The organism is Mesorhizobium sp. M0830 (assembly GCF_040319965.1).
GTDB lineage: Bacteria > Pseudomonadota > Alphaproteobacteria > Rhizobiales > Rhizobiaceae > Mesorhizobium.
In genome coordinates this window covers 57,672-114,011 of sequence record NZ_JAMYOR010000010.1, presented here as the reverse complement: position 1 = coordinate 114,011, position 56,340 = coordinate 57,672, and the positions used below count along the sequence as shown (strand labels likewise).

Sequence of the window (56,340 nt, the reverse complement as noted above, 5' to 3'; positions counted from 1 at the left end):
GAAACCTTGATGCTGGACGGCCCCGTCGGACAAGTGATGTCGGTCAGTTTCGCTTCGGCATAGGCGACTTCCACATTGAGCGGCAGGTTCACGGCCAGCAGACTGACGCCGCCGCCGAGACCAGGTGTGCCGACCCCGACGCTGGCCACCAGCTTGATACGCGTCTGGGCCGTGCGCACCGTGGTCCCGATTCCTCCGACCGCGAGCCATGGCGAAAATTGTGCCGGCTCGCCGATCGCAATGGTAAGCTTGGTGGAAAGAAGCCCCGGTACCGTGGCTCCGAGATTGACCTGAGCCTGGTTGGTGCCGTTAGCCAGCACTGCGGCGGCAGTCAGCATTCCCATGGCGCTTGCATCGACCCCTAGGCCTGTCGGGGTTTGTCCCAACCCCACGCTGCCCACGGAGCCGAGGTCGACAAGGCTGCTGAGCGGGATCTTGACCGTGCTGGTCGACTTGGACGCGATCGTCTGCAGGGCGACCTTGGCCGTATTGCCAACTCCAGGCACATTGGCCATGGCGGTAGCGATCTGGCCGACGGTCGCCTTGGAGGCCAGCACATCCGAATAGGTACCGCCGGTCACGTTCGCTTGCGTGGCAAGGGCACTGATGAAGGAGAGGACGCTGACATCGGCCGAGATCAACCCGTTGTAGTCCATGACGCTGAGCGAAATGTTGCCGCCGAGAAGTCCGCTCAGAAGCGCGTTGAGGATGCCGCCATCGACGCTGGCCAGCCTCGACCCTACCGAGAACGTTGCCAGCGGTGTCATGCTGGCCGTCGCCTCGGTGCCGATGACCGGAGTGGGGATCAGCGAACTCGCGAAATAGCGGGCCGGGATCTTCTTCAGGGTTACGCGGACGGCATTGTAGGGTGTCAAGTTGGCCTGGAAGCGCTGGCTTACGTTAGCACCGGATGCCGCGTATCGTCCCGGTGTGACCGAAACGACGGTTTTGCCGACGGCCGGTGCGATCGTCTGTCCGGAGCCTTGAACGACAACCCCCGGCATGCCGTTGTCGGTCAGCGTGGTCACAACTGCGGTGTCGATCTTTGTGATGTTCGAGGCGGCGGTGATCGCGGCCAAGTCCACCATTGCCTGTGCTTCGCGACGCTCGGTGTAGATCGAGGCTTCGTCGATGGCGACGGCAGCCAGAGCAAGCCCGACCGGCGCCATGAGCGCGGTCATCACGGCAAAATTCGCCTTTCTGTCACTCAGTATCAACCGCGCCAGCCGGCCGATCTCCTTGCGCGCATGCGGCAACACTCAGATACCTCCGACCCGTATGGTTGACTGGCGCGTGATCGTGGTCCCTGGCATCGCGATGCCAGGGAAGAGATTCCATATCGGCAGGTTGCGTGCATCGTAGTGGATGGAAACCACGAACTGGCTGCCGTCGGCTGTGCTGTCATTGGCCTGATAGGTTAGCTTGTTCGCATCCACGAACGGATATCCACCGGCATTGTTGGTGACGAAGCTGGCCACGAGCGTTTGCCGTTCGGTCTGGTTCATCCCAGCAATGGCTGTCCGTGCGGCGTCCGCCGCGATTTGCTGGATCGAGTTGGCCGCACCGAAATATATGCCGTACGCAACCATTCCAAGCAGGATGAGGATGAAGATCGGTGAGAGCAGGGCGAACTCAACCGCCGAAGTTCCCGAATTACTTATCCGGAATCGGCGGCTTCTGGCCATGAGAATGAGACGGCGAACCATGTCGCTGAACATGCCAAAGTTCGCATGCAAAAAGCGGAAACCTCAGGTGCAACCTGGCGGTGTGAGCGATTGAAGGCATGTTCTAATTTAGCGATGGCTTCTTTCTTCTCATTGTTGACTTAGGGTCAATCAGTACTCAGTTGAAAAGAGCTTACCTCCTGTCTAGTCTCCTGCCACCAGCCATCGGAGGGAACCGGTGGCGCGCTCGAAGGAGTCAGATATCGGCTCCGGGGCGTCAACACGTAAAGGCGCGCCGACGGGCAGCGCCGACAGGGAGAACTTCATGCTGAAAAACATGCTGAGGGCGACTGTGTTCGCCACGACCATGGCGGTGGCAGCCGGCACGTTCTACACGCCCGCTTTCGCCGAGACCGTCTACAACCGCGGATCCGCCGCCGAAGCGGAGACGCTCGATCCGCACAAGACGTCGACGGTCTATGAAGCCGATATCATACGCGACCTGTTCCAGGGCCTCGTCATGCACGACCAGAAGACGAACCTCATTCCGGGCGCCGCCGAAAGCTGGACGGTGTCCGACGACGGCACAGTCTACACCTTCAAGCTGCGCAAGAACGGCCTCTGGTCGGACGGCAGCCCGGTGACGGCCGACGACTTCGTTTATTCGTTCCGTCGGCTGGAAGATCCAGCCACCGCTGCCGAATACGCTTCCATGCTCTATCCCGTGAAGAACGCCGAGGAAGTCAACACCAAGAAGGGCAAGCCGGAGGACATGGGCGTCAAGGCGCTTGACGCGAATACCCTCGAAGTCACGCTGAAGGCGCCGACACCTTACTTCCTGGAGATGCTGACCCACCAGGCGACCTATCCGGTTAACAAGGCGTCCATCGAAAAGCTTGGCGCCGACTGGATCAAGGCAGGCAAGCTTGTCTCCAACGGGGCTTATACCGCGGCGGAGTGGATTCCCAACGACCATCTGAAGCTGGTCAAGAATCCGAAATTCTGGGACGCGGCGACCGTCAAGGTCGACGTGGTCAACTATATCCCGACCGAGGACCGCTCGTCGGCGATGAAGCGCTTCGAGGCCGGTGAACTCGACAGTTACGGTGACCTGCCGACCGAACAGCTCGCCGACCTCAAGACCAAATTCGGCGACCAGGTCCGCGTCGGGCCATATCTCGGCACCTACTATTATGCGATCAAGACCGACAAGGCGCCGTGGGATAATGTCGAACTGCGCAATGCCATCTCGATGGCGATCGATCGCGACTTTCTCGCCGAAAAAGTCTGGCAGAACTCGATGCTGCCCGGCTATTCGATGGTACCTCCGGGCATCGAAGGCTACACGCCGGCACTGGCCAAATATGCCGACATGCCGCAGATCGACCGCGAAGACGCTGCCAAGAAGATCCTCGAGAAGCTCGGCTATACACCCGAGCATCCGTTGAAGATGGAGATCCGCTACAACACCTCGGAAAACCACAAGAACACCGCTGTCGCCATCCAGGAACAATTGAAGCCGCTTGGCGTCGAGATCACGCTGCTCAACACCGACACCAAGACCCACTACTCGTTCCTCGAGCAGAAGGGCGACTACGATGTGGCGCGTGCCGCCTGGATCGCAGATTACAAGGACCCGGAAACCTTCCTCGGCATCTCGCGCAAGGCCAGCGGCAACAACTATTCGAACTATAACAGCCCGAAATACGAAGCGGCGATGGACAAGGCGGCCGCCGCCGGCGGCAAACCCGAACTGCGCATGAAGGAACTCGCCGAGGCCGAGCGCATCCTCATCGATGATGTCGGCGAGATCCCGCTTCTCTACTACAGCTACCATGACATCGTTTCTTCGAAGCTGCATGGTTTCGACGACAATGTGATGGACATCCATCCGTCCCGCTTCATCAGCAAGGACTGATCCCTTGGCTGGGCCGCCGCGCAACTCATGCGCGGCGGTGCTGGTTTGCCATCGCATCGGCCCGGGAACCGGATCGATTTTCGACAATGTCGGTGCGAAGATTTGAACGCTAGAGCATAATCGTCCAGTTGGACGCATACTGCTCTGGATCAAGCGGGGCACCGATGCTGCGATATGTATTAAGGCGGCTTCTGACCGCCATTCCGACGCTGTTCGTCATCGTGACAATGGCGTTTTTCCTGATGCGCGTCGCGCCAGGCGGCCCGTTCAACCAGGAGCGGGGGCTGAGCCCTGAGATCAGAGCCAATCTCGAAGCTCAGTTCGGTCTCAACGACCCGCTCTGGCTGCAATTTGTCCACTATCTCGGCAATCTTTTGCGCGGCAATTTCGGGCCGAGCTACAACATGCCGGATTTCACCGTCACCGAACTCTTCGCCAAGGGACTGCCTATTTCGGTCCAGCTCGGCGCGTCGGCACTCGTCCTGGCGCTTCTGCTCGGTTCCGTGCTCGGCACCATTGCCGCGCTCAACCAGAACAAGCTTGGCGACTACATGGTGATCGCGCTGGCGACCGCCGGCAGCACGATTCCCACCTTCGTCATCGCGCCGGTGATCCAGCTTCTGTTCGGGCTGACCTGGAAACTGCTGCCGATCGGTGGATGGGGCGATGGCGCTTTCATCAACAAGGTCGGCCCGGTGCTGACGCTCGCTCTGCCGCAGATCGCCATCGTCGCCCGACTGATGCGTGGCTCGATGATCGAATCGCTGCGATCCCATCACATCCGCACGGCACGCGCGCTCGGCCTCTCCGATTGGTCGGTGGTGGTCAAGCACGCGCTACGTGGCGCCATCCTGCCGATCGTCTCCTTCACCGGCCCGGCGGCCGCGGCTCTGCTGACCGGTTCGGTCATCGTCGAGACGATCTTCTCCATTCCCGGTGTCGGCCGCTATTTCGTCGATGCCGCGCTTAACCGCGATTATACGCTGGTGATGGGAACGGTGGTGGTGATCGCCATCTTCACCATCGTTTTCAACCTTATCGTCGACGTCATGTACGCGGTCGTCGACCCGAGGGTGCGCTATGACTGACATCGCAGCCACGGCTCCCGCCGTCATCGGCCGCTCGCTCTGGGGGGATGCCTGGGCGCGCCTCAAGGCCAATCGCGCCGCCATGTTCAGCCTCTATTATCTTGCTTTGATCGCGGTCGTCAGCGTGGTCGGCCCCTCGCTCGTGCCGCATCAATACACGACCATCTATGGTGATTATGTGCGCACGCCGCCAAGCCTTTCGGCCTATCCGAAGGCCGACACGATCGAGACGGCGCTCACCGAAGCGATCAAGCGCATGCGGGTCGACCTCAAGGAGTGGCGGCAGGAGGGCAACCAGGTCTTCGTTACCGTCAAGTCGACCAAGCCGATCGACGACCGCAACATCCGCTATCTCGATCGCTCCGATGCCTTTGACGGCACCAAGATCGAAAGCAAGTCGCCTGACGGCCTCGAAGTGACGATGAGCGCCTCGATCAAGCAGCAATACTTCCTGTTCGGTACCGACAACACCGGCCGCGATCTGTTGTCCCGCACGCTGATGGCCGGGCGCATATCTCTGGCCATCGGCCTGCTCGCCGGCATCGTGGCGGTGGTCATCGGCGTGGTCTACGGCGCCGCTGCCGGCTTTGCCGGCGGCAAGGTCGACGAGGTGATGATGCGCATCGTCGACGTGCTCTATTCCTTGCCCTTCATCTTCTTCGTCATCATGCTGGTGGTGTTCTTCGGCCGCAATTTCGTGCTGATGTTCCTGGCGGTCGGCGCAGTGCTGTGGCTCGACATGGCGCGCATCGTGCGCGGCCAGGCACTGTCGATCCGCCGGCAGGAATATGTCCAGGCGGCGGAGGCCATGGGTGTCGGCCAGCGCGGCATCCTCCTGCGCCACGTCATCCCCAACCTGCTCGGGCCCGTCGTGATCTACATGACGCTGCTGGTGCCGCAGGTCATCATCCTGGAGAGCTTCCTGTCGTTCCTGGGGCTCGGTGTGCAGGAGCCGATGACCAGCTGGGGCGTACTGATCTCGGTCGGCGCCAAGAACATCGGCACCGCCAACTGGCTGCTCCTGTTTCCCGCCTTCTTCCTCGTCTCGACGCTGTTCGCCTTGAACTTCGTCGGCGACGGCCTTCGCGACGCGCTCGACCCCAGGGATCGCTAAGATGGGGATCGCTAAGATGTGGATCGATAGAGATGGGGATCACTGAGATGGCTGCTTCCGAAACGATCCTCAGCGTCAAGGACCTGCGCGTCCGCTTCCGCACGCTCGACGGCGCGGTCGAGGCGGTCAAGGGCATCAACATACATGTCAACGCGGGCGAAACCGTTGCCGTCGTCGGTGAGTCCGGCTCCGGCAAGAGCCAGACGATGATGGCGGCGATGAGCCTGCTGGCATCGAATGGCGAAGCGACAGGCAGCGTCGACTATCGCGGCCGCAACCTTCTGGCTCTGAGCAAATCCGAGCTCAACAAGGTCCGTGGCCGGAAGATCAGCATGATCTTTCAGGAGCCGATGACGTCGCTCGATCCTCTCTATTCGATCGGCAATCAGCTGATCGAGCCGATCCGCCGGCATCGCGGCTTGAATGTCGCCGAGGCGCGCGAAGAGGCGCTCAAGCTGCTGCGGCTAGTGCATATTCCCGATCCCGAGCGGCGGATGAAGTCCTATCCGCACGAAATGTCTGGCGGCCAGCGCCAGCGCGTGATGATTGCCATGGCGCTCGCCAACGATCCCGACATCCTGATCGCCGACGAGCCGACGACGGCGCTCGACGTAACCATCCAGGCGCAAATCCTGATGCTCTTGGCCGAATTGCAGCGCAAGCTCGGCATGGCGATCGTCTTCATCACCCACGATCTTGGCATCGTCCGTCGCTTTGCCGACCGTGTCTATGTCATGCGCCAGGGCGAAGTTGTGGAGGAGGGGGAGGCTGAAGCCATCTTCGTCAACCCGCAGCATGCCTATACGAAAATGCTGCTGGCAGCCGAGCCGACCGGCCACAAGGCGCCGCCGCCCGCCAACGCCCCGGTGCTGCTCGAAGGCAGGAATGTCGAAGTGACGTTCAGGATCGGCGGCGGGTTTCTTGCTGGCGAGCCGCTGATGCTACGTGCGGTCGATCACATCTCGATCCGGCTGCAGCGCAACCAGACCATCGGCATCGTCGGTGAATCCGGCTCGGGCAAATCGACGCTCGGCCGCGCCTTGCTGCGACTATTACCGAGCGACGGCATCATCCGTTTCGGCGATCGCGACATTTCCACTGCCGACCGACAGGCGATGCGGCCGCTGCGGCGCCAAATGCAGCTCGTCTTCCAGGATCCGTTCGGTTCACTATCGCCGCGCATGACCGTCGGCCAGGTCGTCACCGAAGGGCTTCTGGTGCATGAGCCGAACCTTTCGGGCAAGCAACGCGACCAGCGCGCGGTCGAGGCCTTGCGCGAGGTCGGCCTCGATCCCAATGCCCGCAACCGCTACCCGCACGAATTCTCCGGCGGCCAGCGGCAGCGCATCGCCATTGCCCGGGCCATGATCCTGAAGCCCAAGCTGGTGGTTCTGGACGAACCAACCTCGGCACTCGACCGCTCGGTGCAGAAACAGATCGTCGAACTGCTGCGCAAGCTGCAGGCCGACCACGAGCTGTCCTACCTCTTCATCAGCCACGATCTGTCAGTCGTGCGCGCCATGGCCGACTACATCATCGTCATGAAACAGGGCAAGATCGTCGAGGAAGGGCCGACCGAGGCGATTTTCAGCAACCCGCAGCACGTCTACACCCAGACGCTGATGGCCGCGGCCATCGACGTCACACGGTTTCGGTTGAGCGCCTGAGACCGTAGCCACCAAAAGGCGCAAAACACCAGACACGGCTGTTCACTCAGTCCGTTGACCTCGGGCACTTGTTTGCCCGAACCGCGACTAGGGCGTCTTGCTGCTGTTTCAGCCGGGCGATCCTGGCCGTTTCACGGTCGGCGACCGCGGCTTTTACACGCGAGCCGCCCGGCAGCCAGCGCGGAACGTTGGTGTTCGCGACTTTGCCGCGGGTAATTGCGGTTCGCGAGATGTCGCGGGCGATGCCTCCCAACGCGCTGTTGAGCTCGGTGCATGACATCGAGTCGTATTTCGCCGGATCGGCGGTTCTGCCGATCGATGAACAGCCGACGACAAGAAACAGCGCAATCGTCAGGGCCGGTGGCGAGGCTGTGGTTGAATTCGAATTCATGTCGCATCCGGCTTGCCGTTACATAGAGCCCGTCATACCGCATCGAAGTACCTAGCGCTGACGGCCATTTTCGTCAAAGTTTCGCCGCGGCGCGCTTTCGCATTTTGGTTGTCTCCGACCTGGAAAGGGATGTTCAGCGGCTTCGTTCGGATCGCCTGGTCGACGTGCAAACTTCGGCAGCTGATAGCGGTAAGCCAGCCGCCGCACCGTGCCCGCCCTCCAAATTGTCGGGCCATTCGTTCAACTTCCCTGCGAACTCTCACGCTGCTTCGGCAACGAACTTCGCCGATTCGTCCCCGAGCACCGCCTGAGCGGCATCGATCTCGTTTTCATCGACATGCGCCGTCACCAAAATGATGCCCTCAGCGATGCTCGCATCATTCGTCTTTGCGGAACTCGTGGTAAATGTGCCGAGCAGGCCGCCGGCAAGGCCGCCAAAGACAGCGCCTGCCATCGCTGTCGCCGATAGGCCCGCGGCAAGAGGATTGATGGCGTGAACGGCAATGCCGCTCAACCAGGCCAACCCGCCAGCGCCAGCGCCAGCGATTGATCCCAGAGCGAGCGCCCATAGAAATCCCGCTTCGTCCCGGTAAGGTCCAATGATGGCGATCTCCACCCGAGGAATTCCAGCTCCCATAAGGTCGCCTGCGACCCGGGCAGCTTCGGCAGGCGAATCAAAAAGTCTGCTGATTGTCGCCATGGCTACTCGGGTTTTTGGCTGTTCAGATCGGAGACGAAAGACGCGGCGATCAGGTCGTCGCCCTGAATTCGCCCCTCGCGGTCCTCCATCATGGCCGCGACTTTCTGGAAGGTCTTCATTTCGCCCTTGGTGATGCGGGCCTCTTGCATCTTGGCCTTGAGGTCAGCCACGCGCACCCCCAGCGCTTGGGATATTTCAGTCTCACAGTTCATAGCGATCTGCATCCGTTTTGCTGCGAAGCCCGTGGCCCCAAAGGGCGGCGGGCTTCAGCCGACAGCGGCTGGTTCAGTCGATGATCTTGATGATCTTGTGGGTACCCGGATCCACGACAACTGTTCGGTTGTCGATCACTGTGTAGCGGTATTTGACGTTGGGGACTTCGTGAAGCTCGACCGTTTCGGGCAGCGCTGTTCCAACATTGAGTTCCACACCGGGAAGTTTCACCGAAGCGAGGGGCTGCTTCTTCACATATTCACGGATGACTGTTTCCTGCTCGGGCTGGAGGATGATGTCCTCGGCTGCGGCTGCTCCGATACCTGCAAGCAACAGAAGCGCCGCCGCCGCGGTGGTAAGATGCATTTTCATGAATTCCTCCTTTGCAAACCGACGCAGCACAACATCGTCTGCGCCAATCACTCGAACTTGGGGCAGGTGCAAACGTTCCCGGGGCTGGGCTTCGGTCGGGCGGAGCAGGGGACTTAAGTCTGATCGCAAAAGGCAATGGTCTTACCAAGGGCGTAGCCCGGAACGGCCGCTGTTTGCGGTCGTTGTCCGCTGCAAGTTGTGGGAGGAAACCGATGGAGAAGAGCGTTGGCCAGGCGCGCTGGTTGCTCGCACCAGTCTTCGCGATGGCCATCACCTTGATGGCTATTGGACTAGCCCTTGGCTGATCGTCCAGGAGATGACCCATGAAGATTTGCACATCGGCGCAGCTACGTCCCTTCCTGCAGCCGATAGGGTTCGCTCGCCGGGTAGTAATCCTGGTGAGCGAACTCTCTTTTCCATCCGCGACCGAGCATTTTGGTTCCTTTCGAGTGAAGGAGGCCAAGGGCCGTCGTCGGCGTCGCTGACATGTTCCAACCAGTCCACGACCTTGCCGTCCTTTGACCTCCTGGAGGGGTCATGGCGGTCAGCCGCATCCGGAGCAAGAACGGCGCCGGTCTGTACCTCCTCGTCGTTGCGTCGACCGACGGACAGGGTCGACTCCCCCGTTCACGCGGACCGCCGCTGCTGATCCCTGGTCTTGAGAAGACTCCAGACCACGCCGGCGGCGATGATCGCAAACGTAATGCCGAGCGAGAAGGCGGCCGGGAACTTTTCAAGGCCAAGGAGATCGGCGACGAAGATCTTCGAGCCGATGAAGACCAGGACGATAGCGAGCGCGGGCTTCAGATAACGGAAGCGGTGGATCATCGCCGCAAGCGCGAAATAGAGGGCGCGAAGGCCGAGGATCGCAAAGACGTTCGAGGTGTAGACGATGAATGGGTCTGTCGTGATCGCGAAAATGGCAGGGACGGAATCCACGGCGAAGATGACGTCGGCCACCTCGACCATCACCAGGGCCATGAAGAGCGGGGTGATGAACCAACTCGCCTGGCCTGTTCCGGGATTTGTCTTTTTGACGAAAAACCGCTGTCCGTGGTGCTCTTCGGTGACCCTAAAGCGATTGCGCATGAAGCGGAAGAGGACGTTCTTGGACAGGTCGGGTTCTGCCTCCTTGACGATCAGCATCTTGATGCCGGTGATGATCAGGAACGCGGCGAAGATATAAAGAACCCAAGCGAACTCGGCGACCAGCATCGCGCCGACACCGATCATAATGGCACGCAGCACCATGACGCCGAGGACGCCCCAGAAGAGCACCCGGTGTTGGTAGATGCGCGGCACAGCAAAGAATGAGAATATCAGGGCAATTACGAAGATGTTGTCGAGCGCCAGCGTCTTTTCGACGACGAAGCCTGTCAGATAGGCGAGGCCGGCGTCGGCGCCGAGATACCACCATACCCAGCCACCGAAGGCGAGCCCGAGCGCGACATAGAGGGCAGAAAGCATCACGCTTTCGCGGACGCCAATTTCCTTGTCCTGCCTGTGAAGAATTCCAAGGTCGAATGACAGAATAGCGATAACGAGGACAAAAAAGCTCGACCACATCCAGAGCGGTGTCCCGAGCCATTCGATGAACAAGAATGAGAAACTCAAGGGCAATCCCCTGTCAGCACGGCTGTCAGAAAATCGGTCCGACATCGTAAGAGTGCCGAGGCTCTCACCAGAGGGGCCCGGACCAGCGGGTTGGTAACCCACTTGGGAACTCATTTCTGGCGGTCAAGGGCCCGGCGGGACTTTTGCTGGGGCCGGAAGAGTACGGCCTGGAGTTCAACTGGGGTTTTGCCATGAGGCTGGTCCGACGGGCTAAAGCCCTGCGTCGGAGCAAGATGCGCGTTTTTCATCTGACCAGATCCCTTAGGTGGCGCTGGCAAAAGGGGAATCCGATTTGGTGAGCTGACCTGCATTTCGGAAAGAAAGGCTTGCCCAAACAATGGGTAGAGCTCCATCCAATTCCTGGATCAGGGAACTTGCTTCTTCCCGTGAAATACCGGAAGAAAGATGATCGACTGAGGATTGATTCGGAGCTTGCGAATGCGCGGGGTGCGAGCGGCTGTGGCTGCACTGGTCCTGACCTGTTCCATCACTTCCGCTCTCGCCGACAATTCTCCCTTCATCTATATTGCTACCGAAGATCCTTTCACCGTCGGTCAACCGGCGAAGAACGACGTGTATTTTTTTGGCGGCGTTTTTGCGGCCGGATCATTTGGGAACACAATCAACGTATTCGGCGCCGACTATACGAATAACTACATAATCGGCGCTGCCTACGGCCGCGACTTCGTCGATATGGGCGCTGGTTTCGTTCTTGGCGGTGTGACCGGGGCTGCCGTAAGATTTGGCGAGGACGACGACACGTCAGGAGAAGTTTGGGCCGGGGTTAGGGTTCGTCACCAGGGCCTTGTCATCGGCGATCTGGCGATTGCGCCCGCAGTGACGGCCGGTTTGAGTGCGGTCACGGGCACCACCGAGATCGAACGCGAACGCGAAATCTATTACGATGGCGACGCGTCTTTGCTTGGTTTCATCGGCGCGGAGCTTTCCTTCAGGTTAAGGCAAGCTCCCAATGTCGAGCTTGTCTATCAACTCCACCACAGATCCGGCGCCGGTGGTACGTTTGGAAATATGGGAGAGGGTTCCAACGCGAATACTGTTGGGGTTCGTTATCGCTTCTAGCTGACGCCTCAACGCCCCCGACACTCTGGACCGGCGCACCTTCACAGCCTTCGTTGGCGAAGCACGACCCCGATCGGGTGGCACACGTCGCCAGGCCGGCAGAACTCAGAGCGCCGGCAGGTCTCGCGCTGTGGGGTATCGGGAGAAACAAATACCTAAGTATCTGTTTTTTCTGGTCGGAGTGGCAGGATTTGAACCTGCGACCCCCTCGTCCCGAACGAGGTGCGCTACCAGGCTGCGCTACACTCCGTGACCAGACCGCGGGCTTATAACCGCCACACCTCGTTCCTGCAAGCGGCAATGGCAGCACTTCTGTCGCATTTCATCTCTTTCGTCGGGCATTTCCGCAAAGCTCGGATTTCGGTCCGCGATAAACGTGGCTTAAAGCCTTGCGTCCTAAGCCGCGGGCCCCGATATCAGTACTTTTCCGCCTCTTGGAATTTCCGGTCTTGCCCTTCAGGATCGTTGGCGACGCCTGGCCCAACAGTTTCGAATTCGAGACCGAAGCGCTGATCAAGGCGCCCGGCTTTCGCGAATACGTTGCGCGCTGGTGGTTCGGCCATCCCGCTCCACGCTACCACCGGAGCTCAATCTGATCGGGCCCGGCCACTCGGCATGGGGCTTGGCACGCTGATTCGCCGTCCCGGCGCAGGACCCGATATCGTCACCGGGCATGACCTCCGCTCCAACTTGCTGTCGTTCAAGCGGGCGCTGATGTCGGGCTGGGGCTGCCGGCGCGCGGATCCGTCGCAATGGTCACGGCCGCGCTAGACGGTTCGGGTGGCGCCGACCTCAAGCCGGAAATCGAGGCACGCGTTGGTCGCCTGTTCCGCTGGCACATAGACCCGGCGCCGCTCGGCCGGTGGATCGACCGCATCGACGAGTGTGGCCGCTATCTTCTATCATCTGGTCTGTGTGCTGACGCAGTATCTGGACAGCACAGCTGAAAAACCCGCGTAGATCGGCTCAATACGGGCTCGCCACGTCGCCGGTCTCGACATAGATCGACTTCAGCTGCGAATAGAGCGCCAGTGCCGCCAGCGAGTTCTCGCGTCCGATGCCGGACTGCTTGAAGCCGCCGAACGGGATTTCCACGGGTGTCAGATTGTAGGCGTTGATCCAGCAGGTGCCGGCCTGCAGCTCGGCAATGACGCGGTGGGCGCGCGGCAGGTCGCGGGTGAAGACACCGGCGGCGAGGCCGAATTCGGTGTCGTTGGCGCGGTCGACCACTTCGTCCTCGCCGTCGAATTTCAGCACGCTCATCACCGGCCCGAATATCTCCTCGCGGGCGATGCGCATCGTGTCGGTGACGCCGGTGAACACGGTCGGCTCGACGAAGAAGCCGCCCTGGAAACCCTGCAAAGAAGGCACGTTGCCGCCGCAAGCGAGTGTCGCGCCGTCCTGCTTGCCGATTTCGATATAGCCGACCACCTTGTCGTGCTGCGCCTTGGAGACCAGCGGCCCCATCTGGGTTTCGGGATCGAGTGGGTCGCCGATGCGGATTTTCTTCGTCCGCTCGACAAGGCGTTCGACGAAGCGGTCGTGGATGCCGCTTTGCACGAAAACCCGCGTACCGTTGGAGCAGATCTGCCCGGTCGAATAGAAATTGCCGAGCATGGCGCCGCCAATGGCATTCTCGATATCGGCATCGTCGAAGACGATCAGCGGTGACTTGCCGCCGAGCTCCATCGTCGCGTGCTTCATCTTCGAGCCGGCGAGCGACAGCACCTTGCGGCCGGTCGGCACCGAGCCGGTCACCGAAACCTTGGCGACGACATCGTGGCCGACGAGCCCGGCGCCGACATCGCCATAGCCCTGCACGACGTTGAACAAACCGTCGGGCAGGCCGGCCTCGCTGTAGATCTCGGCCAGCGCCAGTGCCGACAGCGGGGTGTTTTCCGACGGCTTGAACACCATCGCGTTGCCCATGGCGAGCGCAGGTGCCGATTTCCAGCCGGCGATCTGGATCGGGTAGTTCCAGGCGCCGATGCCGACGCAGACACCCAGCGCCTCGCGCCTTGTGTAGGCGAAGGGCCCGCCGAGATCGACCGACTCGCCATTGTAGGCGGCAACCGCACCGCCGAAATATTCGAGGCAGTCGGCCGCCGACGGGGCGTCCGCCACCAGCGTCTCCTGGATTGCCTTGCCGGTGTCCAGGGTCTCGATGCGGGCGAGGTCGGCGTTGCGGGCGCGCAGGATATCGGACGCGCGGCGCAGGATGCGCCCGCGCTCCACCGGCTTCAGCCGCGCCCAGGCGGGCTGCGCTGCCCGCGCTGCCTCGACGGCGAGTTCCAGCACGTTCGGCGTCGCCGAGCGCAGCATGGCGATGGTCTCACCGGTCGCCGGATAGATGACCGGCAGCGGCGCGCCGCCTTCGTCCTCGATGTAGCGTCCGTTGACATAGTGCGATGCCGTGGGCTGGGCGCGCATGGGAGGTCTCCAAATGGTCTGCGCCCCCCAATGGGTGGCTCATGCTATCGAGGCAGCTCGATCTGTCGGTTGGATCATGCTCTATCTGTCCGACGCCTGCCAGCGCGGATTGATCCATGGTTCCTGGTTGGACGGCGCCAGCGGCGTGCGGCCAAGGATGTGGTCGGAAGCCTTCTCGCCGGTCATGATCGACGGCGCGTTGAGGTTACCATTGGTGACACGCGGGAAGATCGAGGAATCGGCGACCCGCAAGCCGTCGACACCGATGACCCGGCACTCCGGATCGACCACGCTCATCATGTCGTCGGCGCGGCCCATCTTGCAGGTGCCGCAGGGATGATAAGCGCTCTCGGCGTGGTCGCGAATGAAGACGTCGAGATCATCGTCCGATTGCACCTGGCTGCCCGGCGAGATTTCCTGGCCACGATAGGGATCGAAAGCCGACTGGCCGAAGATTTCGCGCGTCAGCCGGATGCAGTGGCGGAACTCCGTCCAGTCGTCGGGATGCGACATGTAATTGAAGCGGATCACCGGCTTCGATTTCGGGTCCGGCGAACGCAGCGTCACCGAGCCGCGCGACTTCGACCGCATCGGCCCGACATGCGCCTGGAAGCCGTGCGATTTGGCCGCTGCCTTGCCGTCATAGCGGACCGCGGCCGGAATGAAGTGGTACTGAATATCGGGGTAGTCGACGCCGGCGCGCGAGCGCACGAAGGCGGCCGCCTCGAAATGGTTGGTTGCGCCAAGCCCGGTCTTGAAAAACAGCCATTGCGCGCCGATGCGCGCCTTGGAGAACGGGTTGAGCACCGAATTAAGCGTGATCGGCAGCAAGGATTGCTGCTGGATATAAAGCTCCATGTGGTCCTGCAAATTGCGGCCGACGCCAGGCCGGTCGGCCAGCACTGGAATGCCGTTCTCGCGCAAATGCTCGGCCGGGCCGATGCCCGAAAGCATCAGGATCTTGGGTGAGTTGATCGACGATGCGGCGACGATCACCTCGCGTCGCGCCTTAACGACCTGAACCTGTTTGTGAGCTTCGATCTCGACACCGATGGCGCGTTGATTCTCGATGATCACCCGCCGCGCAAAGCCCTTGACGAGACTCACATTTTTGCGCCCGAGCGCCGGCTTCAGATAGGCCGATGCCGCCGACCAGCGGCGGCCGCCGCTGATGGTTTGCTCCATCGGCCCAAAACCTTCTTGCTTGGAACCGTTGTAGTCGTCGGTCAGTTCGAACCCGGCCTGGCGGCCGGCCTCGACAAAGGCGTCGTAGAGCGGATTGCGGCGCGAACCGCGCTGAACGTGCAGCGGCCCGCCGTGACCGCGCCAGCCATCCTCGCCGCCGTCGGAGTCCTCCATGCGCTTGAAATAGGGGAGCACATCGGCAAACCCCCAGCCGGCCGCACCCTCTTCGGCCCAATGGTCGAAGTCGCGCGCATGGCCGCGCACATAGACCATGCCGTTGATCGAGGACGAGCCGCCGATCACCTTGCCGCGTGGCGTTGCCAGCACGCGGCCGCCGAGATGCGGCTCCGGCTCGCTGGCAAAGCCCCAGTCGTAGAGGCTCATGTTGAGCGGGATCGACAGCGCCGACGGCATCTGGATCAGCGGCCCGATATCACTGCCGCCGAACTCGATGACGATGACCGAATGCTTGCCGTCCTCGGACAGCCGATAGGCCATGGCCGAGCCGGCCGAACCGGAGCCGATGATAACAAAATCCGCTTCAAGCATGGTTCATATGCGCCATAAAATCGGCGAGCGAGACATTGCCGCCGGTAGCCACAACAAGGACGGTCTTGTCCTTCACATCGACCTTGCCGCCGAGCAGTGCCGCCAGCGATGCCGCGCCCGATGGTTCGAGCACCAGCTTCATGCGCTCGAAGGCGATCCGCATGGCGCGCCGCACCGATTGATCATCGACGGTGATGCCGCGAACGCCGGCTGTCTTGACCGCCGCGAACGGCGCGTCGCCCGGCCGTCGCGACATCAGCCCATCGCAGATCGACTTCGGCCCGATCGGCATGGTCTCGATGCTGCCATGCGCCAGCGACGCGCCCATGCCATTGAAACCTTCCGGCTCGACGCCGATGATTTCAGTGGCGGGCGACAGATAGTGGAAGGCGAGCGAAACGCCACCGATCAACCCGCCGCCACCGACCGAGCAGAACAAGACGTCGGCGCTGGCACCCTTGGCCTCAAGCTGGTCGAGCGCTTCGAGGCCGGCACCCGCCTGGCCGGCGACAATCTCCGGATCGTCGAACGGATGCAGCAGGGCCAGACCTTCGGTCTCGGCGATCTCGCGCGCCTTGGCGGCGGCAACCTCTTCTCGCGCGCGCTCGCCGTGGTCGGTCAGCACGACGCGGGCGCCATAGCCCGCCGTTGCGTCGCGCTTGGCGGCTGGTGCGTCGATTGGCATGACGATGGTGACGGGAATGCCAAGCGCCTGGCCGGCAGCAGCCAGCCCTTGCGCGAAGTTGCCGGAGGAGTAGGCGACGACGCCTTCCTTGGCTTCATCGGGCGAAAGCTGCTTCAGACGCCAGTAGGCGCCACGCACCTTGAACGAGCCTGCCCATTGCAGCGATTCCGGCTTGATGAAAACACGAGCGGCACCGGTTTCTCTGGCCAGTGCCGCGGATTCCAGCAGCGGCGTGATCTGCGTCGCCTGGGAGGTAACGGCATAGGCCTGTCTAAGGTGATCGAGGGAGGGGACGAGCGCTGTTGTCATCATTCGCCCCGCGGATACCTTTTGCTCTCTTCGAGATTGTCGAGGTTCATGTGGTTTCGCATGAACCGCTCCGAAGCCTTCTGCAGGGGCTGGAAATCCCAGGGGTAATAAGCGCCGTTGCGCAGCGCCGGATAGACCACCCAGCGACGCGCCTGGCTTTCGCGCACGGCGGCGTCGAAGCCGGCCATGTCCCAGCGCGCCCGGATCTTGTCCATGAACGCCACCACCAGGCCGGCGTGGACGGGATCGTCGGCCAGGTTGTTTCGCTCGAGCGGATCGGCTTCGAGATCGAACAGTTGAGGCGGATCGAGCTCGCAATGGACGAATTTGTATCTGCCGTCGCGGATTGCAACGAGTGGCGCGGAAGAACCTTCGGCGGCATACTCCATCAAGACAGGTGCGGTGCGCTGCCCGCCATTGGCGAGCGGCAGCAGCGACTGGCCGTCGGTCCACGGCGCGATCGCGGCGATGTCGATGCCGGCGAGGTCGCAAAGCGTCGGTGTCACGTCAAGATTGGAAACCGGCGCCTCGATCAACCCGGCCGGAACGCCCTTGCCGGCAATCATCAGCGGCACCCGTGCCGAGCCCTCGAAGAAGCTCATCTTGAACCACAGGCCCCGCTCGCCGAGCATGTCGCCATGGTCCGAGCAGAACAGGATGATTGTGTCGTCGAGCATGCGCGTGCGCTCAAGGACGTCCAGGAGCTCGCCGAGCTTGTCGTCGACATAGGAGATATTGGCGAAATAGCCGCGCCGCGAACGCCGCACCTGTTCCGGCGTGATCTCGAATGAGGGATAGTCGCTGGCGTGGTACAGCCGCCGGGAATGCGCATCCTGCTCGTCATCCGCGATGAACCCGGTTTCCGGGTCCAGCGCCTGGCAATGCTCATAGAGATCCCAATACTGCTTGCGCGCGACGTATGGATCGTGCGGGTGCGACAGCGAGACGGTGAGACACCAGGGCCGGTGGTTCGCATCGTCCTGTTCGCGCGCAAGCTGATAGAGCTTTTGCGTGGCGAGGAACACGACCTCGTCGTCATATTCCATCTGGTTGGTCGTCTCGGCGACGCCGGCGCCCGTGACCGAACCAAGATTGTGGTACCACCATTCGATGCGCTCGCCGGGCTTGCGGTAATCCGGCGTCCAGCCGAAATCGGCCGGGTAGATGTCAGTGGTCAGCCGCTCCTCGAAACCGTGTAGCTGATCCGGCCCGACGAAATGCATCTTGCCCGACAGGCAGGTGTAGTAGCCGGCTGCGCGAAGATGATGGGCGAAGGTCGGGATCGATGAGGCGAATTCAGCCGCATTGTCATAGACACCAGTGCGCGACGGTAATTGCCCGCTCATGAACGAGGCACGGCCCGGCGCGCAGAGCGGCGACGCCGTGTAGTTGTTGGCAAAGCGCGCCGAACGTGCGGCCAAGGCTTTCAGGTGCGGTACGTGCAGAAACTCTGCCGGGCCGTCCGGAAACAGGGTCCCGTTGAGCTGATCGACCATGACGATCAGGAAATTGGGTCGCTTCGTTGTCACTGTTTGCGCCGCTCGCCAAGTTTGGTTTCGAGATAGTCTTCGACCAGCGCAATGGCGGTCGCAGCATCAGGCAAGCCGTCCTTCAGCGCCCGCCTGATGTAGAGCCCGTCGATCATCGCCGCCGTCGCTTCGGCGACGCGGTCGGCTTCGGCTCTGGGCAAGATCCCGGTCAGACCGCTCATCAGGTTCGAATGGAGCCGCCGCGCGTAGACCCTGAGCAGCCGGCGCAAGGCTGATGACTTCTGTGCCTCGACATAGAAGGCAAGCCAGGAGGCGATGGTTTGCGGCTGAAACTGAATGTCGGAGAAGTTGACGGCGACCACCGCCGAGACGCGTTCGCGCGGTGTGCCGGCCGAACCAAGGGCGCGCAACGTGTCGGCGGTCAGCTCGGCCAGGATATGGCGCATCGTCGCCAGCATTAGCTCGTCCTTGGCGCCGAAATAATGATGGGCAAGGGCCGATGAAACGCCGGCGCGCCCGGCAATCTCAGACATGGTCACGTCGAGCGAGCCACGCTCGCCGATCGCCGAGATCGTCGCGTTGATCAGCGCCTTGCGGCGCAGCGGTTCCATTCCGACTTTCGGCATTTCGCTATGATCCTTTGAAACAGGATTATTTTTTATTGACGGGTCAATCAACAAAAAAATCGACACTGGTTTCGTTTGTACCAAGCGATTGTCGGCTTGCAGCCCTTCACGAAGCGGGCAGGACTGTTTATCTTTGAACAATAAATGCGAGGTGCGCCTTGAGCCCACATGCTAGGCTGGCGCTAAAGAATGGAGGCCGCCATGACCGCATGCATCGTTGGCTGGGCGCATTCGCGCTTCGGCAAGCTCGAGGGCGAAACGCTCGAAAACCTCATCGTCAAAGTGGCAACGGACGCGCTCGACCATGCCGGCATCGGTCCTGACGAGGTCGACGAGATCGTGCTCGGCCATTTCAACGCCGGTTTTTCGGCGCAGGATTTCACCGCCAGCCTGGTGCTTCAGGCGGACGACCGGCTGCGCTTCAAGCCGGCGACGCGCGTCGAAAACGCTTGCGCCACAGGCTCGGCGGCGGTCCGGCAAGGCATCCGCGCCATCGACGCCAATGCTGCCCGCATCGTGCTGGTGGTCGGCGCCGAGCAGATGACGACGACGCCCGGGCCGGAGATCGGCAAGAACCTGCTCAAGGCCTCCTATCTGCCCGAGGATGGCGACACCCCTGCGGGTTTCGCCGGTGTCTTCGGCAAGATCGCGCAGGCCTATTTCCAGCGCTATGGCGACCAGTCGGACGCACTCGCCATGATCGCCGCCAAGAACCACAAGAACGGTGTCGACAATCCCTATGCGCAGATGCGCAAGGATTTTGGCTATGAGTTCTGCCGCCAGGAAAGCGAAAAGAACCCTTTCGTTGCCGGTCCCCTGAAGCGCACCGACTGCTCGCTGGTCTCCGACGGCGCCGCCGCCCTTGTCCTCGCCGACACCGCGACGGCACTGAAGATGCGCCGCGCCGTTGCCTTCCGCGCCAACGAACATGTGCAGGATTTCCTGCCGATGTCGAAGCGCGACATCCTGACCTTCGAAGGCTGCGAACAGGCTTGGAACCGGGCGCTGAAATCGGCCGGTGTGACGCTCGACGATCTCTCCTTCGTCGAAACGCATGACTGCTTCACCATTGCCGAACTGATCGAATACGAGGCGATGGGTCTGGCCAAGCCGGGAGAGGGCGCCAGACTGGCGCTGGACGGCACAACGGCCAAGGATGGCCGCCTGCCGGTCAATCCGTCCGGCGGGTTGAAGGCCAAGGGCCACCCGATCGGCGCCACAGGCGTGTCCATGCATGTCTTGACCGCCATGCAGCTTGTCGGCGAGGCCGGCGGTATCCAGGTGCCCGGTGCAAAACTCGGCGGCATCTTCAATATGGGCGGTGCGGCGGTCGCCAACTACGTTTCAATATTGGACCGGATCAGGTAGAAGCAGCCCGTATTTTTGCGGGGTAGCCATGACAAATCCGGTTCTGATCGAAGTGTTGCGCGGCGCGCTCGTCGAGAGCGCGCATCGTGGCGCGGTCGCCGTCTTCGATGCCGATGGCAAACCGGTTTGGGAGATTGGCGACACGGCCAAGCCGGTGTTTCCGCGCTCCGCGGTCAAGGCGATCCAGGCATTGCCGCTGGTCGAAAGCGGCGCGGCCGACGCCTATGGCTTCGGCAACCGCGAACTGGCGCTCGCCTGCGCGTCCCATTCGGGCGAGCCGGCGCATGTCGAACTGGCGCGATCGATGCTGGCCAAGGCCGGGCTGGACGTCTCGGCACTCGAATGCGGCACGCATTGGCCGTCCAATCATGACGCCGAGATCGCACTCGCCCGCGCCGGCGGCTCGCCGAACGCATTGCATAACAATTGCTCCGGCAAGCATTCCGGTTTCCTCTGCACATGCGTCCACGCCGGCATTGCGCACCGCGGTTATGTCAAGCCGGGGCACGGCCTGCAGGAGATGGTGCGAGACGCCATGCAGGCGGTGACGGGCGCTGTCCATGGCGCGGACGAGCGGGCGATCGATGGCTGCTCGATCCCGACCTATGCGGTGCCGCTCCGGAGCTTCGCGCTCGGCTTTGCCCGCATGGCAACGACAAATGGTTTTGGTCCCGAGCGAGCCAAGGCCGCGAAGCGCCTGCTGGCTGCCTGCATGGCCGAGCCCTTTTTCGTTGCCGGCACCGGCCGCGAAGATGTCGCACTCATGGAGGCCGCACCAGGGCGGATTTTTACGAAAGGCGGCGCCGAAGGCGTCTATTGTGCCGCAATTCCGGAACTTGGTCTCGGCATTGCACTCAAATGCGATGATGGCGCCGGCCGCGCCGGCGAAGCCATGGTTGCCGCCGTTCTTGCCAAACTGCTGCGCGCCGACGAGGCCCTGGTGTCAAAGCTGAGCGTACTGGCAAACGTGCCCATCAAAAGCCGGAACGGTGCCAAGGTCGGGGCGCTGAGGCCCACCGGGGCCTTGAATTAAACCGGCCCTCAACTGACGTGATTGCGCTCGACGGTCAGATGCGCATATCCGCTATCGTTTGACGAGGCGAGATCGCCTGTCGCCGGCTCGGACCAGCGCTGGCCAACAACGGCGCCGTTCAGCGCGCTGTCGATGACATTGTCTGAAATGACCGCCGTGCCGGCGCCCTCGACCACGGACACGACGATGCCGGTTCCAACCTTGCGAATGATGTTGCCAGTGGCGACGACATTGCGCAGATACGGCCCCCAGCCGATCTGCATGCCGTAGAGCGGCGCGTTCTCGATGACGTTGTTGGAAACGGTGGTGTCGGCCTCGACGCCAATGCCGACGCCGAATCCAGGCGAGTCGGCGGGGTAGGGACCGCTGGTCGACAGATTGCGTACGATGTTGCCCGAACAGACGCCCATCCGCCCGCCTTCGTTGAAATTCACGATCGAGATGCCGTTGGCGGCTCCATCGACGATGTTGTTGCTGATGATGGCGCCTTCGAACGAGAACTCGGAGTAAACGGCTGTTTCGCCGGAACGCGAGCAGGTATTGCCCGATATCTGCAGATTGCTGGCGCTGTTGGCGCGGATCGCCGAGAAGGCGCAGTCGGAGACGATATTGCCTGAAATGACTACATTGCCGGCCCGGAAAGCATTGATGCCATTGCCGTTCTGACCGGTCCCGCCGCTGCGCGCCTGGACCCGTTCGACGCGGTTGCCGGTGACGATGGTGCCGTCTTCCGCCGCCTGCCAGCGGTGCACGAGAATGCCGCCATTGGCGCAGTCGGAGACTGTGTTGCCCGTGATCGTCAGCCCGCCGGCCTCGACCGAATAGATGCCGGCATCGGCAGCCCCCGATATCTCCGAGCGTTCGACACGCCCCGTCGCGTGTTCCAGCGCCAGTGCGTTCTTGCCGCTGCCGGTGATCTGGCAATTGTCGATGACCAGATGCGCGACCCGGCGCAGATCGAGCAGCCCTTGCGCATGATCGCCCATCGAGCGGTTTGCGCCGTCGAAGACCAGCCCGCCGAGTTCGATATGGTCGGCCTGCTCGGCCATGAACAGGTGACCGTCGCCGCCATAGACGATGCGCGTTGCGCCCGGCACGCCGGAAAGACGCACGCGGCTAGGCAGCGAGAGGTTGGATACGACATAGGTGCCCGGCGGCAGGAACACCGGCATGTCGCGATCGTTTGCGTCGCGCAGCAGCTTGGCGAAGGCCTTGCTCTGATCGTCGAGGGTGCCGGGCTGCACGCCAAGTTCCGTGGCATTGATCGAACCGCGCATAGAGGCTTTCTCGATGCCAGTCAGGCTGGCGGCGGCCGCCTTGCCAAGCGAGAGGCCGACGACGGCAAAGCCGGCGGTTCCGATCAGCAGCGTTCGTCTGTTCAACATCGGCACAGGTCCTGGCTTTTGACCCTTGCACCGCAGGAATCGTGCCAGCCGGTCCGCCTCTCCGGTCGAGGGCAACGACATTCGCTTGTCGAGCAGCCTTTCCGCGCCTAAGTTCAGGGAATGAGCAGAGCTTTCACTCGCGAGGAAGACAGCGAAAACGCCATTGCCGGCGTCGGTGAGCGACCGATCAGCCACCACCGCAATCTGGTGACGGAGCGCGGCCTGGCGCAGATCGAGGACAATCTTTCCGATTTGCGCGATATACTGGCGAAAGCCGAAAGGAAGGCAGACCGCGAGCGCATCGCGTTGGTGTCACGCGACCTACGCTACTGGACCGCCCGGCGTGAAAGCGCCGAACTCTCCGTGCCGGAACCGGGCAGCGACCTTGTACGCTTCGGCATGGGCGTCACGCTTGAGGGCGATGACGGCAGGAAGGTGCACTGGAAAATCGTCGGCGAGGATGAGGCGGATCCGGCAAAGGGCACGATTTCGCACGTATCGCCGATGGCCGTCGCTCTGTTCGGCAAGAAAGTCGGCGACGTAGCCGTGGTCAACGGCAAGGAATGGGAAATCGTCAAGCTTTCCGACAGCTAGTCTTCGAGCTTGACGACATGGTCCCGGAAGAACGCTGCAGCGCCCGCTTCATCGATTTCGCCTGAAGCGACTGCCATGACGAATTCGTAGAGTGTGCCGTTATCGGCTGTCAGGACATGGCCGTTCACAATCAAAAATGCGCCGGCGGCCACGATGGCGGTACGCTTGTTGCCGTCGACAAAGGCATGATTCCGGGCAATACCAAAGACATAGGCGGCAGCGAGATCCTCGATCGCCGGATCCCCATAGTTCGCCTTATTTTCATCGCGTGAAAGCGCTGATTCGAGAGCGTTCTCGTCTCTCAAACCTTGTGCCCCGCCATGCCTGCGCAACTGCTCGGCATGCATCGCTTCGACCGCGCGTCGGGTCAGGAACTCCCAGCTCATTCCGCGAGCTTCTGAAGAGCGACCTTGTATTTGTCCATGACCTTGCGAGCAGCTTCCATCTGCCGTTCGAAACTGTCGTCCACCGGCTCAAGAGCAATACCCTTGTCCGTTTCGACGATCTGAAGCTGATCGCCTGCCTTCATGTTCAGACGATCGAGCAGCTCCTTGGGCAGGATCACGCCTTCGGAATTACCGATCTTGCGAATGGTCGTGTTCATGATGGGTCATCCTGTTGCAATCTCGATTATAACGCAATCGCCCGTGTTGCAACAGTTATTATAACAAGGCTATCAAGCGGAAAGCAGCCGGTCCAGCAAGCGATCCGCTGCTTCCGGAATGACCGTGCCCGGCGGGAATATCTCAGCCGCGCCTGCTTTCAGCACCGCGTCATAGTCCTGTGGAGGGATGACACCGCCGACGACGATCAGCATGTCGCCGCGGCCGAGCTTCTTCAGCGAGTCGTGTAGCTCGGGGATCAGCGTCAGATGCCCTGCAGCCAGCGACGAGGCGCCGACGATGTGGACGTCCTGTGCGACCGCCAGCCTGGCGATCTCATCGGGTGTCTGGAACATCGCTCCGACGGTGACGTCGAAGCCGAGATCGGCGAAGGCCGTGGCGATAACCTTCTGCCCACGATCGTGGCCGTCCTGTCCCATCTTGGCGACGAGTATACGCGGCTTGCCCCCAGTTCTCTTCTCGAAGGCCTCAAGCTTCTCCTGCAGCCCGTCGACAACGGGATGATCGCCAAGGGCTTTGCGATAGACGCCAGAAATGGTCTGCACCGTAGCGACATGGCGCCCAAAGGCTCTTTCCAACGCGAATGAAATCTCGCCTACCGTGGCATTGGCTCGCGCGGCCCGGATGGCGAACTCCAGAAGGTTTTCGTTGCCCCGTGCGGCACGGGTCAGTGCATCGAGTGCGGTTTCGACGGCGGCGACGTCGCGCGTGCCCTTCAGACGTTGCAACTTCGACAATTGCCTGGCCCTGACCTCGGCATTGTCGATCTTCAGCACGTCGACCTCGATGTCCGTCTCGGGACGATAGGCATTGACGCCAACCAGCATCTGTTCGCCGGAATCAATGCGTGCCTGCGTGCGCGCTGCCGCTTCCTCTATGCGCAGCTTGGGAATGCCCTGTTCGGTCGCGGCGGCCATGCCGCCGAGCGCCTCGACCTCCTCGATGTGGGCAAGCGCGCGGGCCGCCAGGTCATGCGTCAGCCGTTCGAGATAGGCCGAGCCGCCCCATGGATCGATAACGCGTGTCGTGCCGGATTCCTTTTGCAGAATGAGCTGCGTGTTGCGGGCTATCCGTGCCGAGTGGTCGGTCGGCAGCGCCATCGCCTCGTCGAAGGAATTGGTGTGCAGCGACTGTGTATGTCCCTGCGTCGCCGCCATCGCCTCGATCATGGTGCGTATGATGTTGTTGTAGGGATCCTGCGCCGTCAGCGACCAGCCCGAAGTCTGGCAATGGGTGCGCAGCGACAGCGAGCGCTCGTCCTTGGGCAAGAAGTTCTTCTTCATCAGGGTCGCCCAAAGCAGGCGCGCGGCCCGCAGTTTGGCGACTTCCATAAAGAAGTTCATGCCGATCGCCCAGAAGAAGGACAGACGCGGCGCGAAGCGGTCGATATCGAGGCCCGCTGCAACGCCGGCGCGGGCATATTCGATGCCGTCGGCGATCGTGTAGGCAAGCTCCAGGTCGGCTGTCGCGCCGGCCTCCTGCATGTGATAGCCGGAGATCGATATCGAATTGAACTTCGGCATGTTCTTCGACGTGTAGGAGAAGATGTCCGAAACGATCCGCATCGAGGGTTTCGGCGGATAAATATAGGTGTTGCGGACCATGAACTCCTTCAGGATGTCGTTCTGAATGGTTCCGGCAAGATCCTTCTGCGCAACGCCCTGTTCTTCCGCCGCGACGATGTAGAGCGCCATGATCGGCAGCACCGCGCCGTTCATCGTCATCGACACCGTCATCTCGCCGAGCGGAATGCCGTCGAACAGTTGCCGCATGTCGAGGATGGAATCGATGGCTACCCCCGCCATGCCGACGTCACCGGCAACGCGTGGATGGTCGCTGTCATAGCCGCGATGCGTGGCAAGATCGAAGGCGACCGACAGCCCCTTCTGGCCGGCGGCAAGATTGCGCCGGTAAAACGCGTTGGACTCTTCGGCCGTCGAGAAGCCGGCATATTGCCGGATGGTCCAGGGCTGCTGGATATACATGGTCGGGTAGGGGCCGCGCACGAAAGGCGGCAGCCCCGGATAGGTGTCGAGATGCGGCAACCCCTTGAGATCGCTTTGATTGTACAGATGCTTGGCGACAAGTCCTTCCGGCGTCGTCCGCTGGCCCTTGACCTCGACGGGTGCGCGGGATGGCGGGACCCAATCGATCTGGCTGAAATCGGGGATCAAGAGGCGGCTCCGATGGATTGGTCGATGCGGACCGGAAACAGCGGCTCACAGACGGCAACGCCTTCGGTGAAGGCAGGCCGCCGTTCCGCCGCCAGCGTCTCGACCGGACGTTCACCTTTCAGCGGGTAGAGCGTGGTGCCGATGATGACCCGCTCGCCTGCCTGGTAGGCTGCATTGCGCTGCGCTGCCGCGGCGTGAACACGCTTCTGGATAAGCCCCTCCTGAAGGCTGGACAAGACGCCGCCCTCGGCTTCGATTGTTTGCAATTGCGCCCAGGCCATCTCGCAGAGTTCGTTGGTCAGCGCTTCGACCGCGCCGGAACCATAGGCAGGATCGGCGACGTGATCGATATGGCTTTCATTCGCCATGATCAGCTGCGTGTTGCGGGCGACACGACGGGCAAAACCCGCCGGCAAGCCATGCGCGATCGTGTGCGGCAGGATCGAGATCGAATCGGCGCCTCCGGATGCCGCGGCAAAGCAGGCAATTGTGGTGCGCAGGATGTTGGTCTCCGGATCCATCGCTGTCATCATCCGAAACGACGTCTCGGCATGGATGTTGGCCGTGGAACTGGGGATCGAGCAGGTCTCCTGCACCCGCGCCCAGAGCCTGCGCAGTGCCCGCACCTTGGCCATTGACAGCAACTGGTCCTGGTCGACGCTCAGTGCAAAGCCGATATGCGGCGCGGCATAGACAAGCGGCTGCCGCGCCGTCTCGAACATTCTGAGATAGGATATCGCCGAAGCCAGCATGATGCCAAGCTCCTGCGCTTCCGTCGCACCGGCATTGTGGAACACACGTCCGTCCGCTTCCAGCAGCACGCCCGGAACGCCCATCGAGAAGAAATGCGCCAGCGACTGCGGCATCGAAGCCTGCAACGCCTCGATCGACATGCGCAGCCGGCCGGTTCCGGCGAAGATCGCCGCCGGATCGATGCCGAAGGAGAGGTTGAGTTTTGCCGGGTCTGACCGGCGCTTGCTCAGGAACGCCACCAGCCAGTCGGCCACGGCGCGGCTCCAGGGATGGGCGTCGATGCGAACCTGGACGCGGTTGAGCGGTACGCCGTCCAATACCGTCTCCAGTGCTTCCGCCGTTCTCGGCAGGCCGTAGCCGAACGCGTTCGGCGCCCCTTCGAAGACAAGTGACAATCCCGTGGCGCCTTGGGCTACGTCGTCCAGAGCCTGGGTTCTGGCGCGCTCGATATCCGGATCGTCGATGCGCTGGCTGACGATCCACGGCGATTTCGGGTTTGCGCGCACGGTCGGTTCTGCCGCTGTGCTGCGGTCGTAGAGCGGTTCGATGCGGATGTTGTCGTCGGTATGCGAGACCAGCTTCTCTTCGAAGGATGCGCCGGCGAGTGCCTTTTCCGCCAAGGCTCGCCATCGCTGGCGCTCGGCGTTCTCTGGTTCGACATCCCTGGTCAGGGCTTCGGCGGCCATCCGTCTTCCTCGCTTTATGCGCCCGCACCAGCCTGGAGCGGTTCAGTCTACGGTCCTCGGTTCGATATCGCAATCCAATGCGTTTTCAGCGGCCGAATTCGATCCAAAAGATATAGGTCGGCCCACGTGCACGAACCATGAACGATTGCCAAACACCGGCAAAATCCGCAAGCTTCAAAAAATCGATTGGAGGGTTCCCGCGATTGAACGATTGCCACGACTTGGACGAATGGTTCCAACTTGAACGAATGGCATTGTCGCTGTGCAACGGCCTGACTATACCTGCGGCAAGGCACTGGCTTTGAACACATCAGTTTGCGGAGACCGGACATATGGCTGACGACACCAGTATTTTCATCGGCGCCAGCCGCAAGCCCGACGACAGCTATCAGCGTGCCGAGCAGTTGTTGCTGCAATATGGCAATCGTCATGGCCTGGTGACCGGCGCCACCGGTACCGGCAAGACCGTCACCTTGCAGATCCTGGCCGAAGGTTTTTCCAACGCCGGCGTGCCGGTGTTCTGCGCCGACATCAAGGGTGACCTGTCCGGCATCGCGATGATGGGTACGGCGCAGGATTTTCTCGTCAAGCGGGCCGAACAGGTCAAGCTCGACCCCTATGACTTCCAGGAATTCCCCGTCATTTTCTGGGATCTATTCGGCGAACAGGGTCATCCTATCCGCGCCACGGTTTCGGAAATGGGGCCGTTGCTTCTGTCGCGCCTGATGAACCTGACCGAGGCGCAGGAAGGGATCATGAACATCGCCTTCCGCCTGGCGGACGAGGAAGGCCTGCTGCTGCTCGATATGAAGGATCTGCAGGCGCTTTTGGCCAACATCGCCGAGCGCGCCGAGGAGATCGGCTCGCGTTACGGCAATGTGACGAAGCCATCGGTCGGGGCTATCCAGCGAACGCTGCTGGTCCTGGAGCAGCAGGGCGCGGCAAACTTCTTCGGCGAGCCGGCACTGCGCATCGCCGACATCATGCGCACCACCCGCGACGGGCGCGGCGCCATCAGCGTGCTTGCCGCCGACAAGCTGATGATGAATCCACGGCTTTACGCGACCTTCCTGTTGTGGCTGATGTCGGAGCTGTTCGAGGTGCTGCCGGAAGTCGGCGATCCGGACAAGCCGAAGCTGGTGTTCTTCTTCGACGAGGCGCATCTTCTGTTCGACGAAGCACCCAAAGTGCTGGTCGATCGCGTCGAGCAAGTGGTCAGGTTGATCCGCTCGAAAGGCGTCGGCGTCTATTTCGTCACACAAAACCCTTTGGATATCCCTGAAAAGGTTCTCGCCCAGCTCGGCAATCGCGTACAGCACGCGCTGCGCGCCTATACGCCGCGCGAGCAGCAGGCGGTGAAGACGGCGGCCGAGACGTTCCGGCCTAATCCAGATTTCGATTGCATGACCGCCATCACTCAGCTCGCCACAGGCGAGGCGCTGGTCTCGACGCTGGAAGCCAAGGGGATTCCGTCGATGGTGCAGCGGACACTGATCCGCCCGCCATCGTCGCGGCTTGGGCCCATCACTGTGGCCGAGCGCCAGAAGCTGATCCAGGAAAGCCCGGTCGCCGGCCAGTACGATCAGGTCGTCGATCGCGAATCGGCCTTCGAGATGCTGCAAAAAAAGGCCAAGGATGCGCAGGATGCCGAGGAGCAGGCGCAGCAGGCCGGCAGCGGTCGCTCGCGCTGGACCATTCCGGGCTTCGGCAACGACGAGTCCGCGCCGCAATCCGGTGGCAGGCGCTCGCCTGCACCGCGCCCGTCCAACCGCCAGACGGTGGCCGAGGCGGCGATCAAGTCGGTGGTTCGATCCGTCGGCTCGTCAGTCGGTCGGGCAATCGTTCGCGGCATCCTGGGCAGCCTGTCGCGGGGGCGTTAGGACTGGAGGCAGCGGCGTTGCCGCCGCCAGTCGGATCAGAAGATCGAGTTGGTGATCTCTTTCAGAGGCCCGAGCAGGATCGATCCTTCCGGCACGCCGGCGTCGATCGGGATTGCCCGGCGATTCGCAGTCGCCACCACTGGCTGGCTGGCATCGCTGGTGACGACAACTGGTGTCTTCGAGGGCACGCGATCATAGAGATCGATGATATCCTGGTTCATCAGGCGTACGCAGCCTGACGAGACGGACTTGCCGATCGACCGCCATTCCGGCGAGCCGTGCAGGCGGTAAAGCGTGTCCACGTTGCCCTGGAAGAGATAGAGCGCGCGTGCGCCGAGCGGGTTCTTCAACCCGCCGGGCATGCCGCCATTTTCGGCGCTGTATGGTTTCAATTCCGGCTGCCGGGCAATCATTTCATCCGGCGGCGTCCATTTCGGCCACTTCTGCTTCCACTGGACGACGGCATCGCCGGACCATTCGAAACCGGCGCGGCCTAGGCCGACACCATAACGGATTGCCTGGCCCCCCGGGCGAACCAGGTAGAGGAAATGGCCGGTGGTATCGACGACGATCGTTCCCGGCTTCTGGCCGGTCGGATCGGGAACGATCTGGCGCAGGAACTGCGGATCGATCCTGTCGAACGGGATCGCCGGCAAATCGAAGCCGCCATCACTGACCGCGCCGTACATTGTCACATAGTCGGCTAGCGGCGGCTCGACATAGGCTGGCGGCGGTGGCTCGACCGGCCCCGGTCCGGTGGTCGCGCATGCGGAAACCGCGATCGAAGCAGCGCCTAAGGCTGCGGCGTTGAGAAAGCCGCGACGGCTCAGGCGATAGGATTCGATTTCGATTTTGGACATGTTTGCCTTCTTTAAGTCTCAAATCGCAACAAAGCGTCAATGCGCCGATCGCTGCGCGGGTGCCTGACAACACCTGGGGCGATAGGCAGTTCCGATTCTGGCCGGAAGGTGGACAAACCAAGGCGAAGCTGTGACTGCGTTGCCACTGTGGCGACAGGGACACATGCGCGCGTCTCAGCTGCCTGGAACCAAAGCTTCGAGCGACGGCAGGATCAGGGTCGGTGGCAAGTCCCGGTACTCTTCCGGCTGGTCGGAGCGATTGATCCAGACCGTGCGAAAACCGAATTTGGTGGCGCCTGCGATATCCCAGCGATTGGAGGACTGGAAGGAAACCGCGCCCGGGTAGAGGCGCCAGCCGGTCGCGACCATGTCATAGACCGCCGGATCGGTCTTGAAGCGCTGGACCGCGTCGACGGAATAGATGTCGTCCAGGACCTGGTCGAGCGCGGCGGACTTGACCGCTGCCTGGAGCATTTCGGGTGAGCCATTGGACAGGATCGCCAGCCTCGCTCCCGAAGCCTTGAGCGCCTTGAGCACGGCCGGCACTTCCGGATAGCAATCCAGCCGCCAGTAGGCATCCAGCAAGATCGCCTTGAGGCTGGGATCGGCCGAGGGAACCTTGCGCAGGGCGAAATCGAGCGCCTGTTCGGTCAACTGCCAGAAATCGGCATAGGCACCCATAAGCGAGCGCACCCAGGAATATTCGAGTTGCTTGGCACGCCAGATCTCGGACAACAATTGACCGTCCGGCCCGATCCGATCGGCATGACGGCGTACGGCGGCATGCACGTCGAACAGCGTGCCATAGGCGTCGAAGACATAGGCGGCGTATTGCATGAAGACAGTTTTGAGGGCAGGCGCGACAAGGTGCAAGCTTTGATTGCACGGCGCCCCGTCGCTGGCCTCAACAAAACTATTCAATGCCGGTTGACGGCGCCCGCCAAAGCATCTTCCAATGGCTCCCACGAGACCGATTGAGGCGGGACAACACGATGACACTGGCGGCTGCGGCGCAATCCACGACATGGACTTTCGTCGATGGTGATTGGCACGAGGGCAATGTCGCCATTCTGGGGCCGCGAAGCCACGCGATGTGGCTCGGCACCAGCGTGTTCGACGGAGGCCGCTGGTTCGAAGGCGTCGCCCCGGACCTCGAGCTTCATGCCGCCAGGGTGAATTCTTCGGCGATTGCACTCGGCCTCAAGCCGTCGATGAGCGCCGACAAGATCGTCGGGCTGACATGGGATGGGTTGAAGAAGTTCGACGGCAGGACGGCGGTCTACATCAGGCCGATGTACTGGGCCGAGCATGGCGGCTACATGGGCGTGCCGGCCGATCCCGCCTCGACCCGCTTCTGCCTTTGCCTCTATGAGTCGCCCATGATCCCGCCGACCGGCTTTTCGGTGACCGTGTCGCCGTTCCGGCGCCCGACCATCGAAACCATGCCGACCAATGCCAAGGCCGGCTGCCTCTACCCCAACAACGGCCGTGCCATTCTCGAGGCCAAGATGCGCGGCTTCGACAACGCAATGGTGCTCGACATGCTGGGCAACGTCGCCGAAACCGGAACATCGAACATCTTCCTGGTCAAGGACGGCCACGTGCTGACGCCGGCACCGAATGGCACCTTCCTGTCCGGCATCACCCGCTCGCGCACGATGACTCTGCTTGGCGAATATGGCTTCAAGACCACCGAAAAGACGCTGTCGGTGCGCGACTTCCTCGAAGCGGACGAGATCTTCTCGACCGGAAATCATTCCAAGGTGGTGCCGATCACGCGTATCGAGGATCGCAATCTGCAGCCCGGGCCGGTGGCCAAGAAGGCGCGCGAACTCTATTGGGAATGGGCGCATTCGACTTCCGCCGTCTGAGCGGATAAAAAGGCGATCGGCGCTCCATTCCGGAGTTGCCCCAACCCATTCCAGACCTATCTTAGTCCGGTATCGACACCGGATTTTTCCACGAGGGAGTACTGTCCATGGCTTTTGAATTGCCCGCTCTGCCCTACGACTACGAGGCCTTGCAGCCTTACATGTCGAAAGAGACGCTGGAATATCACCACGATAAGCACCACAAGGCGTATGTCGACAACGGCAACAAACTCGCTGTCGAGGCCGGCCTGGGCGATCTGTCGGTCGAAGAGGTGGTCAAGCAGTCGTTCGGCAAGAATGCCGGTCTCTTCAACAATGCCGCTCAGCACTACAACCACATCCATTTCTGGAAGTGGATGAAGAAGGGCGGCGGCGGCAGCAAGCTGCCGGGCGCCCTGCAGAACGCGTTCGATAGCGACCTCGGTGGCTACGACAAGTTCAAGGCCGACTTCATTGCCGCCGGCACGACGCAGTTCGGCTCGGGCTGGGCCTGGGTTTCAGTCAAGGACGGCAAGCTGGCGATCTCAAAGACGCCGAATGGCGAGAACCCGCTCGTCCATGGCGCGTCTCCGATCCTCGGCGTCGATGTCTGGGAACACTCCTATTACATCGATTATCGCAACGCCCGGCCGAAATATCTCGAGGCGTTCGTCGACAGCCTGATCAACTGGGATCACGTGCTGGAATTGTACGAAAAGGCTCGCGCATAACCCCGAAAATCGGATTCGATTTTCAAAAAAGGATCATGCGCAAAATCAAAGTGTTGCAGCGTCCTTTGCACGCCTGAGAAGGCGCGCGGATGGCCTGATCGATCCCCAGAAAGACCCAGCAATCTGAACTGACCCCCGAAAGTTGGAGATCAACCTTCGGGGGTTTTCACATCCCGAGGGCCCTTCTTTACGGGGTCGCGGCCCCTGGCGATCAGGTTCGGCAAAAACGTCCGCGACGAGGGGAATATTCCACTCGCCGCATCCGTTAACGTCCTGTCCTGAAATGCCTTCATCACGGAGCCAAATGAATGAGAAAGCTTGTTATCGCCATCTCTATGCTTGCACTCGCGGCATCGGCGGCGTTTGCCGACCCGATACTTGATCGCCAGGGTTTGATGAAGGAGCGTGGAAAGATCGCCGGCGGCCTCGCGAAAGTGGTCAAGGGCGAGGAGCCGTTTGATGCGGCGGCCGTGCTGACACAACTTCAGGCGCTGCAGGCGAATGCCGAGAAATTCGATGCCGATGTGCTGTTCCCGGCAGGCAGCGATACTGGCGACACGACAGCGGCGCCGAAGATCTGGGAAGACATGGCCGGTTTCAAGTCGACCGAGGACAAATATCTCGCCGACATCAAGGCAGCGACCGCCACCGCTCCCGCCGACATCGATACGCTGAAGACGCAGTTTGACGCGATCACTTCCAATTGCGGCACCTGCCACAAGACCTATCGGGTGAAAAAGAGCTGATAGCGGGCGATGCCCTGGCTGAGAAAACTCGTCGGCGCCCTGGTCATTCTGGGAGCAGTCGGCGCGGTCGCCGGGTGGCTGCTGTCGGCGCCGGTGAGGCTCGACGGTGAGACGCTGGCCAAGCTGGGGCCCGGCGACGCGGTCAAGGGCAAGCGCATCTTTTACGCCGGCGGTTGTACTTCCTGCCACGCAAAACCGGGCTCGCAAGGGGATGCCCGGCTTCAACTCGTGGGTGGTCTCGCACTCAAGACGCCGTTCGGAACCTTCGTACCGCCCAACATTTCGCAAGATCCCAAGGACGGCATCGGCGCCTGGTCGGTCGAGGACCTCGCCAACGCCATGCTGAAGGGCGTCTCGCCCTCGGGCGAGCATTTCTATCCGGCATTTCCCTATGCATCCTACGCGCGCATGAACCCGGCTGACATTGCCGACCTCTACGCCTTCCTGAAGACGTTGCCTGCCGTCGCCGGCAAGGCGCCCGCGAATTCGCTCGGTTTCCCTTTCAACATTCGTCGCGGTATCGGCCTGTGGAAACTGCTCTACCTCCGTGACCAGCCTGTCGTTGCATTTCCCGACGGTACGGCTGGCCCGGTGATGGCCGGCCGCTACTTGGTCGAGGGGCCAGGCCACTGCGGCGAATGTCACACGCCGCGCGACTTTGCCGGCGGCACGAAAAAGAGCGAGTGGCTGGCCGGCGCCGTGGCTGCCGAAGGCAAGGGCGTCGTGCCCAACATCACATCGGGGGAGGGCGGCATTGGCGATTGGTCGGGAGCCGACATCGCCAACTATCTCGAAACCGGCTTCACGCCTGACTTCGATTCCGTTGGCGGCGCCATGGTCGACGTGCAGCGCAACATTGCCCAACTAACGGCGGAGGACCGTGCGGCGATCGCCGCCTATCTCAAGGCAATCCCGCCGCATCCAAATGGCTATCCGGCGCGCAAGAAGACGGCGAACTGAACTGATGCATGTCGCTCAACGTGCACAGCGGTCTTGACCGACATGCACAAAAACCAAGAACCAATGCGCGTCGTTTGACTCCGTACAAACGATACGCGTCAGTCTTCGTATGTCGGGTGACGGTCGCCCAGAAAATCAAATCCGGTCTCGAAGAAATGATTGTAGTTGCAGGTCAGTTCCTCGCCCGGCGCGATGTCGCGAAGCGCAAAGCTTTCCTCGGGCGAGGAGACGTCGCAATTCGGCTCGTCGGCGTGGTTCATATAGCGCGCGTCGTCGGCTTCGAAGACGATATAGTTCGGGTCACGCCGGTCGGGATAGGAATAGCGGTCGAGATAACTCTTCACCGGTCCGTCCTCGCGCTCATAAGTCTCGACCTCGATGATCCGGTCGAATCTTGGGTCGAGCTTCCAGATCAGCGTGCCGCGGGGAATGTAATTCTTGGCAAAAACGCCGATGCCCTGGATGGGCGATTTGTCGAGATAGACGTTGACGAGCAGCATGGTGGACCTTTGCGCGATTGGGGGCTGTCGGGCTTGGAAAAAGCCGCGCACTGGGTAGCGCGTGGTCATCGCAATTGCGAGTGAAATGAGCAAGGCGGAACTCAAAAAGTCATGATCGCCAGGGTGCTCGGCGCTCGCCGTCAGCGCTGCTGCAGCGCGAGCCGAACACCCAGAGCGCAGTAGATGCCGCCAACAACCTTGCCTTGCCACCTCAGCACCGTCGGATTCCGGCGCAGGAAGGTGCCGAGCCGGCCGGCGCTTACCGCAAAGACAACCGTGCTGAAAAGGCCAAGCACGACGAAGACGGTTCCCAATGTCGTCAACTGAAGCATCACAGATCCGTTTTCAGGCCGCACGAACTGAGGCAGGAAAGCGAGGAAGAAAAGTGCGGTCTTGGGGTTGAGCACTTCGGTCAGGACAGCCTGTCGAAACGCCTTGCCGGCCGAAATCGCGAGCGCACCGGCAGCCGGGTTACTCGGCGCTTTCTCGATGATCGCGCGAATGCCGAGATAAACCAGGTAGGCCGCGCCAATGTATTTTATGAGGCTGAACAGCGTCGCCGACGTGGCGATAATCGCCGAAATGCCGATCATTGCCATGACGGTGTGAAACACATCGCCGGCCGCGATCCCGGCGCCGGTCGCGATGCCAACCTTGGTTCCCGAACTCGTTGCCCGAGCGATCGTCAGCAGCGTGGCGGGGCCCGGAATGAAGACAAAGCCGAGTACGACCGCGATGTAAGCGATCAAGGTGGTGAGATCGATCATTTGTGGGTTTCTCCTGCAATATGCGCCTTGCCCATCACCTTCAGTGCAAAGGAATAGGTATAGGCGATCTCCTCCAGCCGCGAAAACCGGCCGGAAGCACCGGCATGTCCGGAATCCATGTTGATCTTGAACAGCACCGGATTGCCGCCGCTCTTGCGGTCGCGCAGTCGCGCCACCCATTTTGCCGGCTCCCAATAGGTGACGCGCGGATCGGTGAGACCGGCCAGCGCCAGAATCGGCGGATAGTCGAGCGCCGCGACATTGTCATAGGGCGAGTAGGCGGCGATGGTCCGATAATCGTCGGCGGATGCAATCGGATTGCCCCATTCCGGCCATTCCGGCGGCGTCAGCGGCAGGCTGGCGTCGAGCATTGTGGTCAGCACGTCGACGAACGGAACCTCGGCGACGATGCCGCCGAAACAGTCCGGCGCCATGTTGGCGACGGCGCCCACCAGCATGCCGCCGGCCGAACCGCCTTGAGCGACGATCCGCTCATGCGCCGTGTAGCGCTCGGCAACAAGGTGGCGCGCACAGGCTATAAAGTCCGTGAATGTATTCATCTTGTGCGCCCGCTTGCCGTCGTCGTACCAGCCATAGCCCTTGTCCTTGCCGCCACGGACGTGGGCGATGGCGAAGACGAAGCCGCGGTCGACCAGCGAGAACCAGTTGGTGTTGAAGGCGGCCGGCACGGTGATGCCATAGGAACCGTAGCCGTAAAGCAGGCACGGTGCGGATCCATCCAGCGGCGTGTCGCGATGATGCAAAAGCGAGATCGGCACCAGTTCGCCATCGCTGGCCGGCGCCATCAGCCGCCGCGTCACATAATGGTCCGCGTCATGGCCGGACGGTACTTCCTGGGTCTTCAGCAGCACCCGCTCGCGGGTGCGCATATTGTAATCGAACACCTGCGCGGGCGTCGTCATCGACGAGTACGAAAAGCGCATGACCTCGGTGTCGTACTCATAGGAACCCGACAGGCCGAGCGAGAAAGCCTCCTCGTCGAGGGATAGAAGATGCTCCTCGCCGCTGGTGCGGTCGCGCACGATGATGCGCGGCAGACCTTCCTTGCGTTCAAGCCGGACCATGTGGTCCTTGAAGCCGATCACCGACAGGATCAGCCGGCCGGGCTCGTGCGGCACCAGTTCCTGCCAGTTGGCGCGGACCGGATCGCTCGCCGGCGCCGTCATGATCTTGAAATCCTTGGCGCCGTCGGCATTGGTCAGGATGAAGAAGATGTCGCCGCCTTCTTCCAGATCGTACTGAAGGCCGATCTCGCGCGCCGAGACCAGTTTTGGTTCGGCGAACGGATCGCTGGCGCTTAAGAGGCGGTACTCCGACGTCTCGTGATCGTTGATTCCGATCATGATCCATTCGTTGTTGCGGGTGCCGTCGACATCCATGAAGAAGCCGGGATCGGTTTCCTCATAGATCAGCCGGTCGCTCTGTGGGCTGTCGCCCAGCGCATGGAACAGCACCTTGGACGGACGGTGATTAGGATCGAGACGAGTGTAGAAGAAGCCGTCATTGCCGGCGCTCCAGACGCCAGAACCACCGGTGTCGGGGATCTGGTCAGCCAGCTCCTTGCCATCGGCAAGGTCGCGCACGCGAAGCGTGTAGAATTCGGAGCCCTTGTCGTCGAATGCCCATAAGAGCTTGGCGTGGTCGGCCGAGTGATCGACGCCCCCAAGACGGAAATAGGCCTTGCCCGCGGCCTCCGCGTCGCCGTCGAGCAGGATATGCTCGGCGCCCCCGTCACGCGCCATGCGGAAATAGCGCGGCTGTTCGCCACCAAGCTTGAAGGACGAACCATAGGCATAGGGTCCGTCCTTCATCGGCACGGAAGAATCGTCTTCCTTGATGCGGCCCTTCATCTCCTTGAAAAGCCTCTTTTGCAGTTCGACCGTGTCGGCCATCAGGCTTGAACTGTAGGCGTTCTCTGCCTCGAGTTCGGCGCGGATCCCCGCATCGAGCAATGACGGATCCCGAAACATATCCTGCCAATTGTCGGCCCGCAGCCAGGCATAGTCGTCGGTTCGCGTGAGGCCGTGATGCGTGTCGATAACCGGCCGCTTCTCGGGCGTTGGCGGGCTGACGTTCGGAAATGCGGATGTCTTGGTCATTGCGTCTCGCTTTGGAAGTATCTTGATAGGGAAGTACCCTGACTCGACGTCGTCAACCAGCCGGCGTGGAGACAGGAACAGAAAGTTTGCTATCGCTGGTGCGAGGTCTGGCATGACCCTATACACAACGGCAAGTTCGTCACCGGGTGGGTCTATGGCAAATACATCACCCCGCATTGACGCGGCAGCGGTTAGCTGATCCGGCCGGACTACAGGCGCGTGTCGCCTGATTTCTCGCGCGACGGCGGCAACCTCTGGTTTTGTGATCAAATCTGAACAACCAAGCTTGCGCCTGCAATTAGCCAAGAAAAATCAAGCATTGAAACCTGCCTCGTGAGTTTCCGGGAATGTAACGGAAGGCTGACGTAGCGTCAGGCGTTGCTGGTTGGCGCGAGAAATATCGACAAATTACACGATACACGAAAGATTGAAGCTGATCGGGGGACAATTGATCAACATCGTTCAATATAGCGGGAAGGGCGAATTGACTTACTTGGTTCGCAGGCCCATTGATGTGCCCGCGACACGAATCGCAGAAGCTCTGTCTGCGTCAAATTCGTGCGATGCCCTGGCTGTTAAAAGGGCGCGGATCGAAGTAACTCTTGTTGGGGCCTGAAGACCATGGATATTGTCGAAACACCTTCCAGAAACAGCGATGCGCTGATCGAGTTGACCGCCGATGTGGTGGCCGCCTATGTCAGCAACAATCCGGTGCCGGTCGGCGAATTGCCGAACCTGATATCCGATGTCCATACCGCCCTCGGGCGCGTGGGCGGAACCGGCGAACAGCCGCCTGCCGACAAGCAAAAGCCGGCGGTCAACCCGAAGCGCTCGGTTCACGACGACTACATCGTCTGCCTTGAAGACGGCAAGAAGTTCAAGTCGCTGAAGCGCCATCTGATGACCCACTATGACCTGACGCCAGATCAGTATCGCGAAAAGTGGAATCTCGACCCGACCTATCCGATGGTTGCACCCAACTATGCCGCTGCCCGGTCGCAGCTCGCCAAGAAAATGGGTCTCGGCCGCAAGCGCAAGGCGCGGTAATCGCTGCCAGCAGATGTATCGACCCAAACGGCGCCTTCGGGCGCCGTTTGATTTTGCCGGGCGGTAGCCCTGATCGAGTAGAGCGATTCCAGGGAGAGTGTGAACGCGTTCAGACGGTCTGCTTGAGCGCCGCCTCGGCGTCGCGCTTGATGCGCTTGACCATCGAACGAAGGCCATTGGCGCGCTGCGGCGACAGATGCTCGTCGAGGCCGAGTTCTTTCAATGTCGCTTCCGCATCGGTCTTCTGGATCTCGCTGGCGGTCCTGCCGGAAAACAGCGCCAGCATGATAGCGACCAGGCCACGCACGATATGAGCGTCCGAATCGCCGGTGAAGGTGACGACCGGATCGGCTCCAGACCCCTGTTCGGTGGTCAGCCAGACCTGGCTGACGCAGCCCGGCACCTTGTTGGCGGGGTTGCGCTGCTCGTCGGGAAACGGCGGTAGGGCCTCGCCAAGTTCGATGACGTAGCGATAGCGATCTTCCCATTCCTCAAGGAAGGAAAAATCGTCGCGGATAGTCTGGATCGTGGTGGTCATAATGCCGGATATAGTTACGCGGCGGCGCCGCGTCACGGAAAAAACAAGGACACCGCGGGCGTCGAGAGGTCAGACGGCCCGCGGTGCGCCGTCGAAACGGCTTAATTCTGTGCCGGCAGGTTGACTGTCTCGGGCAAGACGACGTCCTCCTGCACGCTGCCGGTCATAGTCGATGTGTCAGGGCCGGCGGCGGACTTGTCGTCCAGCATCGATGCCGCGATCTTGGCGGTCTCCTTGGCGCGGGCGGTGATGGTGTGCATCGCCGACTTGCCGGTCTCGCAGACATCGGGCTTGCGTTCGCAAATGCCGGCGATGTCGCCAACAGCTTCGCGTGCGGCAAACAGGGCCTGGATCGGCCCGACGCTTTCACGGCCCGATTCATCGGGTCCAACAGTCAGCGGCAGCGCCAGCAGCACCAGCGAAAACCAAAAAGCCATTCTTATCAGGAAGACCATGCCCTTGCCCTCTCGTCGTGACCGGATCATGCATCCATATGGCATGACCTCTTTTGTGGGCAGGATGTTGGCACACAGGCGCAAAGGACGGCTTGCAGGCAAAGTGAGAATTTTCCTCAAATTTTAGGCAAATTCGAAACGCGCCATTGTGAAATCGATTTGTCTCAAATCCGAATGATTTTTCTTAACGCGGGATAACCATCTATCCGTCTGCTTTTCTTGCTTTTTTGCCAAAGAGCGGGAGTCCGGGCGCGGCGTGCAGCCATCCGACGGGGACCGTCGCCGAATAACCCTCCGTTTACTATGGCTGCATTTGCCCGGGCTTTCGGCTGCCGGCATCCCGATATTTGCCGCAGGCCGGGGCCCTGGTCGGCCCTGCCTTATCCATTCCTTAAACGCTGGATGCGAGTTTCAGAGCCAACCAGAACGATCTGCAAAGCAGAGTTGTCCACGACGATTACGGGTGCGTTGAGTTGAGTTCAATCAAGGCCAGATACGTCGAATTGCCTGGCGCGATTGCCGCCGGTTGCGAACGTATGGTCCATCCGTCCATTCTTGGGCAGAGCGACCGCGAGCGCCAGCGCCGCTTCATCGGCGTCATGCTCGCCGCTCCTTTCTTTGCTGCTGGCGCCGCGGTCACGCTGGTTACTTCAGGCATGGGCGCCGCCGTCACCATGGCGGCCATCTTCGCGGCCTTTGGCCTGTGCTGGTTCATCGCCTTGCTGGTGGCGGCAACCGGCAAGATGGCGATAGCAGGTCAGGTCGCCCTGGCAGCGGCAGGCGTTTCTCTCGGCAGTCTGATTGCCGCCGCGGGCGGGCTGAGTTCGCCTGTCGCCATGCTTGTCGTGGCGCTGCCATTCGAAGCCTGGTGGATCGGCGCCTCGCGGCGTGCGGCACTTTGGGGAGCCGTGTCGGCCGCTGCCGCCATCCTGGCTCAGCCTCTGGCTGCAACCGTGTTACCGTTCGCGGGAGCGCAGATTGCTGCATGGCACTGGCTGGTGCCATTGGCCTGGGCGCTCACGCTGATCCCGCGTGCGTCGGTGCTTCGCGACACGACCGATGCATCCGATCTCGTGAAGACTGCCGATAGGCTCGAAGACATTATCGATGCGGTGGTCTTGCGCGTCGCTCGTCATGGCGAGGTTATCGAGGCTTCGCCAAAGGCGCGCACGCTTTTGAAACTGCCGGCCGAACTGCTGTCCGGACACGGCTTCTTCGATCGCATTCACCTGTCGGATCGCGTCTCCTATCTCAGCGCCCTGGCCGACATGCGCGATGGCGCGCTGTCGCGCCGGCTCGAATTGCGCATCAGGCTGCCTCAAAACGGCAACGGCCAAAATGATAACCGCCTGGCGGCCGACAATTACCGGCCGTTTTCGCTCGATCTGGTGCGGGGCGAGGAACAGGGCGACGTCTTCACGCTTGTCCTGCGCGAGAATGACGAGATAGCCCGCCTGCGCGAGGAACTCGCGGCGGCCAATGAGGCGGCCGCGTCCGCCGAGGTGGCGAAGGGGCGCTTCCTGGCGGTGGTGAGCCATGAATTGCGCACGCCCTTGAATGCCATCATCGGCTTCTCGGACATGCTGTTGCATGAGATGTTCGGCGCATTCAAGGATCCGCGGCAGAAGGAATATGTCGGTTTGGTGAGGGATTCGGGCCAGCATCTGCTTGCCGTCGTGACCTCGATACTCGACGTGTCCAGGATAGAATCGGGCGTCTATGCGACCGAACCGGAGCCGTTCCGGTTCGCGGAAGCGGTCGACATGTGCCAGTCCATGATGCAGGTGCAGGCGCGGGCCAAGAACATCGATCTGCAGGCGCAGATCGCGCCGGACGCTGGCGACATCAATGCCGATCGGCGTGCCGTGCAGCAGATGCTCATCAACCTCGTCTCCAATGCGATCAAGTTCACCCCCGATGGTGGCGATGTCGTCGTCGGCGCCAAGCGGATCGGTTCGCGTCTGCATTTCTGGGTCAGGGACACCGGCATCGGTATCGCCGAGGAGGATTTTGCCAATCTCGGCAAGCCCTTCATGCAGATCCAGAACGACTATACCCGCCGTTTCGAAGGGACAGGTCTTGGCCTTTCGCTGGTCAAGGGCCTTGTGGCCTTGCACGATGGCACGATGTCCATCGAAAGCATGCCGGGCGAGGGCACCACGGTGACCATCAGCCTGCCGGTGAACGGACCGAACAGACGTCAGGCGGAGAAGGCCGGCGTGCTGACCATGCCTGTGGCTATGGCGAAAGGGGACAGAAATGGCTCGCTCCGCAAGACAGCCTAAGAAGGCGGTCAAGCGCCGCAGCAATGCCTTTCAGGATGGCGCCGTCGCCGTCGGCGGCATGATTTCGCGCAATCCCGTCCTGGTGGGTGGCTCGACGGCATTCCTGGTGACGCTGTTCTACGTTTCCGCGAATGCCTTGTGGTATCAGCCTTTCCCGCATGCCGGCGCGTTCTTCGCGACCCGCAGCATCGCGGGCTTTCCGCGCGCAACATCGGACGAACCGGAGACGACATTCAACATCGTGCGGCCATCCGGCGCGCCGGCACCGATCAAGGGCGATCCGGTGGTCGAGCAGGTGCAAGGCATTCTCAAGGATCTCGATTTCTATTCTGGAACGGTCGACGGCATTTCCGGGCCCAACACGCGTAAGGCCATCCAGGCTTATCAGCAGAAGGTCGGGCTCAACACGTCCGGCGAGATCGACGCACTGCTGCTGGATCAATTGGGCGCGACGCCGAAAACCGCCTCTGTCGTACCCAGACCGCAGCCGCGCCCGGATACGCCGGTCGCCGTTCCGGTGTCTTTACAGACGAATTCCGGGCAGACGAATGCCGAGCAGACGAATGCCGGCCAAACGAATGCCGCGCAGGCGCCCGATGCCCGCATCGTCAAGATCCAGGCCGGGCTCAAGGCGTTCGGCAATGACGATATGCAGTTGGACGGCGTCGTCGGCGCGCGCACCAAATCTGCGATCAAGGAATTCCAGTCGTTGTTCGGGCTGCCGCAGACAGGCGAGCCCGATGAGATCGTCTACGTCAAGATGCGCGAGATCGGCCTCACCAACTGACGGCTGAAACGACGGCTCGCCGAGCGGCTGAAATATCGATAGAGCCCCTTGTTACCATGCATGTCGTTGTCCCAAAACCGCGGCACATTTAGGCGACATGCATTAGCGGAGTTCTCTCATGCGCGTCACATCGGATCTATGGGTCTCGGCCCTGTTGCGCCGGGTTTTCAGTGCTGGCGGATTTGCAGCCGTGGTCAAGCGCGGTGCGACCGAGGCCGGCGCTGTGTTCGTCGTGACGCGGGGCAGGCTGGGCGAGGTTGCCCTGTTCGGCCCGGCGCCGCAGACGAGCTACGATTCGGCCAAGCCCGACGAGCGGTTTTTCACTCTGCTCGGGGCCGGCGACGATGCCGCCTTGCTCGATGCCAGGCTGGAAAGGGAGAAAAAATTCGATCCCGACATCTGGGTGGTCGAGATCGAGGCCGGCACAGTGCCGGTCGAGGAGCTCATTTCCGTGAAGACGCCCTGAAGCCGGAGGAAGCCGCCGCATCCTCAGTGTTCGATGCCGTGTGGGTGTCGCTGTTTGCGGGTGCTGCGCCGCGACCCACCTTTGAAAGAGTTTCCGATTTCCAGAGCCGCACCTTGTCGGCGGCCGCCTCGCGGTGCAGGAGCCGGTAGCGGTCGAGAAAGGTGCGGATAGCCTGCGGGTGCGGGAACTGGCTGGGATAGACCGCGACCGTGATCAGGAATGCCCTATCCTCGCTGAGGTCGAGCGAGCGCAGTGCGGCAAGCAGCGACGCGTAATTCTGGCTGGCGGTGAGCGCGCGCGCGATCGAGAAATCGGTGTCGAGCGCATCGGCGAGTGCGGTCTGGAAGAACGCGGCGTTTCCCGTCAGCGCCGTCTCGCGCAATTTCACATAGGTATCGGCGCCTGTGAGAGAATCGGCGCTCATTGCCGTCGCCTCGTCGCCGGTGCGCATCATGGAACGCAGCCTGCGCCGCGCGCTTTCGGAGGCAATGCCGGCCACCTGTCCTCTTCCGGGCTGTTCGGGGGCAGGCTCGGTGCTGGCAGGCGCGATCTTGTCTGCCATGATGGCGTCCGCTTCCGGCTCCCGCCTTCGCACCAGAGTTGGCCTCTCGAGCGCCCGGATCAGATCGGCAATGGTCGGGTTCAGGTCCTTGCGGCGCGCGATGGCACGTGCATGCGGCAGTCCGTGCCGCCCGATCAGCGCGATGAGGTCGATGTTGCTGACGGCGCGTGAGCGGATGAGCAAGGGAGCGGCAATGTCGACCGGCTCCTCGCAGAGGCGGCGCACCAAAGCGGGCGGGGCATATTCGCATTCGGAAAGGGCAGCTGCCACGTAACGGCGAGATTCGACGGATACATCGTTGAACAGCGGCAGCGTCAGGTCTTCGAGCTGGCCGATCTCACGGCGTGAAGGGCGGGTCAGCGAGCAGAATGCCGACACCGCGGCGCGGAACAGCCTTTCGGCCTTTCCCGAATCTTTTCGTACCGCGATTTGCCTGAAGTCCGAAGATGACACGAAGGATACGCCCGACAACACACACAAGCTCGGCCACGCTCGACCGGGACGGTGCCGGTTTCGCGAGTGCCCCGGCCAGGACGTCCTGACCTCTAGACAAAGATCAAGTTAGCGACGATCCGTTAGCGCTCCGTTAACCCTCTGCCGGCCTTAATGATATTTGGAGGCGTTGCGTTGTGCTCCGGGGAAACCGAGAGGAATGCGCGAACCATGGGCATGGTACTGTCTTTCGTGCCGCGTACGGCACCAAACAATCGAGCGAAGCAAGCCGCCGAAATGCCGGCGGCGGTGATCATCTTTCCCGGCATCCGCTACGAGCGGTCTCATGCCGGCGAGGTGCGGCCGTTCGACCCCGACAAACCGGGATCGCCAGGAAGCAAGCCGGTTCCGCACCACTAGAGCAGTTCACCGTTTCACGGAAACGGCGAGCCGCTCTAACCCTTTGTTTTGACGCAATTCCGGACGGAAAACCGTTTCACACTTTCCTGGAATTGCTCTAGAAGTCCTGCAGCTCGCAGGAACTCTGCGCGAAGAAGCGTGACACGCTCGGCTTCCAGCTGTCATCGGGCACGAAGGCACGGATGACGAAGATGCCTTCCTCGATCGGCGCTTCGACAAAGATCGCTCCCTGAAGCTCCTCGGGAAGCTCCTTGCGCACGTCGATCATCTGCGCCGGCGTCAGCACGACGGCATCCAGCACGCCACCGGTCGCGGTGTGGTCGTTGAAGGAATAGATGTTATGGCCGCTGCGGTCATAGACCGACACCGACCAGAACGGAACATGTCCAGGTGCCTTGATCCGGACCATGCCCTCGCCCAGGTCGAACCGGCACGCCGTTGCGTAAAACAGCGGATCGACGGATTTCACCACGGGCGCGCCACCAGCTTCGGCATCGAGCCGGGTCATCTTGTAGAGATCCGACGCCATGGACAGACGCGACCAGGCGTCGCGTTCGGAAAATTCTGGCACCAGAAACAGCACGACGATGTGCACGATGCCGGCGCCGAGCAGGCCGAGCAGGACCGCATGAAAAACCCTACGCATCGCCGCATACAAACTACGCATCGCAGCCGACCTTTACGATCCGCGGCAGCGAAACGTCCGAGAGGCCGGTGCTGCTGGCGATCGGCGTGTCGTAGAAGGTCAGCACGAAATACATCCTGCCGAAACCGTCGGTCAGCAGCCAGTTGCCCGGCATCGGGCGATGGCCGGCGGAAATGATGACCGAATTGTCGGGCTGCCGCACAACCCCATAGGATTGCAGCGCCGCAAGTCGGGGTCTGCTGGTTTCGACCACGCCGAGCGACTGGTCGGCGGCATAGAGCGTCCAGAACCGTGCCGTCGGAAAACCACCCTCGATCGTGTAGGTGCATTCGCGCTTGAGCTCGGCGCCGCCCGCGTCGCGCTCGGCCACGAAGGACAAGCCTTCGGCGCGGCCGAGCGCAAGCACGCCCTCGCGCGCCACGCGGGCCTTGGAATAAGGATCGGCGGACGGCGTGCCGATGTCGGGAAAGGCCCTCCATTGGCCGATCCGGATGGCGCCGACACCATCCTGGACCTTGAGCGCATACCAGACGCTGCCGCCGCCGCCGACGATGGCTATGGCAAGCGAAAGCAGCGTCAGGAAGGCATTCTTGAGCATGAGGGGCCGGGGATAAGAAGAGTTGCCGCTCGGAGATATCGCGGCGTGGGGGCTTGTGGCAAGCGGCGGGCGTGGGATTACAGGGCAACGAACCAGGGTTGACGGGTTCCTTCGCAGCCTTCGCTGGCGCGTAGGCTGACGGAGCATCAAACGAAAAACCCGCCTGCGCGGCGGGTCACTGGCGCAAATCAGCACCATAGTTAAATTTGTACCATAGCTGAGGTCACGAAGTCTAGAAAAAATTCCTATCAGAAAAGCTACCGGCACAAAAGCTGCCGACATCGCCCGAACTGGCTGCCGTCAGGTCTCTAACCTGAGTTCGGAGCCCTACGTGGGATTGCCGACAAGCGTTGTGGTTAGGCGCTGCTTTCGCTTCTCCCACCGGGGCAGAGGGAAGAGGCGCGCCAATCACAGTGCCGACAGCGTCTCCGGCGGTTGGGGCGCATTGAGGACAGGCGCCGACTGGAACAGCCTGGACATGTCTCGCAACGTCTGCGTCGTCCGGCTGGACAGCACCGCCGGCCGCTCGGCCGCGGCATCGGCCGCCGCCTGCGCGTCGCTCTTCTTCTGCGCTTCCTCGGCCTTGGCAGCGACCTCCTCATCGACAAAGGGTTTGTCGATGCCGGGAATCGGCTTGAGGTCGATGTTCTGGTGCGCGTAGACCATCAGTCGCTGCCACACCATCGCCGGCAGCGAGCCGCCCGTCATGTTCTTCGTCGGCGTGAAGTCGTCGTTGCCCATCCACACCGCTGCCGTGTAGTTGCCGGTGAAGCCGACAAACCAGGCATCGCGGTAGGATTGCGTCGTGCCGGTCTTGCCGGCGACGACGATGTTCGGGAGTTGGGCCCGCCGTGCCGTGCCCATCACCGGTACCGCCGCCAGCATGGTGTTCATCGATTTCAGCGCTTGCTCGGACAGAACCCGATGTGGCGGCGGCGCATCCTTGGCGAAATCGTAGACCACGTCGCCAGTGCGGGTCACCAACTGGGTGATGCCGTGCCGCGAGCCGACGAAGCCGTTGTCGGCGAACACGCTGTAGCCCGTCGCCTGGTCCATCACCGTCATGCCGGAAGTGCCGAGCACCATCGTCTTGTGCGATTCGAGCGGCGATTCCACACCCATCGCCTCGGCCATGGCCTTGATCGGGCCGATGCCGAGATAGTCCTTGGCCAGGCGCACCGGCACGGTGTTGATCGACTTCGCCATTGCCACGATCAGCGTGACATTGCCCGCCGAGCCGCCGCTGTAATTGTGCGGCGACCAGCTGCCCCAACTGATCGGGCCGCCGGAAATGATGGAATTGGGCGTGAAACCGTGTTCCATCGCTGTTGCATAGACATAGGGCTTGAACGATGAGCCGGTCTGGCGAAGCGCCTTGGTGGCGCGGTTGAACTGGCTGGCGCCATAGTCGCGGCCGCCGACGATGGCTCTCACGGCGCCGTTGGTTTCGATGACGACCACCGCGCCCTCGGTGACGTTATATTCCTTGCCGAACTGGCGCAGGTGGAATTCCACAGATTCTTCCGCCGCCTTCTGGATGTTGGCGTCGAAGGTGGTGTGGGCAACGAGCGAATGCTGTCCCGGTTTTGCGATCTTCTTGACCTCGTCGAACGCCCAATCGAGGTAATAGTCAGGGCTCTTCTGTTCGCCACGATCGACGACGTCGGCCGGGTGCAGTCTTGCCTGCAAAACCTGGCCCTCGGTCATGAAACCGGAATCGACAAGGTTGGACAGCACCACATTGGCGCGCGCACGCGCCGCCGGCAGGTTGATATGCGGCGCATATTTGGTCGGTGCCTTGAACAGGCCGGCCAGCATCGCCGCCTCGGCGAGGTTCAGGTCCTTGACGCCTTTGCCGAAATAGAAGTCCGCGGCCGCCTCGATGCCGAACGTGCCGCCTCCCATATAGGCGCGGTCGAGATAGAGCTGCAGGATTTCCTTTTTCGATAGATTGGCCTCGAGCCACAGCGACAGGAAAGCTTCCTTGATCTTGCGCTCGAATGTGCGCTCGTTTGTGAGGAACAGGTTCTTGGCCAGCTGCTGGGTGATGCTTGAGCCGCCCTGGACGACGGAATTTGCCCGCACATTCTCGAAGATCGCGCGTGAAAGGCCCAGCACATCGATGCCGTAGTGATCGAAGAAGCGGCGGTCCTCCGTTGCGAGAACCGCCTTGATGACATGATCGGGCATCTCGTCGACCGGTACTGAATCACGCTGGATGATGCCGCGCTGGCCGATCTCGTTGCCGTAGCGGTCAAGGAAGGTGACCGCGAAGTCGCCCTGGGCGCGCCAGTCGCCGGCTGTGTCTTGGAAAGCTGGAATGGCCAGCGCCAGCATCACCACAATGCCGCCGGCGCCGAGCGTGAAACCTTCGCTCAACAGTTCGATGATGCCGCGGCGCCAGCCGCTGAAGCGGAAGCGCCGCGAAAAGATCGTCGCGGATTCCCAGAATTGGCGCGCCTTGAAACCGATCTCGTAGAGCGAGGAATCGATCCACGCGTCGAGCGCCAGCAGCCGGGTGGCGATCGGACCTCTTCTCTTGCGTGGTTCAGGACTGGCCATTCGGAAATCCGGCTCGCGATTGCACGACCTGAGGACTGCAAACCGGCAATTTCAGGGCGATGTGGCGTCCCGACTATTCATCCATTTTCCGACACCCACAAGGGCGGTGAGGACACAGCTGCAAGGTTTGTTGGTGCAAGGGCAGGGGCAGGCATGAATGGCGACCGCCGCCGCCTCGAAACCGGGCGCCTCGAGCTCGCCGGCCCCGAGGTTGGCGCAATCAGCCTGCCAGAGCAGTGCCTTGAACGATCATCGCCGCGAGGCTGCCGCGATAGCCGCCTGGAGCAGAACCCGCGCGCCGGTAATCGCGTAGGCGGGCTCCACATATTCTGCCTCGTTGTGGCTCAGCCCGTCACGGCACGGCACAAAAATCATCGCGGCAGGCGCCACCCGGGCGAGGAACAGCGCATCATGGAATGCCCCCGATATCATCTGCTTGTGCGGCAGCCGCAGGGAATTGACGGCCTCCTCGACGGTTTTGACCATATCGGGAGAGAATGCCGCCCCGGGCATGTCGAACGACCGCCTGATCATTGCCGTGCAATGCTGTGCCTCTGCCTCCGCCGCGCAGACCTGGCGCAGTTCGGCTTCGATGGCATCGAGCCGCTCTACCTGCGGGTGTCTGATGTCGACGGCGAAGACCACCGACTGCGGTATGGCATTGATCGATCCCGGCTTGGCGGTGACCCGTCCTACTGTCAGCCTTGCGCTGCTGTCGAACGGCATGACCGTCGTCTGCAGCCTGTGCATCGCGGCAACGGCCGCCACCATCGGATCCCTGCGGTAGGCAAGGTCGGTTGTACCGGCGTGACCGGCAGCGCCCTCAATGGAGACTTCCAGCCACCGCGTGCCTTGCACGGCGGTGACGATACCGATCGGCAGCCCTTCCTTTTCCAGCGATGGTCCCTGTTCGATATGGAGCTCGATAAAGCCGGAGACCGGCATGCCGAGGGGGCGAAGGGTTGCCTCTGGCAAGGCGGAGATGGTTGCCGCGAGTTCCTCCGCGAGGGACGCACCGTCGCTGCCGACTATGGATTGCCATGCTGAAATATCGGCCCCGGTGAAGGCCATGGAGCCCATGACGCCGGGCGCGAACCGGCTACCTTCTTCATTGGCCCAGGCGACGACCTCGATCGGCATTCGAGTTTCGGCCTTCGCGTCCTCCACTGCTTCGAGCGTCTCGAAGGCGGAAAGCGTGCCGAGCGCTCCATCGAAGCGCCCGCCGGTCGGCTGGCTGTCGAGATGGCTGCCGATCAGCAGCGGCGGCAGCGTGGCATCCGTACCCTCGCGGCGGATGAAGAGGTTCGCCATGGCGTCCTGAAAAACCGCGAAACCACGCTCGATCGCCAATTCCGCCAGCAGGCGCCTAGCGCTGCGATCCTCAATGCTGAACGCCTGACGGTTTACGCCGCCGGCTCGCGTCGCGCCGATCCGGGCGAAGGCATCGAGGCGGCCCAGCAGCCGCTCGCCGTCGATCTCCGGCACCAAAGTCACCGCTTGAGGCCTCGGATAAAGCCGTTCACCCGTTGAGGGTCGACCTGGTTCCACCAGACGCCATCGTGCTTAAGCGAACTGGCGACAATGACGCCGTCGACGATGTCGAGGATATCGTTGGCGTTGTCGGTCGTCACCCCGCTGCCGACAAGCGTCGGCAGTCCGGCGGCGTCCTTGATCATCCTGATGTAGCCGAGATCAGCGGCGTGGCCGGTGCGCTGGCCAGTGGCGATTACCGCGTCGGCATCGAAGAACACCAGATCCTTGACCTGTTCCTCAACCGGCCGGTCGCCGACGATGGCGTGGGCGCCATGCTTGACATGGGCGTCGGCGAAAATGCGGATGCCGTTGGCCCTAAGCCTGGCGCGGAAGCGCATGGCGCGCGCCGCTTCCCCTTCGATAAAGCCCTCATTGGCGACATAGGCGTTGGCCCACTGATTGACGCGGACGAAGGAAGCGCCGGAGGCACTGGCGATCGACAGCGCGGGAATGGAAGCATTGGCAAGCACGTTGATGCCGATCGGCCGGCCGAGTTCCCTGCGGATACGGTCTGAGACGACGGACATGTAGGCGGAAGTTTCCGGCCCGATATCATCAGGCTTGGCAAACGGAACGTCGCCATGGTTCTCGACGATCACGCCATCGCAGCCGCCATGCAAATAGGCTTTGGCGTCTTCGAGGCCACGTTGATAGATGGCCTCGACCGCTTCGCCATTGTAACGCGGCGCACCTGGCAGAGGTGCCAGATGAACAACGCCGATCACTACCTTGGTTCTGCCGAAGATCGACTGCAGCGCATCATTCGTGACCTGGCCGACCGGTTTGGAGGATTTTGTCATGCGGTTTCCGCTTCCGTCGTTTCCATGAGCAGTTTCATCTCCCGCCTGTCGGGGCAGGAGCCGAGCGTGCCGGCGCGTCCGACCGAGATGGCTGCGGCGCGGACCGCGATCCGCGCTGCCGCGGCGAGGTCCATGCCGGCTGCAAGACAGCCGGCGAGGCAACCGCAGAAGACATCGCCTGCGCCGCTGGTGTCTACTACAGCCACCCTCGGCGCCACGAACCTGTCGATCCGTCCTTCGCCATCGGCGACCAGGCAGCCGAGCGCGCCAAGCGTCACGATAGCGGTTCCTGCGCCTTGGCGGATCAGTTCGCCGGCTGCCGCGTCGGGATTGCTCATTCCGGTCAGTTGCGCCGCTTCGCCGGCATTGGCGATGGCGACGCTGACGTCGCTCAAACCCGGTGTATTGCCGGCCGCAAGCGGGCTTGGATTGAAGACCGTCGTTGCCCCCGCGCGCCGCGCAACCTTTAGGCAAGCGGTCGTTACGTCCGAATCCAGGTTACCCTGAATCACGACGATGTCGCCGTGTTCGACCGATCGGATAAAATCGCCGTCGGCCAAGGGATCGAAGGCTGCGGCGCAACTGGCGCCGGTGACGATGAGGTTCTCGCCCCGCGCATCGACCATGATGGCCGACCGGTCGCTGGGCAGCTGCAGCGTCGTCAGATAGCTGGCATCGAGATCGCGGCTCAACTGCGCTGTGATCCAGGCTCCGGCGGCATCGTTGCCGATCGCCGCACGGAAGCGGACATCAGCTCCGGTGCGCGCCGCAGCCACCGCCTGGTTCGCACCCTTGCCGCCAAGCCCGTCGGCATGTTCCGAAGCGTTCAGCGTCTCGCCTGGCGCCGGAAAACGGTCCAGGCGAAACGTCGTATCGACGCAAACATTGCCCACGACATGGACGCGCATGGCTAGTCCCTGGCCGTCGCCCAGCTGAGCATCTGTTCGAACAGCGTCCTGTAGCCATTCCAGGCGATGAAGCCGGGCGGCAGCCAATGCGGGCCGACATCCGAGGTCCAGGCGACGGTGCGGCCATGGCCATATTTGCCGGTCACCAGCAGTGGCAGCGAACGGTAGTCGGAGGAAACAGTGGCGAGAACTTCCGCGCCGTCCTTGACCGCGACTTCGTTGAAGCCGAGCAGGATCGGCCAATCCTTGCCGAGACCCTTAAGGATCGGATGGCTCTGCGGGCCGACAACGACCGGCGCATAGCCTTCCGGAACCTCGACGCGGTCGTCCACCGGCAGGCAGGTGACCGGCAGAACGTCCTCGACAGGCGTCTTGTGATAGCGCGCGCCCCCATTGATGCCCTGGAAGCTGTAATAGCCGCCGAACATCAACAGGCCGCCGCCATTGCCGACATAGTCGCGCAACAGGCGCAGCCGGTTCGGAGTTGGTTTGGAGTGGACCCAGGTGTCCGGGTGGAGCAACAGCGTGTTGGCACCAAGATCGGAAAGCACGACCGCGTCGTAGGCCGAAAGCGTTTCCAAGGTCTGCGGAAAGTTCCGCTGTGCCTCATGCGCCGGCATGAAGGTGACGTCGAACGGACCGTCCTTCAGCGCGGCCAGCAGTTCGTCGGCACCGGTGTGATAGGTCACGGTCGGAAACTGGTCGAAGCCTTTGATGTGGGTCGCGGTCGAGACCCAGGACTCGCCTGCGAGAAGAACCTTCTTCCTGGACATGTAGACTCCTGCCTTGTTTGGAGCCGCGGCTCAGAGGCCCTCGGCGAACACAGTCTTTGGATTGTCGATGAGCATCGTGTCGATTGCCGATTGTTCGACACCATGGCGCTTCAGTCTCGGCACGAAATGCTTGAGGATGAAGCTGTAGCCGAAACCGCCGAAGCGGGTCAGCATGATCTTGAGAAAAACGTCCTGCGACAGCAGAATCCGGTCGAGCAGCCCCATGTCGATCAGCGAGCGGATGGCACGCGCGTTCTGCTCGTCGGACGGCGACTGCGCATCCTGGTCGGCATAATAGAAATCCATGCCGATCATGTCGTATTCCAGGAAGGCGCCGCGCGTGGCGAGGCTTTGCTGGTAGGCAAGATCGTTGTGGCTCGGGTTCATGTGGCAAAGCACCGTATGCCGGAGATCGGCGCCTTCCGCCTCGACCACGTCGAGCACGTCATGCGCCAGCCGCTCCCAGCCGGGTAGATGAATGGTCAGCGGCACGCCGGTGATCTTGGCCGCGCGGGCCGAAGCCCGCAGTGACTTGCGTTCCTCGTCGGTGAAATCCTTGCTGACGCCGACCTCGCCGATGATGCCGGCCATGATTTCGGGTTGCGTCGACCCGCCGCCGACGTCGTTGACGAGGAATTCGGTGACGTCGTCGACGTCCATCGCTTTCAGCCAGTCGGGGTGGGTGTGCTGCAGGTAGAAACCTGTCCCCATGACGATCCGCAACCCCGAGGCGCGGGCAATGCGTGCGAGCTTCACCGGATCGCGGCCAATGCCGATGTTCGTCGCATCGACCACCGTGTGGCCGCCAAGCGCCCGGTATTTCGCCAGCTCCGAAAGCGCCAGATCGCTATCGTCGAGCGAGACGTTGTCGCGGTTCATGTAAGGGTTCATCCGCAACTCGCCGATGATGTCCATGCTGACCGGCTGCTCGGCGATCTTCTTCTCGTCGGGATGGCAGGGGCATTTCCACGATTTCGCGCCATCGAGCAGGATATGCTCGTGCATCAGCGTCACGCCCATGTCGGCGATCGCGACCGGGCCGGTAACGGTCATCACGGTGCCGGAGCGGACACCGATGGGCGCCCGTTCCCTTGGTTTGTCGTCGAACAGATGATCCATGTCAGCGGCTCCGCGTTGCGCCCTTGAACAGCCGGAAATTCAGCCAGATGGCAACGAGGATGATTGTGCCGGTGACGATCGGCGTCAGGAAGGGCGACATGTGCGCCAGGATCAGGCCGTTGCCGATAACGGCGACGGTCAACGCGCCGAGCACGGTGCCGATGATCGTGCCGCGCCCGCCGAACAGGCTGGTGCCGCCAAGCACCACGGCGGCGATGACATCGAGCTCGAAACCCTGGCCGGAATTCGACGAGCCGGAACCGAGCCGGGCGGCAAGAACAACGCCGGCTACCGCCGCCGCCATGCCTGACAGGACATAGACGAACAGGGTCATGAAGCGCGTATCGACACCGGCGCGGCGCACGGCTTCGGCATTGGCCCCTATGCCGGTGACATAGCGCCCGAACGGCGTCTGGTTGAATGCGAGATAGGCGACGATCAGGACGACAAGGGCGAGCAGTGCCGGTACCGGCACGCCGAGAAACCAGGCCCTGCCGATGTTGACGAAGAAGCTGGTCGGCTCAACCGGGATAGAATAGCCGCCGGTGATCAGCAACGCCACGCCGCGGATGATCGAGAGTCCGGCAAGTGTGACGATAAAGGCCGGTATCCGCTCATAGGCGATGAAGAAGCCCTGCAAAACCCCGATCGCCGCGCCGAGTGCCAGCATGGCAACGACGACGAGCGGCCACGGCAGGCCGGACTGCAGCAAGACAGCCGACAGCGTCGCCGTCAGCGCCAGCACGGACCCGACCGAGAGGTCGATACCGCCGGTGGTGATGACGAAGGTCATGGCTGCCGCAACGATCAGCAGCGGCGCCGACTGGCGCACGATATTGAGCAGATTGGGCGCCGTCAGGAAGGAGCCGGTGGTCAGCGAGAAGACCACGCAGACGACGAGGAAGAACAGGGCTATCGAGACGACGCTGCCATTGGTTATCGCCATGTCCTTCCAGGTGGTGTTGTGGACGCGTTTGGGCGGCGAGGCGCTGATATCCCCAGGTGATGACGTGACATTCATGGCTGCGCTGCCTCATCACGGCTGGCGCGGGCCGAACGCGCCGTGAATTTGCGGCCGACGATGAGGTTGACGACCTCTTCGATGCTGGTGTCGCCGATCTTGCGTTCGGCGACATTGCAACCCTCATACATGACCTGGATGCGATCGCAGACCAGGAACAGATCCTGCAGCCGATGGGTGATGAGGATGACGCTGACGCCGCGGGCGCTGACGGCGCGGATGAGCTCCAGAACCGCTTCAACCTCCGCCACGGCAAGGGCCGCCGTCGGCTCGTCCATGATCAGCACCGATGGATCGAAGGAGGCGGCGCGGCCGATGGCAATCGACTGGCGCTGCCCACCGGACAGGTTTTCGACCTTGAGCCTGGTATCGGCAATGACGATGCCGAGCCGGTCGAGCATCTCACGCGTCTGATCATGCATGCGCTTGTTGTCGAGAAAGGGGACGCCGAGAACGCGGCGGCGCGGCTCGCGGCCGAGGAAGAGATTGCCCGCCACATCAATCGTGTCGCAGAGTGAAAGGTCCTGATAGACCATCTCCACCCGTGCGGCGCGGGCATCGGCCGGTGAGGAAAAGGAGACAGCCTTGCCGTCGATCTCGATGGTGCCGGAATCCGGAATGACCGCACCGGACAGAACCTTGCTCAAGGTGGATTTGCCGGCTCCATTGTCGCCGACCAGGCCAAGCACCTCGCCAGGCTTCAGGTCCAGCGAAACGTCGTCCAGCGTCTGGATGGGGCCGTATCGTTTGGAAATACCGGTCATCCTGACGCGGTAGGATTCGCCATCGCTCATCACGGTTCCAGTTCTCAAGCCAACAAGTTCAATCGGTCGCCGGGCCGCGCAGGCAACCCTCGGGTCATTGCGCGGCCCGGCGGTCCGGGGAGGATACTACTTGAACATGTCCTTGAACTGGCCGACATTTTCCTTGGTCACGATGGTGATCGGAACATTGATGATCGGATCGATCTTCTCACCCTTCTTGAGCTTGCCGAAGGCTTCAACCGCTGCCTTGCCTTCACCAGCCGGATCCTGCTGGACGACGGCGACCACCCAGCCCTCTTCGAGACCTTGCACCGCCGACTTGGTCAGGTCCCAGCCGAACACCTTGACATCGCCGGTGCGGCCCTGGCTGGTGACGGCGGAAACCGCGCCGAGCAGAGCCGGCTCGCCGGTTGCGTAAAGCGTCGTCATGTCAGGATTGGCGGTCATAAGGTTCTCGGCGGCGGACAGGGCTACGTCCTGCACGTTCTGGCCGTCGACC

Annotated in this window: 54 protein-coding genes, 1 tRNA gene and 2 pseudogenes (2 of these 57 running past the window's edge); 20 read left to right on the top strand and 37 right to left on the bottom strand. The window is 61.9% G+C overall.

The window, feature by feature from the left end:
- Together NKI20_RS08915 and NKI20_RS08910 are read right to left on the bottom strand one after the other, a co-directional pair.
- Positions 1-1,259 carry the 5' portion of a Tad domain-containing protein gene (locus tag NKI20_RS08915; protein ID WP_352829920.1) on the bottom strand. 508 nt of this gene lie to the left of the window's left edge, so 1,259 of the gene's 1,767 nt are visible here — the first part of the coding sequence; its start codon is at positions 1,257-1,259; the stop codon falls past the left edge of the window.
- Positions 1,260-1,706, bottom strand: coding sequence for a TadE/TadG family type IV pilus assembly protein (locus NKI20_RS08910; RefSeq protein WP_352829952.1), 447 nt, complete (start codon positions 1,704-1,706; stop codon positions 1,260-1,262).
- 283 nt (positions 1,707-1,989) lie between these two features.
- On the opposite strand from NKI20_RS08910, the gene NKI20_RS08905 reads away from it, so the two are divergent.
- From NKI20_RS08905 to NKI20_RS08890, 4 genes are all read left to right on the top strand, one after another.
- The gene (locus tag NKI20_RS08905) at positions 1,990-3,582 is read left to right on the top strand and encodes a peptide ABC transporter substrate-binding protein (protein ID WP_352829918.1); all 1,593 of its coding nucleotides are present in this window, start codon (positions 1,990-1,992) and stop codon (positions 3,580-3,582) included.
- Positions 3,583-3,746: 164 nt separating this feature from the next.
- The gene (locus NKI20_RS08900; protein ID WP_352606657.1) at positions 3,747-4,670 is read left to right on the top strand and encodes an ABC transporter permease subunit; all 924 of its coding nucleotides are present in this window, start codon (positions 3,747-3,749) and stop codon (positions 4,668-4,670) included.
- Entirely contained in the window at positions 4,663-5,784 is a 1,122-nt protein-coding gene (locus tag NKI20_RS08895; protein WP_352606659.1) for an ABC transporter permease, read from the top strand. Before NKI20_RS08900 ends, NKI20_RS08895 begins: the two co-directional genes overlap by 8 nt.
- 47 nt (positions 5,785-5,831) lie before the next feature.
- Positions 5,832-7,451, top strand: coding sequence for an ABC transporter ATP-binding protein (locus tag NKI20_RS08890; protein WP_352829915.1), 1,620 nt, complete (start codon positions 5,832-5,834; stop codon positions 7,449-7,451).
- 46 nt (positions 7,452-7,497) lie between these two features.
- Here NKI20_RS08890 and NKI20_RS08885 read toward each other — a convergent pair whose 3' ends face one another.
- The 5 genes from NKI20_RS08885 to NKI20_RS08865 form a co-directional block, all read right to left on the bottom strand.
- Positions 7,498-7,842, bottom strand: a complete 345-nt coding sequence (locus NKI20_RS08885; RefSeq protein WP_352829913.1) for a hypothetical protein — start codon at positions 7,840-7,842, stop codon at positions 7,498-7,500.
- Between the two features lie 259 nt (positions 7,843-8,101).
- Positions 8,102-8,458 carry a hypothetical protein gene (locus NKI20_RS08880; protein WP_352829911.1) on the bottom strand — a complete coding sequence of 119 codons (357 nt, stop codon included), beginning with the start codon at positions 8,456-8,458 and terminating at the stop codon, positions 8,102-8,104.
- 86 nt (positions 8,459-8,544) lie between these two features.
- Positions 8,545-8,766, bottom strand: coding sequence for a hypothetical protein (locus tag NKI20_RS08875; protein ID WP_352829910.1), 222 nt, complete (start codon positions 8,764-8,766; stop codon positions 8,545-8,547).
- Between the two features lie 61 nt (positions 8,767-8,827).
- Entirely contained in the window at positions 8,828-9,127 is a 300-nt protein-coding gene (locus NKI20_RS08870) for a DUF1236 domain-containing protein (protein WP_352728056.1), read from the bottom strand.
- A 627-nt stretch (positions 9,128-9,754) separates the two neighbouring features.
- Positions 9,755-10,741 (bottom strand): TerC family protein, encoded by a 987-nt coding sequence (locus NKI20_RS08865; protein ID WP_352728058.1) that lies wholly within the window; start codon positions 10,739-10,741, stop codon positions 9,755-9,757.
- A 459-nt stretch (positions 10,742-11,200) separates the two neighbouring features.
- Here NKI20_RS08865 and NKI20_RS08860 point away from each other — a divergent pair, with 459 nt between their 5' ends.
- Positions 11,201-11,821 (top strand): hypothetical protein, encoded by a 621-nt coding sequence (locus tag NKI20_RS08860; RefSeq protein ID WP_352829908.1) that lies wholly within the window; start codon positions 11,201-11,203, stop codon positions 11,819-11,821.
- Positions 11,822-11,994: 173 nt separating this feature from the next.
- Here the strand turns inward: NKI20_RS08860 and NKI20_RS08855 are convergent.
- Positions 11,995-12,071: transfer RNA gene (locus tag NKI20_RS08855), tRNA-Pro, on the bottom strand.
- Between the two features lie 199 nt (positions 12,072-12,270).
- On the opposite strand from NKI20_RS08855, the pseudogene NKI20_RS08850 reads away from it, so the two are divergent.
- Together NKI20_RS08850 and NKI20_RS08845 are read left to right on the top strand one after the other, a co-directional pair.
- Positions 12,271-12,578: pseudogene (locus NKI20_RS08850) on the top strand (phosphomannomutase/phosphoglucomutase); the annotation flags it as partial.
- A gap of 7 nt (positions 12,579-12,585) precedes the next feature.
- Positions 12,586-12,781, top strand: a pseudogene (locus NKI20_RS08845) (hypothetical protein); the annotation flags it as partial.
- Positions 12,782-12,787: 6 nt separating this feature from the next.
- Here the strand turns inward: NKI20_RS08845 and betB are convergent.
- The 5 genes from betB to betI form a co-directional block, all read right to left on the bottom strand.
- On the bottom strand, positions 12,788-14,251 hold the full coding sequence (gene betB, locus NKI20_RS08840; protein WP_352829907.1) for a betaine-aldehyde dehydrogenase: 1,464 nt from the start codon (positions 14,249-14,251) through the stop codon (positions 12,788-12,790).
- Between the two features lie 81 nt (positions 14,252-14,332).
- Complete coding sequence (gene betA / locus NKI20_RS08835) at positions 14,333-15,985, bottom strand: choline dehydrogenase (protein ID WP_352829906.1); 1,653 nt, start codon at positions 15,983-15,985, stop codon at positions 14,333-14,335.
- Positions 15,978-16,979: a threonine/serine dehydratase family protein gene (locus NKI20_RS08830; RefSeq protein ID WP_352829950.1), complete on the bottom strand. Its 1,002-nt coding sequence runs from the start codon at positions 16,977-16,979 to the stop codon at positions 15,978-15,980. The genes betA and NKI20_RS08830 overlap by 8 nt, the downstream gene beginning before the upstream one ends.
- Positions 16,979-18,508, bottom strand: a complete 1,530-nt coding sequence (gene betC / locus NKI20_RS08825; RefSeq protein WP_352829904.1) for a choline-sulfatase — start codon at positions 18,506-18,508, stop codon at positions 16,979-16,981. The genes NKI20_RS08830 and betC overlap by 1 nt, the downstream gene beginning before the upstream one ends.
- The gene (gene betI / locus NKI20_RS08820) at positions 18,505-19,095 is read right to left on the bottom strand and encodes a choline-binding transcriptional repressor BetI (protein ID WP_352728070.1); all 591 of its coding nucleotides are present in this window, start codon (positions 19,093-19,095) and stop codon (positions 18,505-18,507) included. Before betI ends, betC begins: the two co-directional genes overlap by 4 nt.
- A gap of 201 nt (positions 19,096-19,296) precedes the next feature.
- Between betI and NKI20_RS08815 the strand changes: the two genes are divergently transcribed.
- Positions 19,297-20,463, top strand: a complete 1,167-nt coding sequence (locus tag NKI20_RS08815; protein WP_352606685.1) for an acetyl-CoA acetyltransferase — start codon at positions 19,297-19,299, stop codon at positions 20,461-20,463.
- Between the two features lie 28 nt (positions 20,464-20,491).
- Positions 20,492-21,496, top strand: a complete 1,005-nt coding sequence (locus NKI20_RS08810) for an asparaginase (RefSeq protein ID WP_352829902.1) — start codon at positions 20,492-20,494, stop codon at positions 21,494-21,496.
- Between the two features lie 8 nt (positions 21,497-21,504).
- Here NKI20_RS08810 and NKI20_RS08805 read toward each other — a convergent pair whose 3' ends face one another.
- Entirely contained in the window at positions 21,505-22,881 is a 1,377-nt protein-coding gene (locus NKI20_RS08805) for a TIGR03808 family TAT-translocated repetitive protein (RefSeq protein WP_352829900.1), read from the bottom strand.
- A gap of 120 nt (positions 22,882-23,001) precedes the next feature.
- Between NKI20_RS08805 and greA the strand changes: the two genes are divergently transcribed.
- Complete coding sequence (gene greA, locus NKI20_RS08800) at positions 23,002-23,475, top strand: transcription elongation factor GreA (RefSeq protein ID WP_023760505.1); 474 nt, start codon at positions 23,002-23,004, stop codon at positions 23,473-23,475.
- On the opposite strand, the gene NKI20_RS08795 is transcribed toward greA, so the two are convergent.
- The 4 genes from NKI20_RS08795 to NKI20_RS08780 all read right to left on the bottom strand — a co-directional run bounded on the left by NKI20_RS08795 (position 23,472) and on the right by NKI20_RS08780 (position 27,711).
- The gene (locus NKI20_RS08795) at positions 23,472-23,861 is read right to left on the bottom strand and encodes a type II toxin-antitoxin system death-on-curing family toxin (protein ID WP_352829898.1); all 390 of its coding nucleotides are present in this window, start codon (positions 23,859-23,861) and stop codon (positions 23,472-23,474) included. The genes greA and NKI20_RS08795 overlap by 4 nt on opposite strands.
- On the bottom strand, positions 23,858-24,079 hold the full coding sequence (locus tag NKI20_RS08790) for an AbrB/MazE/SpoVT family DNA-binding domain-containing protein (protein WP_140643466.1): 222 nt from the start codon (positions 24,077-24,079) through the stop codon (positions 23,858-23,860). The genes NKI20_RS08795 and NKI20_RS08790 overlap by 4 nt, the downstream gene beginning before the upstream one ends.
- A gap of 72 nt (positions 24,080-24,151) precedes the next feature.
- Positions 24,152-26,272 carry a methylmalonyl-CoA mutase gene (gene scpA, locus NKI20_RS08785; protein WP_352829895.1) on the bottom strand — a complete coding sequence of 707 codons (2,121 nt, stop codon included), beginning with the start codon at positions 26,270-26,272 and terminating at the stop codon, positions 24,152-24,154.
- Entirely contained in the window at positions 26,269-27,711 is a 1,443-nt protein-coding gene (locus NKI20_RS08780) for a methylmalonyl-CoA mutase subunit beta (RefSeq protein ID WP_352829893.1), read from the bottom strand. Before NKI20_RS08780 ends, scpA begins: the two co-directional genes overlap by 4 nt.
- Positions 27,712-28,043: 332 nt before the next feature.
- On the opposite strand from NKI20_RS08780, the gene NKI20_RS08775 reads away from it, so the two are divergent.
- On the top strand, positions 28,044-29,591 hold the full coding sequence (locus NKI20_RS08775; protein ID WP_352829891.1) for a helicase HerA-like C-terminal domain-containing protein: 1,548 nt from the start codon (positions 28,044-28,046) through the stop codon (positions 29,589-29,591).
- A gap of 35 nt (positions 29,592-29,626) precedes the next feature.
- On the opposite strand, the gene NKI20_RS08770 is transcribed toward NKI20_RS08775, so the two are convergent.
- Together NKI20_RS08770 and NKI20_RS08765 are read right to left on the bottom strand one after the other, a co-directional pair.
- Complete coding sequence (locus NKI20_RS08770) at positions 29,627-30,451, bottom strand: L,D-transpeptidase (RefSeq protein ID WP_352606700.1); 825 nt, start codon at positions 30,449-30,451, stop codon at positions 29,627-29,629.
- Positions 30,452-30,625: 174 nt separating this feature from the next.
- Complete coding sequence (locus tag NKI20_RS08765; protein ID WP_352606702.1) at positions 30,626-31,288, bottom strand: haloacid dehalogenase type II; 663 nt, start codon at positions 31,286-31,288, stop codon at positions 30,626-30,628.
- 155 nt (positions 31,289-31,443) lie between these two features.
- Between NKI20_RS08765 and NKI20_RS08760 the strand changes: the two genes are divergently transcribed.
- The 4 genes from NKI20_RS08760 to NKI20_RS08745 all read left to right on the top strand — a co-directional run bounded on the left by NKI20_RS08760 (position 31,444) and on the right by NKI20_RS08745 (position 34,738).
- Positions 31,444-32,322, top strand: a complete 879-nt coding sequence (locus NKI20_RS08760; protein ID WP_023760496.1) for a branched-chain amino acid aminotransferase — start codon at positions 31,444-31,446, stop codon at positions 32,320-32,322.
- A 107-nt stretch (positions 32,323-32,429) separates the two neighbouring features.
- The gene (locus NKI20_RS08755; RefSeq protein WP_023760495.1) at positions 32,430-33,032 is read left to right on the top strand and encodes a superoxide dismutase; all 603 of its coding nucleotides are present in this window, start codon (positions 32,430-32,432) and stop codon (positions 33,030-33,032) included.
- A 308-nt stretch (positions 33,033-33,340) separates the two neighbouring features.
- On the top strand, positions 33,341-33,778 hold the full coding sequence (locus NKI20_RS08750) for a c-type cytochrome (protein WP_023760494.1): 438 nt from the start codon (positions 33,341-33,343) through the stop codon (positions 33,776-33,778).
- A 9-nt stretch (positions 33,779-33,787) separates the two neighbouring features.
- Entirely contained in the window at positions 33,788-34,738 is a 951-nt protein-coding gene (locus NKI20_RS08745) for a cytochrome c (RefSeq protein WP_352728087.1), read from the top strand.
- Between the two features lie 98 nt (positions 34,739-34,836).
- On the opposite strand, the gene NKI20_RS08740 is transcribed toward NKI20_RS08745, so the two are convergent.
- The 3 genes from NKI20_RS08740 to NKI20_RS08730 form a co-directional block, all read right to left on the bottom strand.
- Positions 34,837-35,238 (bottom strand): SET domain-containing protein, encoded by a 402-nt coding sequence (locus tag NKI20_RS08740; RefSeq protein WP_023760492.1) that lies wholly within the window; start codon positions 35,236-35,238, stop codon positions 34,837-34,839.
- A 140-nt stretch (positions 35,239-35,378) separates the two neighbouring features.
- Positions 35,379-36,005 carry a LysE family translocator gene (locus NKI20_RS08735; protein ID WP_352829887.1) on the bottom strand — a complete coding sequence of 209 codons (627 nt, stop codon included), beginning with the start codon at positions 36,003-36,005 and terminating at the stop codon, positions 35,379-35,381.
- A complete protein-coding gene (locus NKI20_RS08730) occupies positions 36,002-38,125 on the bottom strand; it encodes a S9 family peptidase (protein ID WP_352829885.1) in 2,124 nt (707 codons plus the stop codon). The genes NKI20_RS08735 and NKI20_RS08730 overlap by 4 nt, the downstream gene beginning before the upstream one ends.
- A gap of 621 nt (positions 38,126-38,746) precedes the next feature.
- Here NKI20_RS08730 and NKI20_RS08725 point away from each other — a divergent pair.
- Positions 38,747-39,172, top strand: coding sequence for a Ros/MucR family transcriptional regulator (locus NKI20_RS08725; protein ID WP_023760489.1), 426 nt, complete (start codon positions 38,747-38,749; stop codon positions 39,170-39,172).
- A gap of 109 nt (positions 39,173-39,281) precedes the next feature.
- Here the strand turns inward: NKI20_RS08725 and NKI20_RS08720 are convergent, their stop codons facing one another.
- Both NKI20_RS08720 and NKI20_RS08715 read right to left on the bottom strand, forming a co-directional pair.
- On the bottom strand, positions 39,282-39,710 hold the full coding sequence (locus NKI20_RS08720; protein ID WP_352829883.1) for a SufE family protein: 429 nt from the start codon (positions 39,708-39,710) through the stop codon (positions 39,282-39,284).
- 101 nt (positions 39,711-39,811) lie between these two features.
- Positions 39,812-40,165, bottom strand: coding sequence for a DUF5330 domain-containing protein (locus tag NKI20_RS08715; protein WP_352829881.1), 354 nt, complete (start codon positions 40,163-40,165; stop codon positions 39,812-39,814).
- Between the two features lie 536 nt (positions 40,166-40,701).
- Here NKI20_RS08715 and NKI20_RS08710 point away from each other — a divergent pair.
- From NKI20_RS08710 to NKI20_RS08700, 3 genes are all read left to right on the top strand, one after another.
- Complete coding sequence (locus NKI20_RS08710; RefSeq protein ID WP_352829947.1) at positions 40,702-42,450, top strand: PAS domain-containing sensor histidine kinase; 1,749 nt, start codon at positions 40,702-40,704, stop codon at positions 42,448-42,450.
- Complete coding sequence (locus NKI20_RS08705; protein WP_023760485.1) at positions 42,425-43,237, top strand: peptidoglycan-binding domain-containing protein; 813 nt, start codon at positions 42,425-42,427, stop codon at positions 43,235-43,237. The genes NKI20_RS08710 and NKI20_RS08705 overlap by 26 nt, the downstream gene beginning before the upstream one ends.
- 118 nt (positions 43,238-43,355) lie before the next feature.
- Positions 43,356-43,703: a DUF1491 family protein gene (locus NKI20_RS08700; protein WP_023760484.1), complete on the top strand. Its 348-nt coding sequence runs from the start codon at positions 43,356-43,358 to the stop codon at positions 43,701-43,703.
- Here NKI20_RS08700 and NKI20_RS08695 read toward each other — a convergent pair.
- Positions 43,681-44,718 carry a hypothetical protein gene (locus NKI20_RS08695; RefSeq protein ID WP_352829878.1) on the bottom strand — a complete coding sequence of 346 codons (1,038 nt, stop codon included), beginning with the start codon at positions 44,716-44,718 and terminating at the stop codon, positions 43,681-43,683. The genes NKI20_RS08700 and NKI20_RS08695 overlap by 23 nt on opposite strands.
- Positions 44,719-44,928: 210 nt before the next feature.
- On the opposite strand from NKI20_RS08695, the gene NKI20_RS08690 reads away from it, so the two are divergent.
- Entirely contained in the window at positions 44,929-45,117 is a 189-nt protein-coding gene (locus NKI20_RS08690) for a hypothetical protein (protein ID WP_352829876.1), read from the top strand.
- A gap of 97 nt (positions 45,118-45,214) precedes the next feature.
- On the opposite strand, the gene NKI20_RS08685 is transcribed toward NKI20_RS08690, so the two are convergent.
- The 11 genes from NKI20_RS08685 to NKI20_RS08635 form a co-directional block, all read right to left on the bottom strand.
- Positions 45,215-45,784, bottom strand: a complete 570-nt coding sequence (locus NKI20_RS08685; protein ID WP_352606723.1) for a DUF1254 domain-containing protein — start codon at positions 45,782-45,784, stop codon at positions 45,215-45,217.
- On the bottom strand, positions 45,777-46,361 hold the full coding sequence (locus NKI20_RS08680; RefSeq protein WP_023760480.1) for a DUF1214 domain-containing protein: 585 nt from the start codon (positions 46,359-46,361) through the stop codon (positions 45,777-45,779). The genes NKI20_RS08685 and NKI20_RS08680 overlap by 8 nt, the downstream gene beginning before the upstream one ends.
- A gap of 408 nt (positions 46,362-46,769) precedes the next feature.
- Positions 46,770-48,923, bottom strand: a complete 2,154-nt coding sequence (locus NKI20_RS08675; RefSeq protein ID WP_352829875.1) for a transglycosylase domain-containing protein — start codon at positions 48,921-48,923, stop codon at positions 46,770-46,772.
- A 249-nt stretch (positions 48,924-49,172) separates the two neighbouring features.
- Positions 49,173-50,417 (bottom strand): Zn-dependent hydrolase, encoded by a 1,245-nt coding sequence (locus tag NKI20_RS08670; RefSeq protein ID WP_352829873.1) that lies wholly within the window; start codon positions 50,415-50,417, stop codon positions 49,173-49,175.
- Positions 50,414-51,256: a BtpA/SgcQ family protein gene (locus NKI20_RS08665; RefSeq protein ID WP_352829871.1), complete on the bottom strand. Its 843-nt coding sequence runs from the start codon at positions 51,254-51,256 to the stop codon at positions 50,414-50,416. Before NKI20_RS08665 ends, NKI20_RS08670 begins: the two co-directional genes overlap by 4 nt.
- Positions 51,253-52,164: a ribokinase gene (locus tag NKI20_RS08660; RefSeq protein WP_352829869.1), complete on the bottom strand. Its 912-nt coding sequence runs from the start codon at positions 52,162-52,164 to the stop codon at positions 51,253-51,255. Before NKI20_RS08660 ends, NKI20_RS08665 begins: the two co-directional genes overlap by 4 nt.
- Before the next feature lie 2 nt (positions 52,165-52,166).
- Positions 52,167-52,937 carry a glutamine amidotransferase gene (locus NKI20_RS08655; protein WP_352829867.1) on the bottom strand — a complete coding sequence of 257 codons (771 nt, stop codon included), beginning with the start codon at positions 52,935-52,937 and terminating at the stop codon, positions 52,167-52,169.
- A 30-nt stretch (positions 52,938-52,967) separates the two neighbouring features.
- Positions 52,968-54,056: a phosphotriesterase family protein gene (locus tag NKI20_RS08650; RefSeq protein ID WP_352829865.1), complete on the bottom strand. Its 1,089-nt coding sequence runs from the start codon at positions 54,054-54,056 to the stop codon at positions 52,968-52,970.
- Between the two features lies 1 nt (position 54,057).
- Positions 54,058-55,077, bottom strand: coding sequence for an ABC transporter permease (locus NKI20_RS08645; RefSeq protein WP_352829863.1), 1,020 nt, complete (start codon positions 55,075-55,077; stop codon positions 54,058-54,060).
- Entirely contained in the window at positions 55,074-55,871 is a 798-nt protein-coding gene (locus NKI20_RS08640) for an ATP-binding cassette domain-containing protein (RefSeq protein WP_352485862.1), read from the bottom strand. Before NKI20_RS08640 ends, NKI20_RS08645 begins: the two co-directional genes overlap by 4 nt.
- Before the next feature lie 96 nt (positions 55,872-55,967).
- Positions 55,968-56,340 carry the 3' portion of an ABC transporter substrate-binding protein gene (locus NKI20_RS08635; protein WP_352599320.1) on the bottom strand. Its footprint extends 569 nt past the window's final position, so 373 of the gene's 942 nt are visible here — the last part of the coding sequence; its start codon lies off the right edge, out of view; its stop codon occupies positions 55,968-55,970.

Bases quoted from the DNA above. Each gene is read 5' to 3' on its own strand.
- NKI20_RS08910 (WP_352829952.1), bottom strand. From the start codon at position 1,706: ATGGTTCGCCGTCTCATTCTCATGGCCAGAAGCCGCCGATTCCGGATA.
- NKI20_RS08905 (WP_352829918.1), top strand. From the start codon at position 1,990: ATGCTGAAAAACATGCTGAGGGCGACTGTGTTCGCCACGACCATGGCG.
- NKI20_RS08900 (WP_352606657.1), top strand. From the start codon at position 3,747: ATGCTGCGATATGTATTAAGGCGGCTTCTGACCGCCATTCCGACGCTG.
- NKI20_RS08895 (WP_352606659.1), top strand. From the start codon at position 4,663: ATGACTGACATCGCAGCCACGGCTCCCGCCGTCATCGGCCGCTCGCTC.
- NKI20_RS08890 (WP_352829915.1), top strand. From the start codon at position 5,832: ATGGCTGCTTCCGAAACGATCCTCAGCGTCAAGGACCTGCGCGTCCGC.
- NKI20_RS08885 (WP_352829913.1), bottom strand. From the start codon at position 7,842: ATGAATTCGAATTCAACCACAGCCTCGCCACCGGCCCTGACGATTGCG.
- NKI20_RS08875 (WP_352829910.1), bottom strand. From the start codon at position 8,766: ATGCAGATCGCTATGAACTGTGAGACTGAAATATCCCAAGCGCTGGGG.
- NKI20_RS08870 (WP_352728056.1), bottom strand. From the start codon at position 9,127: ATGAAAATGCATCTTACCACCGCGGCGGCGGCGCTTCTGTTGCTTGCA.
- betB (WP_352829907.1), bottom strand. From the start codon at position 14,251: ATGCGCGCCCAGCCCACGGCATCGCACTATGTCAACGGACGCTACATC.
- betA (WP_352829906.1), bottom strand. From the start codon at position 15,985: ATGCTTGAAGCGGATTTTGTTATCATCGGCTCCGGTTCGGCCGGCTCG.
- NKI20_RS08830 (WP_352829950.1), bottom strand. From the start codon at position 16,979: ATGACAACAGCGCTCGTCCCCTCCCTCGATCACCTTAGACAGGCCTAT.
- betI (WP_352728070.1), bottom strand. From the start codon at position 19,095: ATGCCGAAAGTCGGAATGGAACCGCTGCGCCGCAAGGCGCTGATCAAC.
- NKI20_RS08815 (WP_352606685.1), top strand. From the start codon at position 19,297: ATGACCGCATGCATCGTTGGCTGGGCGCATTCGCGCTTCGGCAAGCTC.
- NKI20_RS08810 (WP_352829902.1), top strand. From the start codon at position 20,492: ATGACAAATCCGGTTCTGATCGAAGTGTTGCGCGGCGCGCTCGTCGAG.
- NKI20_RS08805 (WP_352829900.1), bottom strand. From the start codon at position 22,881: ATGTTGAACAGACGAACGCTGCTGATCGGAACCGCCGGCTTTGCCGTC.
- greA (WP_023760505.1), top strand. From the start codon at position 23,002: ATGAGCAGAGCTTTCACTCGCGAGGAAGACAGCGAAAACGCCATTGCC.
- NKI20_RS08795 (WP_352829898.1), bottom strand. From the start codon at position 23,861: ATGAGCTGGGAGTTCCTGACCCGACGCGCGGTCGAAGCGATGCATGCC.
- NKI20_RS08790 (WP_140643466.1), bottom strand. From the start codon at position 24,079: ATGAACACGACCATTCGCAAGATCGGTAATTCCGAAGGCGTGATCCTG.
- NKI20_RS08780 (WP_352829893.1), bottom strand. From the start codon at position 27,711: ATGGCCGCCGAAGCCCTGACCAGGGATGTCGAACCAGAGAACGCCGAG.
- NKI20_RS08775 (WP_352829891.1), top strand. From the start codon at position 28,044: ATGGCTGACGACACCAGTATTTTCATCGGCGCCAGCCGCAAGCCCGAC.
- NKI20_RS08770 (WP_352606700.1), bottom strand. From the start codon at position 30,451: ATGTCCAAAATCGAAATCGAATCCTATCGCCTGAGCCGTCGCGGCTTT.
- NKI20_RS08765 (WP_352606702.1), bottom strand. From the start codon at position 31,288: ATGCAATACGCCGCCTATGTCTTCGACGCCTATGGCACGCTGTTCGAC.
- NKI20_RS08760 (WP_023760496.1), top strand. From the start codon at position 31,444: ATGACACTGGCGGCTGCGGCGCAATCCACGACATGGACTTTCGTCGAT.
- NKI20_RS08755 (WP_023760495.1), top strand. From the start codon at position 32,430: ATGGCTTTTGAATTGCCCGCTCTGCCCTACGACTACGAGGCCTTGCAG.
- NKI20_RS08750 (WP_023760494.1), top strand. From the start codon at position 33,341: ATGAGAAAGCTTGTTATCGCCATCTCTATGCTTGCACTCGCGGCATCG.
- NKI20_RS08745 (WP_352728087.1), top strand. From the start codon at position 33,788: ATGCCCTGGCTGAGAAAACTCGTCGGCGCCCTGGTCATTCTGGGAGCA.
- NKI20_RS08740 (WP_023760492.1), bottom strand. From the start codon at position 35,238: ATGCTGCTCGTCAACGTCTATCTCGACAAATCGCCCATCCAGGGCATC.
- NKI20_RS08735 (WP_352829887.1), bottom strand. From the start codon at position 36,005: ATGATCGATCTCACCACCTTGATCGCTTACATCGCGGTCGTACTCGGC.
- NKI20_RS08730 (WP_352829885.1), bottom strand. From the start codon at position 38,125: ATGACCAAGACATCCGCATTTCCGAACGTCAGCCCGCCAACGCCCGAG.
- NKI20_RS08725 (WP_023760489.1), top strand. From the start codon at position 38,747: ATGGATATTGTCGAAACACCTTCCAGAAACAGCGATGCGCTGATCGAG.
- NKI20_RS08720 (WP_352829883.1), bottom strand. From the start codon at position 39,710: ATGACCACCACGATCCAGACTATCCGCGACGATTTTTCCTTCCTTGAG.
- NKI20_RS08715 (WP_352829881.1), bottom strand. From the start codon at position 40,165: ATGGTCTTCCTGATAAGAATGGCTTTTTGGTTTTCGCTGGTGCTGCTG.
- NKI20_RS08710 (WP_352829947.1), top strand. From the start codon at position 40,702: ATGGTCCATCCGTCCATTCTTGGGCAGAGCGACCGCGAGCGCCAGCGC.
- NKI20_RS08705 (WP_023760485.1), top strand. From the start codon at position 42,425: ATGGCTCGCTCCGCAAGACAGCCTAAGAAGGCGGTCAAGCGCCGCAGC.
- NKI20_RS08700 (WP_023760484.1), top strand. From the start codon at position 43,356: ATGCGCGTCACATCGGATCTATGGGTCTCGGCCCTGTTGCGCCGGGTT.
- NKI20_RS08690 (WP_352829876.1), top strand. From the start codon at position 44,929: ATGGGCATGGTACTGTCTTTCGTGCCGCGTACGGCACCAAACAATCGA.
- NKI20_RS08685 (WP_352606723.1), bottom strand. From the start codon at position 45,784: ATGCGTAGTTTGTATGCGGCGATGCGTAGGGTTTTTCATGCGGTCCTG.
- NKI20_RS08680 (WP_023760480.1), bottom strand. From the start codon at position 46,361: ATGCTCAAGAATGCCTTCCTGACGCTGCTTTCGCTTGCCATAGCCATC.
- NKI20_RS08675 (WP_352829875.1), bottom strand. From the start codon at position 48,923: ATGGCCAGTCCTGAACCACGCAAGAGAAGAGGTCCGATCGCCACCCGG.
- NKI20_RS08665 (WP_352829871.1), bottom strand. From the start codon at position 51,256: ATGACAAAATCCTCCAAACCGGTCGGCCAGGTCACGAATGATGCGCTG.
- NKI20_RS08660 (WP_352829869.1), bottom strand. From the start codon at position 52,164: ATGCGCGTCCATGTCGTGGGCAATGTTTGCGTCGATACGACGTTTCGC.
- NKI20_RS08655 (WP_352829867.1), bottom strand. From the start codon at position 52,937: ATGTCCAGGAAGAAGGTTCTTCTCGCAGGCGAGTCCTGGGTCTCGACC.
- NKI20_RS08650 (WP_352829865.1), bottom strand. From the start codon at position 54,056: ATGGATCATCTGTTCGACGACAAACCAAGGGAACGGGCGCCCATCGGT.
- NKI20_RS08645 (WP_352829863.1), bottom strand. From the start codon at position 55,077: ATGAATGTCACGTCATCACCTGGGGATATCAGCGCCTCGCCGCCCAAA.
- NKI20_RS08640 (WP_352485862.1), bottom strand. From the start codon at position 55,871: ATGAGCGATGGCGAATCCTACCGCGTCAGGATGACCGGTATTTCCAAA.